Source organism: Polaribacter sp. BAL334 (genome assembly GCF_015767435.1).
GTDB lineage: Bacteria > Bacteroidota > Bacteroidia > Flavobacteriales > Flavobacteriaceae > Polaribacter.
This window is the reverse complement of the sequence record NZ_JADWOV010000301.1, coordinates 115,343-173,013: the sequence shown is the minus strand read 5'-3', so window position 1 is coordinate 173,013 and position 57,671 is coordinate 115,343. Positions and strand designations below refer to the sequence as shown.

General features: G+C 31.9%; 55 protein-coding genes (2 of these 55 running past the window's edge). 14 read left to right on the top strand and 41 right to left on the bottom strand.

What is annotated here, in order from left to right; genetic code table 11:
- Nucleotides 1-515, top strand: the final stretch of a protein-coding gene (locus tag IU405_RS10265) for an OmpA family protein (RefSeq protein ID WP_197438519.1). It extends 667 nt beyond the left edge of the window; 515 of the gene's 1,182 nt are visible here — the last part of the coding sequence; its start codon lies beyond the left edge, outside the window; the stop codon is at nucleotides 513-515.
- A 70-nt stretch (nucleotides 516-585) separates the two neighbouring features.
- On the opposite strand, the gene IU405_RS10260 is transcribed toward IU405_RS10265, so the two are convergent.
- Genes IU405_RS10260 through IU405_RS10250 form a run of 3 tightly spaced genes read right to left on the bottom strand, consistent with a single transcriptional unit; the run spans nucleotide 586 to nucleotide 2,461 of the window.
- Nucleotides 586-1,242 (bottom strand): DUF2490 domain-containing protein, encoded by a 657-nt coding sequence (locus tag IU405_RS10260; protein WP_197438518.1) that lies wholly within the window; start codon nucleotides 1,240-1,242, stop codon nucleotides 586-588.
- The gene (locus IU405_RS10255; RefSeq protein WP_197438517.1) at nucleotides 1,242-1,823 is read right to left on the bottom strand and encodes a hypothetical protein; all 582 of its coding nucleotides are present in this window, start codon (nucleotides 1,821-1,823) and stop codon (nucleotides 1,242-1,244) included. Before IU405_RS10255 ends, IU405_RS10260 begins: the two co-directional genes overlap by 1 nt.
- Before the next feature lie 11 nt (nucleotides 1,824-1,834).
- Nucleotides 1,835-2,461 carry a peptidylprolyl isomerase gene (locus tag IU405_RS10250; RefSeq protein WP_197438516.1) on the bottom strand — a complete coding sequence of 209 codons (627 nt, stop codon included), beginning with the start codon at nucleotides 2,459-2,461 and terminating at the stop codon, nucleotides 1,835-1,837.
- Between the two features lie 323 nt (nucleotides 2,462-2,784).
- On the opposite strand from IU405_RS10250, the gene lysS reads away from it, so the two are divergent.
- The 4 genes from lysS to IU405_RS10230 all read left to right on the top strand — a co-directional run bounded on the left by lysS (nucleotide 2,785) and on the right by IU405_RS10230 (nucleotide 6,512).
- A complete protein-coding gene (lysS, locus tag IU405_RS10245) occupies nucleotides 2,785-4,482 on the top strand; it encodes a lysine--tRNA ligase (protein WP_197438515.1) in 1,698 nt (565 codons plus the stop codon).
- Between the two features lie 136 nt (nucleotides 4,483-4,618).
- A complete protein-coding gene (locus IU405_RS10240) occupies nucleotides 4,619-5,134 on the top strand; it encodes an antitoxin Xre/MbcA/ParS toxin-binding domain-containing protein (protein ID WP_197438514.1) in 516 nt (171 codons plus the stop codon).
- The gene (locus IU405_RS10235; RefSeq protein WP_197438513.1) at nucleotides 5,134-5,592 is read left to right on the top strand and encodes an RES family NAD+ phosphorylase; all 459 of its coding nucleotides are present in this window, start codon (nucleotides 5,134-5,136) and stop codon (nucleotides 5,590-5,592) included. The genes IU405_RS10240 and IU405_RS10235 overlap by 1 nt, the downstream gene beginning before the upstream one ends.
- Before the next feature lie 68 nt (nucleotides 5,593-5,660).
- The gene (locus IU405_RS10230; protein WP_410896749.1) at nucleotides 5,661-6,512 is read left to right on the top strand and encodes a DUF3667 domain-containing protein; all 852 of its coding nucleotides are present in this window, start codon (nucleotides 5,661-5,663) and stop codon (nucleotides 6,510-6,512) included.
- Here IU405_RS10230 and rsmG read toward each other — a convergent pair whose 3' ends face one another.
- Nucleotides 6,513-7,142 (bottom strand): 16S rRNA (guanine(527)-N(7))-methyltransferase RsmG, encoded by a 630-nt coding sequence (rsmG, locus tag IU405_RS10225; protein ID WP_197438511.1) that lies wholly within the window; start codon nucleotides 7,140-7,142, stop codon nucleotides 6,513-6,515.
- Between the two features lie 115 nt (nucleotides 7,143-7,257).
- Between rsmG and IU405_RS10220 the strand changes: the two genes are divergently transcribed.
- Both IU405_RS10220 and IU405_RS10215 read left to right on the top strand, forming a co-directional pair.
- On the top strand, nucleotides 7,258-8,349 hold the full coding sequence (locus IU405_RS10220; protein ID WP_197438510.1) for a fatty acid desaturase family protein: 1,092 nt from the start codon (nucleotides 7,258-7,260) through the stop codon (nucleotides 8,347-8,349).
- 23 nt (nucleotides 8,350-8,372) lie between these two features.
- Nucleotides 8,373-9,560, top strand: coding sequence for a pyridoxal phosphate-dependent aminotransferase (locus IU405_RS10215; protein WP_197438509.1), 1,188 nt, complete (start codon nucleotides 8,373-8,375; stop codon nucleotides 9,558-9,560).
- Between the two features lie 49 nt (nucleotides 9,561-9,609).
- Here IU405_RS10215 and IU405_RS10210 read toward each other — a convergent pair whose 3' ends face one another.
- The 14 genes from IU405_RS10210 to mraZ form a co-directional block, all read right to left on the bottom strand.
- Nucleotides 9,610-9,822: a hypothetical protein gene (locus IU405_RS10210; protein WP_197438508.1), complete on the bottom strand. Its 213-nt coding sequence runs from the start codon at nucleotides 9,820-9,822 to the stop codon at nucleotides 9,610-9,612.
- A gap of 147 nt (nucleotides 9,823-9,969) precedes the next feature.
- Nucleotides 9,970-11,835, bottom strand: coding sequence for a cell division protein FtsZ (gene ftsZ / locus IU405_RS10205; protein WP_197438507.1), 1,866 nt, complete (start codon nucleotides 11,833-11,835; stop codon nucleotides 9,970-9,972).
- Between the two features lie 60 nt (nucleotides 11,836-11,895).
- Entirely contained in the window at nucleotides 11,896-13,236 is a 1,341-nt protein-coding gene (gene ftsA / locus IU405_RS10200) for a cell division protein FtsA (RefSeq protein ID WP_197438506.1), read from the bottom strand.
- A 6-nt stretch (nucleotides 13,237-13,242) separates the two neighbouring features.
- Nucleotides 13,243-13,968: a cell division protein FtsQ/DivIB gene (locus tag IU405_RS10195; protein ID WP_197438505.1), complete on the bottom strand. Its 726-nt coding sequence runs from the start codon at nucleotides 13,966-13,968 to the stop codon at nucleotides 13,243-13,245.
- The gene (gene murC, locus IU405_RS10190) at nucleotides 13,958-15,310 is read right to left on the bottom strand and encodes a UDP-N-acetylmuramate--L-alanine ligase (protein ID WP_197438504.1); all 1,353 of its coding nucleotides are present in this window, start codon (nucleotides 15,308-15,310) and stop codon (nucleotides 13,958-13,960) included. The genes IU405_RS10195 and murC overlap by 11 nt, the downstream gene beginning before the upstream one ends.
- A complete protein-coding gene (gene murG, locus IU405_RS10185) occupies nucleotides 15,307-16,398 on the bottom strand; it encodes an undecaprenyldiphospho-muramoylpentapeptide beta-N-acetylglucosaminyltransferase (RefSeq protein WP_197438503.1) in 1,092 nt (363 codons plus the stop codon). Before murG ends, murC begins: the two co-directional genes overlap by 4 nt.
- A complete protein-coding gene (locus tag IU405_RS10180) occupies nucleotides 16,385-17,575 on the bottom strand; it encodes an FtsW/RodA/SpoVE family cell cycle protein (RefSeq protein ID WP_197438502.1) in 1,191 nt (396 codons plus the stop codon). Before IU405_RS10180 ends, murG begins: the two co-directional genes overlap by 14 nt.
- Before the next feature lie 35 nt (nucleotides 17,576-17,610).
- Nucleotides 17,611-18,945 (bottom strand): UDP-N-acetylmuramoyl-L-alanine--D-glutamate ligase, encoded by a 1,335-nt coding sequence (murD, locus tag IU405_RS10175; protein WP_197438501.1) that lies wholly within the window; start codon nucleotides 18,943-18,945, stop codon nucleotides 17,611-17,613.
- Between the two features lies 1 nt (nucleotide 18,946).
- Entirely contained in the window at nucleotides 18,947-20,173 is a 1,227-nt protein-coding gene (gene mraY / locus IU405_RS10170) for a phospho-N-acetylmuramoyl-pentapeptide-transferase (RefSeq protein ID WP_197438500.1), read from the bottom strand.
- 1 nt (nucleotide 20,174) lies between these two features.
- Nucleotides 20,175-21,641: a UDP-N-acetylmuramoyl-L-alanyl-D-glutamate--2,6-diaminopimelate ligase gene (locus IU405_RS10165; protein WP_197438499.1), complete on the bottom strand. Its 1,467-nt coding sequence runs from the start codon at nucleotides 21,639-21,641 to the stop codon at nucleotides 20,175-20,177.
- Nucleotides 21,642-23,606: a penicillin-binding protein gene (locus IU405_RS10160; protein ID WP_197438698.1), complete on the bottom strand. Its 1,965-nt coding sequence runs from the start codon at nucleotides 23,604-23,606 to the stop codon at nucleotides 21,642-21,644. It abuts the gene before it with no gap.
- A 59-nt stretch (nucleotides 23,607-23,665) separates the two neighbouring features.
- Nucleotides 23,666-23,992, bottom strand: coding sequence for an FtsL-like putative cell division protein (locus tag IU405_RS10155; protein WP_197438498.1), 327 nt, complete (start codon nucleotides 23,990-23,992; stop codon nucleotides 23,666-23,668).
- 3 nt (nucleotides 23,993-23,995) lie between these two features.
- Nucleotides 23,996-24,895 carry a 16S rRNA (cytosine(1402)-N(4))-methyltransferase RsmH gene (rsmH, locus tag IU405_RS10150; RefSeq protein ID WP_197438497.1) on the bottom strand — a complete coding sequence of 300 codons (900 nt, stop codon included), beginning with the start codon at nucleotides 24,893-24,895 and terminating at the stop codon, nucleotides 23,996-23,998.
- Nucleotides 24,882-25,349, bottom strand: coding sequence for a division/cell wall cluster transcriptional repressor MraZ (gene mraZ / locus IU405_RS10145; RefSeq protein WP_197438496.1), 468 nt, complete (start codon nucleotides 25,347-25,349; stop codon nucleotides 24,882-24,884). The genes rsmH and mraZ overlap by 14 nt, the downstream gene beginning before the upstream one ends.
- 203 nt (nucleotides 25,350-25,552) lie before the next feature.
- On the opposite strand from mraZ, the gene IU405_RS10140 reads away from it, so the two are divergent.
- From IU405_RS10140 to IU405_RS10120, 5 genes are read left to right on the top strand one after another with little or no spacing between them, the layout of a single operon-like run.
- Entirely contained in the window at nucleotides 25,553-26,317 is a 765-nt protein-coding gene (locus IU405_RS10140) for an alpha/beta fold hydrolase (protein ID WP_197438495.1), read from the top strand.
- Nucleotides 26,318-26,359: 42 nt separating this feature from the next.
- Complete coding sequence (gene yihA, locus IU405_RS10135; protein ID WP_197438494.1) at nucleotides 26,360-26,971, top strand: ribosome biogenesis GTP-binding protein YihA/YsxC; 612 nt, start codon at nucleotides 26,360-26,362, stop codon at nucleotides 26,969-26,971.
- 6 nt (nucleotides 26,972-26,977) lie between these two features.
- Complete coding sequence (locus tag IU405_RS10130; RefSeq protein WP_197438493.1) at nucleotides 26,978-27,664, top strand: RluA family pseudouridine synthase; 687 nt, start codon at nucleotides 26,978-26,980, stop codon at nucleotides 27,662-27,664.
- Between the two features lie 31 nt (nucleotides 27,665-27,695).
- Nucleotides 27,696-28,721 carry an alkane 1-monooxygenase gene (locus IU405_RS10125; RefSeq protein ID WP_197438492.1) on the top strand — a complete coding sequence of 342 codons (1,026 nt, stop codon included), beginning with the start codon at nucleotides 27,696-27,698 and terminating at the stop codon, nucleotides 28,719-28,721.
- Nucleotides 28,722-28,773: 52 nt separating this feature from the next.
- Nucleotides 28,774-29,511, top strand: a complete 738-nt coding sequence (locus IU405_RS10120; RefSeq protein ID WP_197438491.1) for a nitroreductase family protein — start codon at nucleotides 28,774-28,776, stop codon at nucleotides 29,509-29,511.
- A gap of 126 nt (nucleotides 29,512-29,637) precedes the next feature.
- On the opposite strand, the gene IU405_RS10115 is transcribed toward IU405_RS10120, so the two are convergent.
- Both IU405_RS10115 and IU405_RS10110 read right to left on the bottom strand, forming a co-directional pair.
- Entirely contained in the window at nucleotides 29,638-30,516 is an 879-nt protein-coding gene (locus tag IU405_RS10115) for a hypothetical protein (protein ID WP_197438490.1), read from the bottom strand.
- A gap of 34 nt (nucleotides 30,517-30,550) precedes the next feature.
- Nucleotides 30,551-31,267 carry a DUF547 domain-containing protein gene (locus IU405_RS10110; RefSeq protein WP_231749669.1) on the bottom strand — a complete coding sequence of 239 codons (717 nt, stop codon included), beginning with the start codon at nucleotides 31,265-31,267 and terminating at the stop codon, nucleotides 30,551-30,553.
- Between the two features lie 184 nt (nucleotides 31,268-31,451).
- On the opposite strand from IU405_RS10110, the gene IU405_RS10105 reads away from it, so the two are divergent.
- Entirely contained in the window at nucleotides 31,452-32,705 is a 1,254-nt protein-coding gene (locus tag IU405_RS10105; protein WP_197438489.1) for an outer membrane protein assembly factor, read from the top strand.
- Between the two features lie 86 nt (nucleotides 32,706-32,791).
- Here IU405_RS10105 and IU405_RS10100 read toward each other — a convergent pair whose 3' ends face one another.
- From IU405_RS10100 to IU405_RS10000, 21 genes are all read right to left on the bottom strand, one after another.
- On the bottom strand, nucleotides 32,792-32,935 hold the full coding sequence (locus IU405_RS10100; RefSeq protein ID WP_197438488.1) for a hypothetical protein: 144 nt from the start codon (nucleotides 32,933-32,935) through the stop codon (nucleotides 32,792-32,794).
- A 171-nt stretch (nucleotides 32,936-33,106) separates the two neighbouring features.
- Nucleotides 33,107-36,154: a leucine--tRNA ligase gene (locus tag IU405_RS10095; RefSeq protein WP_197438487.1), complete on the bottom strand. Its 3,048-nt coding sequence runs from the start codon at nucleotides 36,152-36,154 to the stop codon at nucleotides 33,107-33,109.
- A 124-nt stretch (nucleotides 36,155-36,278) separates the two neighbouring features.
- Nucleotides 36,279-36,698 carry a hypothetical protein gene (locus IU405_RS10090; protein WP_197438486.1) on the bottom strand — a complete coding sequence of 140 codons (420 nt, stop codon included), beginning with the start codon at nucleotides 36,696-36,698 and terminating at the stop codon, nucleotides 36,279-36,281.
- Nucleotides 36,699-36,833: 135 nt separating this feature from the next.
- Nucleotides 36,834-37,715 carry an ACP S-malonyltransferase gene (fabD, locus tag IU405_RS10085; RefSeq protein WP_197438485.1) on the bottom strand — a complete coding sequence of 294 codons (882 nt, stop codon included), beginning with the start codon at nucleotides 37,713-37,715 and terminating at the stop codon, nucleotides 36,834-36,836.
- 94 nt (nucleotides 37,716-37,809) lie between these two features.
- Entirely contained in the window at nucleotides 37,810-38,625 is an 816-nt protein-coding gene (locus IU405_RS10080) for a purine-nucleoside phosphorylase (protein ID WP_197438484.1), read from the bottom strand.
- 50 nt (nucleotides 38,626-38,675) lie between these two features.
- A complete protein-coding gene (locus tag IU405_RS10075) occupies nucleotides 38,676-39,281 on the bottom strand; it encodes a TIGR04282 family arsenosugar biosynthesis glycosyltransferase (protein WP_197438483.1) in 606 nt (201 codons plus the stop codon).
- The gene (locus tag IU405_RS10070; RefSeq protein WP_197438482.1) at nucleotides 39,268-39,738 is read right to left on the bottom strand and encodes a VOC family protein; all 471 of its coding nucleotides are present in this window, start codon (nucleotides 39,736-39,738) and stop codon (nucleotides 39,268-39,270) included. The genes IU405_RS10075 and IU405_RS10070 overlap by 14 nt, the downstream gene beginning before the upstream one ends.
- Nucleotides 39,731-40,225, bottom strand: a complete 495-nt coding sequence (locus tag IU405_RS10065) for a rhodanese-like domain-containing protein (RefSeq protein ID WP_197438481.1) — start codon at nucleotides 40,223-40,225, stop codon at nucleotides 39,731-39,733. Before IU405_RS10065 ends, IU405_RS10070 begins: the two co-directional genes overlap by 8 nt.
- 10 nt (nucleotides 40,226-40,235) lie before the next feature.
- Entirely contained in the window at nucleotides 40,236-41,063 is an 828-nt protein-coding gene (locus tag IU405_RS10060) for a metallophosphoesterase family protein (protein WP_197438480.1), read from the bottom strand.
- Complete coding sequence (locus IU405_RS10055; RefSeq protein ID WP_197438479.1) at nucleotides 41,048-42,409, bottom strand: sodium:solute symporter family transporter; 1,362 nt, start codon at nucleotides 42,407-42,409, stop codon at nucleotides 41,048-41,050. Before IU405_RS10055 ends, IU405_RS10060 begins: the two co-directional genes overlap by 16 nt.
- 100 nt (nucleotides 42,410-42,509) lie before the next feature.
- A complete protein-coding gene (locus IU405_RS10050) occupies nucleotides 42,510-43,949 on the bottom strand; it encodes a SusD/RagB family nutrient-binding outer membrane lipoprotein (RefSeq protein ID WP_197438478.1) in 1,440 nt (479 codons plus the stop codon).
- A 10-nt stretch (nucleotides 43,950-43,959) separates the two neighbouring features.
- A complete protein-coding gene (locus tag IU405_RS10045; protein WP_197438477.1) occupies nucleotides 43,960-47,154 on the bottom strand; it encodes a SusC/RagA family TonB-linked outer membrane protein in 3,195 nt (1,064 codons plus the stop codon).
- A 65-nt stretch (nucleotides 47,155-47,219) separates the two neighbouring features.
- Nucleotides 47,220-47,897: a DUF2064 domain-containing protein gene (locus IU405_RS10040; protein WP_197438476.1), complete on the bottom strand. Its 678-nt coding sequence runs from the start codon at nucleotides 47,895-47,897 to the stop codon at nucleotides 47,220-47,222.
- A gap of 106 nt (nucleotides 47,898-48,003) precedes the next feature.
- Nucleotides 48,004-49,056 (bottom strand): arsenosugar biosynthesis radical SAM (seleno)protein ArsS, encoded by a 1,053-nt coding sequence (gene arsS, locus IU405_RS10035; protein WP_197438475.1) that lies wholly within the window; start codon nucleotides 49,054-49,056, stop codon nucleotides 48,004-48,006.
- A gap of 37 nt (nucleotides 49,057-49,093) precedes the next feature.
- Entirely contained in the window at nucleotides 49,094-49,429 is a 336-nt protein-coding gene (locus IU405_RS10030) for an arsenosugar biosynthesis-associated peroxidase-like protein (protein WP_197438474.1), read from the bottom strand.
- 11 nt (nucleotides 49,430-49,440) lie between these two features.
- A complete protein-coding gene (locus IU405_RS10025) occupies nucleotides 49,441-50,151 on the bottom strand; it encodes a DUF547 domain-containing protein (protein WP_197438473.1) in 711 nt (236 codons plus the stop codon).
- Between the two features lie 53 nt (nucleotides 50,152-50,204).
- Nucleotides 50,205-50,906 (bottom strand): queuosine precursor transporter, encoded by a 702-nt coding sequence (locus IU405_RS10020; protein ID WP_197438472.1) that lies wholly within the window; start codon nucleotides 50,904-50,906, stop codon nucleotides 50,205-50,207.
- Nucleotides 50,907-51,006: 100 nt separating this feature from the next.
- On the bottom strand, nucleotides 51,007-53,826 hold the full coding sequence (locus IU405_RS10015; RefSeq protein WP_197438471.1) for a M16 family metallopeptidase: 2,820 nt from the start codon (nucleotides 53,824-53,826) through the stop codon (nucleotides 51,007-51,009).
- A gap of 67 nt (nucleotides 53,827-53,893) precedes the next feature.
- A complete protein-coding gene (locus tag IU405_RS10010; RefSeq protein WP_197438470.1) occupies nucleotides 53,894-54,622 on the bottom strand; it encodes a metallophosphoesterase family protein in 729 nt (242 codons plus the stop codon).
- 156 nt (nucleotides 54,623-54,778) lie between these two features.
- Nucleotides 54,779-55,612 carry a universal stress protein gene (locus tag IU405_RS10005; protein WP_197438469.1) on the bottom strand — a complete coding sequence of 278 codons (834 nt, stop codon included), beginning with the start codon at nucleotides 55,610-55,612 and terminating at the stop codon, nucleotides 54,779-54,781.
- An 80-nt stretch (nucleotides 55,613-55,692) separates the two neighbouring features.
- A complete protein-coding gene (locus IU405_RS10000) occupies nucleotides 55,693-56,694 on the bottom strand; it encodes a glycoside hydrolase family 113 (protein ID WP_197438468.1) in 1,002 nt (333 codons plus the stop codon).
- 154 nt (nucleotides 56,695-56,848) lie between these two features.
- On the opposite strand from IU405_RS10000, the gene IU405_RS09995 reads away from it, so the two are divergent.
- On the top strand, nucleotides 56,849-57,671 hold the 5' portion of the coding sequence (locus IU405_RS09995; RefSeq protein ID WP_197438467.1) for an NAD(P)/FAD-dependent oxidoreductase. Its footprint extends 527 nt past the window's final position; 823 of the gene's 1,350 nt are visible here — the first part of the coding sequence; its start codon is at nucleotides 56,849-56,851; its stop codon lies off the right edge, out of view.

Here is a 57,671-nt window from a genome sequence, read left to right as displayed (position 1 = left end):
CAGAATTGGACGCTCTTAAAAAACGATTGGACAGTGCAGAAGTTGAAATCGATAAATTGAAAAACAAAGAAGTTGTTGTAACAAATGAGTTGATTATCACAGAGTTGGATAACAGATATGTGAAAAAAGGAGAGAAAATATCTCAAGATGGTAATATTGTGTATTCTAACGTTGAGTTCATAAAAGAGTTGTTAAATAATGGATATGCAAATGTATTTTTTGATGTAAATAAAACTAGCATTCAAGAAGGTTCATTGAACTCTGTAAACTACATCAAACAATTCATGTTAGATAATCCTAATATAAAAGCTACCATTATTGGTTATGCTGATGAAACTGGTTCTGATGCCCGCAATCAAAAGCTTTCTACAGACAGAGCAAAAAGTGTGTTTGACATGCTAGTTGCTGCAGGAGTTGATTCTTCAAAATTGACTTACGCTGGTGGAGGTGTTGATGCAAGTGTTGGCAAAGAAGCGAGACCTTTAGCAAGAAGAGTGATTTTTAAACTTGATTAATATATTTGATTCAAAACAATTTAAAAAACCACTGAAAAATTGATTTCAGTGGTTTTTTTTATATGTTCAATTAATCCAAATTGATATACCAAGTAGTGCGAAACCACAAATTATTACTCGTATTATTTTCTATAAATTCTGAAACTCGGTAATCAAAACCCACTTCAATTCGGTCATTTTTTGAAGCTCTAAAACCCAAATAAGGGATAAAGCGAACTTCTAAATTATTCTCGAAATTATACAAATACTCATTCCCTACTTTCAGGTAAAATTCTTTTACATCAACTCTTTCCCCATTTAAGGGTTTCTCTACACTTATTTGATAGCGAGTTCTAAAAGTCGTCTGCTTTTTTGATTGATAAAATTGCTCAAAAGCTATTCTATGTCCCAATTTTAAAGAAGAAAACTGACTAATGAAATTGAAATGTTGAAACGTTCTATAAATGGTTTCTTGGTCTCTAAAACGAATAATAGTCCCAAAATTAAAGGATTGATTGAGGCCTGCTTTCAGAGAAATTATAGAAGAAACATCAATCAAATTATGACTAAATTGAAATTCGTCTTCATATAAAATAGTTCTAGATTCCAAACTATTCACCCATTTGGTTTTGTCAGAAAGCTTCTTAGATAAAATCACTTTAGGCAGAAAACCAAGCTCAAAATTTGATTGACTGAAAGCAGCAAAACTCACAAAACTCACGAATAAGAATGAGTGGAAATATTTCATTAAAATTCTAAATTAAATGAATTAATAGAAGAAAATGGCAACTCTTTTTGGATATTGAAATCAGCGTCTAACAATACTTCATACATCAAATATTTGTCTGATTTATTTCCTTTGATGACGATTTCATAGTTTGTGTTTTCAGGTTGACTTTTTTGATGAAAAATAGCCTGAAATAGTTCGTTCTCATCACCTAAAAACTGAATTTGAATTTTCTTAATCTTGAATTTTTGAAAACTTTTTGAAAGCGAACTTTCAATACTCTCTTTGTTGTTTTTTGGTAATTTCGAATATTTTACAGTTTTTTCAACATCTAAAATAGTTCCTTTTTCATCGAATTCAATACTGTATTTATTTCCTTTATATGTTAATTTTGCTTCAAAAGATTTGCCATCATTACTTTCTTCTGCATACCATTTTATTTTGGTATTGAAATTCCATTTTTCAATCAATTGAAAGGCTTTTTTGGGAACTTCATGAGATTCAATTCGATATTCTTTCTCAAACTTTTCTTGAGAAAAAATTGGAGAAATACCCCAAAAAAGTATAGAAAAAATAAACAATGAAGTTTTAAAACCATTCATATCAAATGCTATTATTTAATGATGGAAGCTTTGATGATAAAATCAATTTCAGGATACTTATTTTGAATAAATTTATTCCCATATTTCTGAATTGAATCTTGACGAAAGCCCAATTTATCTCCGTATTTATCGTAAAATTTCAAAACATTCTCTGCTCCTTTTGTAACTTTAGCAATCACAGGAAATCCTTTGACACCACTATACTCTAAGGCATCCAAACGATGATTGTCTTTCAAATTGATGAAAATTTGAGTCGTTCTCGTTTTTACTCCTCCTCTTGCAAATGCAATTGTCATAGAATCATTTTTAACAAGTACAGGCTCATCATTGATCCCAAATTTACTCCATCTATTATTGATTATAGAGTCGTTATGAATCCCAAATTGAGCTACAAAATTGGGTACCACTCTAAAAATGGCAACATCTTTATAAAACCCATTTTTGATGAGTGAATACAACCTGTCAACTCCTTCAGGAGACCATTCCCTTTTAGCATATATTTCAAAATTCCCTTTGGTTGTCTCAAAAACTGCTCTGAATTCAGAGGGTGATTTCTCTTTTGTCCATTTTTCATTGAACAGTTTTTTACTACATGAAAAGAATAGTAAAAGCGCAAAAAACAGTGTTATTTTTTTCATTCTTATTTTAATTTATAAATAACAAATATAAAGATGAAATAAGAATAAAATGAAGATATTTTACATAAAAAGAGGCGCTATAAAACAAAAAAAGCATCCCAAATTAGGGAAGCTTTCCATTGGTTAACAACACCAAGACACTTTTTATGAAAGTGCCAAAACAACACAACTTGTTGTTTCAATGAAAACAACATGCAAATATAAATGGTTTTTAATAATTTACCAAGTTCATGCTTATTTTTAATCCTTTTCTTCATTGTGAATTAATGCTTTAGATTGTATCTTTGCAACCTTTATAAAACATCAGAAAATTTACAAACCCAATGCAATTATCAGAACAAGAAGTTGTACGTAGAGAAAAGTTAGCAAAATTGCGCACTTTAGGTATCAATCCATATCCAGCAGATTTATTTCCACTAGATTCAAACTCATCAGCTATAAAAACCGATTTTTCTGAAGGAAAAAAGGTGGTAATTGCAGGAAGATTGATGTCAAGAAGAATTCAAGGAAATGCCTCTTTTGCGGAATTGCAAGATGGAGAAGGTAGAATTCAAGTGTATTTTAATCGTGATGAAATTTGTGCTGGCGAAGACAAAACCATGTACAATGAAGTGTATAAAAAGTTGCTTGATATTGGCGATTTTATAGGAATTACTGGAACATTATTCACTACAAAAGTGGGCGAAAAAACAGTAATGGTAAAAGAATTTAAATTGCTAAGCAAAGCATTGAGACCTTTGCCATTGCCAAAAACAGATGCTGAAGGAAATACCTATGACGAATTTAACGATCCAGAATTGCGTTACAGACAACGTTATGCAGATTTGGTGGTAAATCCTCATGTAAAAGAAGTGTTTGTAAAACGTACAAAATTGTTCAATGCCATGCGTTCGTTTTTCAATGATGCAGGATATTTTGAGGTAGAAACACCCGTTTTACAACCCATTCCTGGTGGAGCAGCTGCAAGACCATTTATAACGCATCACAATTCGTTAGACATTCCATTGTATATGCGAATTGCCAATGAATTGTACTTGAAAAGATTGATTGTTGGTGGTTTTGATGGCGTGTATGAATTCTCTAAAAACTTCAGAAACGAAGGAATGGATAGAACACATAATCCAGAATTTACAGCCATGGAAATCTATGTTTCGTACAAAGATTACAATTGGATGATGGATTTTTGTGAGCAATTGTTAGAGCATTGTGCATTGACTGTAAATGGTACAACTGAAGCAACTTTTGGGGAACATAAAATCGATTTTAAAGCACCCTATAAAAGAATTACCATGCGCGATTCTATCCTAGAATTCACTGGTTTTGATATTTATAATAAAACAGAGGACGAAATAAGAGTTGCTGCAAAATCAATGGGAATTTCTGTGGATGAAACCATGGGAAAAGGAAAATTGATTGATGAAATTTTTGGTGAAAAATGTGAAGGAAATTATATTCAGCCAACTTTTATTACTGATTATCCAAAAGAAATGTCGCCTTTGTGCAAAGAACACAGAACAAATCCTGAATTGACAGAGCGTTTTGAATTGATGGTTTGCGGAAAAGAAATTGCCAATGCGTATTCAGAATTGAATGACCCAATTGATCAGCGTGAACGTTTTGAACATCAATTGAAACTAGCAGAAAAAGGGGATGATGAAGCTACTCAATTTATTGATTATGATTTTTTACGTGCGTTAGAATATGGAATGCCACCAACCTCAGGAATGGGAATTGGGATGGACAGATTGATTATGTTTTTAACCAACAATCAATCCATTCAAGAAGTGTTATTTTTTCCACAAATGCGACCTGAAAAACGTGCAATTTCCGTGGAATTAGATGCAGAAGAAAAAGCGGTGTTAGAAATGATTGCAAAAGCATCAAAAATTGAATTGAACGACTTGAAAATTCAATCAGGATTATCCAACAAAAAATGGGATAAAACATTGAAACACTTAACAAAAAATAAGTTAGCAAAAGTGACCAAAACAGAAGAAGGATTGTTTGTAGAAATCATTTAAAACATCCTATTTCAAATAAAAAATCAAAGAATCACAGCAATGTGGTTCTTTTTTTTGGTAAATAATTTAAAAAAATTAGTAGAAAAATGCAAAAACAGAGACATATGTCATATATTTGTAGACAAATGTACATGTTATGAATTACGAAAATCAAAAAATATCAAAAACAGATTTCAATATCGTTCAAGAAGCAATGAGTATGTATGCTCAAAAAATAGATACAGCTACCTACTTTAAAACAAGCATAAAAAATAGCAATGATGTTGATTTTTTTGATGATAAAATGAACATCATCAATATTATTAGAAAAGGATTGCCCTTTGATTTATTCCTCAAAATAAAAGATATTACCCCATTTACTGAAGATGATTGGGCAGATTATTTGAATATTTCCAAAAAAACATTGCAACGAAATAGCCAAATTGAAAACTATCTCTTCAAACCCATTCATACTGAAAAAATTATTGAATTGGCAGAAGTTACCAATTTTGGTCTAGAAGTTTTTGATTCTCAAGAGCAGTTTTACCTTTGGTTAAATACGCCTTCTTTTGCGTTGGGAAATTTAAAACCCGCAGAACTTTTAAGAGATTCTTATGGGAAAGAATTGGTAATGAATGAATTGAATAGTATTGATCAAGGGATTTTTGCTTAATGAAAGTTTTTAGATTGTCTAAAAATAAATATGCAGAAGAATTGAATGGAAAAGGTGCTTCAAAGTCTGGAAATAGATGGAATTCCAAAGGCACTGAAATCATTTATACTTCTGAAAGCAGGGCTTTAGCAATGTCTGAAATCTTAGTGCATGTTTCATTGGCAACCTTGCCAAGCGATTTTGTAATGATGACAATTGATATTCCTGACACTATAAAAATTGATAAATTAAAAATCAGTGAACTTGCTGAGAATTGGAATCAACATCCCCCAACAATTGGAACTCAAAAGATAGGAGATTCGTTTATTGACTCCATGAAATATTGCATCTTAAAAGTTCCTTCAGCAGTGGTAAAAGAAGATTTTAATTACTTATTGAATCCTTATCATAAAGATTTTAAAAAAATAAAAATCATACAAACTACTGATTTTCCCTTTGATAAAAGGATTTTTAAATAGGATGCACTTTACATCAAAACATTTTTTATATTTACGATTCAATTAACTTATTATTCTTTTTAGTTGTTATGAATTGTAAAAATTGTAATCATCCTTTGGAAATTGAGGCACATTTTTGCAGCAATTGTGGTGCAAAAGTGGTAACTAGAAGAATTACTTTTAAAGTTTTACTTGTTGAGTTTTTTATAAATGTTTTTGGATTTGATAGTAAATTCTTTTTAACCCTAAGAAAAGTTGCACGTGAACCTCACAAAGTTGTGGATGAATTTTTAAGTGGCATTCGCAATCGATACATGAATCCTTTTGCTTTTTTGGCAGTGGGTGCAGCCATTTCTTTATTGGTTTTTAATCACTTTAAAGATGATTTTAAAAAAGTAAATTCAGAAATGTATGCAAGCCAAAATGCAGAGTTTAAGAAAAAAGCTTCCATAGACATTTCTAAATTTGATGGACTTTCAAAAAAAGAAATACAAAAAATAGAAACTGAGAAAAAAATTGCGCAAATGCAATTAAACTTTCAAGACGGGATGTTGAATTTTATGCTTCGTTATTATAATTTATTGTCCTTTTTATTTATTGTAATCTATGCAATATTCAGCAAATGGACATTCTGGAAACCACACAATTTTGGGGAACATGTGATCATCAATGCCTATTTTTTTGGATTTACCATTTTCCTTTCATTGATTTTATTTTTTTTGGCTTTAGCAATTCATCCAATTATTTACATGTATAGTATTTTTCTTTACATTGTTTTTTACATGTTTGCTTTTGGAAAACTTTACCAACTATCTTTGGGTAAGAATATTTTAAAATTGTTCCGGTTTTTATTGGGATTGATAACTATCTTTATAATTATTATGATTATTGCTTTTATTGTAGGGATAGCACTCGCTTATTTTGGAATTATTAAAATTTAATTACCCTTTAAATTTTATTCCCAAATGCACCACTTTTTTAGTTTCAAAAAAAGGTTCGTCAAAATAATTGGTTAAATCGTAAATCGTAGCTGTAGTATATTTTTGTAATTCTTCCGTTAAATCTCCTCCTTTTAAATATAAAATACCATTTTTAAGTTCATGGTTTTGCTTTTTTGCAATTTTTCCTTTTGTCCAATGCACAAAAGTTTCCATTTGGGCTACTGCTCTACTCACTATAAAATCATAAGTATCTTTCACTTCTTCCACTCTGCAATTGGAAGTTTTTACGTTCTTCAACTCCAAACCTTCCACAACTTCATTGACCACTTTTATTTTTTTCCCAATAGCATCTACCAAATGAAAATGGGTTTCTGGAAATAAAATCGCTAACGGAATTCCAGGAAAACCGCCTCCAGTTCCCACATCCATTACCTTTGTATTGGGTTGAAATTGAATTACTTTTGCAATTCCTAGCGAATGCAATACGTGACGCAAATACAACTCATCAATGTCTTTTCGAGAAACCACATTGATTTTCAAATTCCAATCTTGGTACAACTCTTGCAATTTTTGAAACTGATTACGCTGATTATCAGTTAAATCCGTAAAATATTTTTGAATGATTTCCATAAAAAAGTTTGGTAAGCAAAAATAGTTAATATTTAAAAACAATTCCTAAGAAATTTGTTCGTTTATTAGTCATAGATATTTCAAAAACCTTATTTTTGTAACTTAAATTTTTTTAATGAGTACCATAAACTTTTCAAGAGTAGACAACGCAAAATTCTTTAAAACTCTTAACAAACGAGTAAACGATTATTTCAAAGAAAACAACCTTAAAAAAACAGGAAACTGGAAATTATATAGCAAAGCAATCATCATGTTTTCGCTTTTTTTGGTTCCTTTCATTCTTATTTTAACAGTTTCAATGTCACAATGGATGATGATTGTTCTTGTGATTATTACCGGAATTGGAATGGCTGGAGTAGGCATGAATGTGATGCATGACAGCAATCACGAATCTTTTTCAAGTAAAAAATGGGTCAATAAATTGATGGGAAGTAGCATCTATATTTTGGCTGGAAACGTATATAATTGGAAAGTGCAACACAATGTGTTACATCACACCTTTACGAACGTAAAAGACCATGATGAAGATATTGATGCTGGAAGAATTATCCGTTTTTCTCAACACTCAAAGTGGTTGAAAATTCATCAAATTCAAAAATACTATTCCATTTTTTTATATGGATTGTTGACCATCAATTGGGCAATTACTACTGATATTAAGCAAATGCACAATTACTTAAAACGCAAACTTTCTTACGGAGATTTTCCAAATCCTGCAACTGAATGGACAAAATTGGTAATTTCAAAATTGATTTATTATTCACTTTGGATTGTGTTGCCAATCGCAGTTTTAGACATTGCTTGGTGGAAAGTTTTGATAGGTTTTTTCGTGATGCATTACACTGCAGGAATGATTTTAAGTTTGGTTTTTCAGTTGGCACATATCGTTCCAACTACAACCATGCCAATTCCTGATGAAAATGGAAATTTAGAGCACACTTGGGCAGTCCATCAATTATACACCACTTCTAACTTTGCGCCTAGTAATTGGGTGGTAAATTTCTATACTGGAGGATTAAATCATCAAGTTGAACATCATATTTTTCCACATATTTCTCATGTTCATTATGACAAATTGGCTAAAATTGTCAAAGAAACTGCCAAAGAATTTAATTTGCCTTATAATGAATACGAAACTACTCGCAAAGCCATTATTGAGCATTTTAGACACTTAGGAGTTTTAGGGAAAAATCCAGAATTAGCATAATCAAATTAAAGTTTTTTAGAAAAATGTCACATCCATTATCGGACAGAATCAACAGTTTACCTGTCTCTGAAACATTAGCCATGGCTGCTAAAGCAAGAGAATTAAGAGCAGAAGGAAAAGATATCATCGGGTTAAGTTTAGGAGAACCAGACTTTAACACTCCCGATTTTATAAAAGATGCAGCTATTGAAGCCATCCATCAAAATTACAATTCTTACTCACCAGTTGATGGTTATGTAGAATTGAAAGAAGCAATTTGCACAAAATTTAAACGTGACAATGACTTGACTTACAAACCAAGTCAAATTGTAGTTTCAACGGGTGCAAAACAATCCATTGCAAACGTAGCTCAAGTATTATTAAATCCTGGTGATGAAGTAATTTTACCTGCACCATATTGGGTAAGTTACTCAGCAATTGCTACTTTGTGCGAAGCTACTTCTATCGAAATTCCTTCAACAATTGAAACAAATTTCAAAATCACACCTGAGCAATTAGAAGCTGCTATTACTCCAAAAACTAAAATGGTGTTTTTTAATTCACCTAACAATCCAAGTGGAACAATTTATACAGAAGCAGAATACAGAGCATTTGCTGAAGTTTTAGAAAAATATCCAAGAATTTTTATATTGTCAGATGAAATTTATGAGCACATCAATTATGATGTAAAACCATTTAGTTTTGCAGCAATTGAAAGCATGTATGAGAGAACTATTACTGTAAATGGTTTGGCAAAAGCATTCGCCATGACAGGTTGGAGAATTGGGTATCTTGGCGCTCCTGAATGGATTGCAAAAGCATGTACTAAAATGCAAGGACAAATCACTTCTGGCACAAATTGTATTGCACAAAGAGCTGCCATTACTGCTGTTTTAGCACCTATTGAAAAAATTCAATTCATGGTAAAAGAGTTTAAAACTCGAAGAAATATCATTGTTGATTTATTGAATGAAATTCCAGGTTTTAAAGTAAATATTCCTGATGGAGCATTTTATGTTTTTCCTGATGTTTCAGCATTTTTTGGAAAAACAATTGATGGATTTTCCATCAATAACGCAGGAGATTTCTCAATGTTTTTATTAGAAAAAGCGAACGTTGCCACAGTTAGTGGTGAAGCTTTTGGAGCTGCAAATTGCATACGAATTTCTTATGCAGCCTCGGAAAGCCAAATTAGAGAAGCCTTAAAAAGAATTAAAGCAGCTGTTAGTTAAAATTTACAGACTCACCTTAAAAAATCTCATAGGAAACTATGAGATTTTTTTATGCCACTAAAATAATAATTGCAGCCATAATGAAAGAAACTCGTAAAATTTCGATGGTATTGTTCAACGAATTTGTATACTGATTTACAATTGATTCTTTAATTTTTGACAAAGAATCAGCTTTCATATTTCTGATATTGTCTCTAATTTCTTTTTTATATGAAGATGTTAAAATACCTCTTTCTATGGGTGATAAATGTGTTGATTTCATGATATAATTTATTGATTGATTTCAAATTTAGACGACAACTAAAATAATTTGTTACAAAAACCTCTTTTGACAATCTATTAATATTGAACAAAAAAAAATCACATCTTAGTTTGATGTGATTTTAAAAATTAAATTTGATTGGGAAAATTAATCTACATTATCGTGTAAAAAAGAATTATTTGATTTGAAATTTAAATCTTCAGATTCTTTTTTTAAAATAGGCTCTGTTTTACTGATGGATGAATTTCTTCCCACATCAACACCGTTTCTTAAAAAAGCAGGTTCACGCTCTATTTCGTCAACGTTTTTATTATATTTTTCATTGAATTTATGATTGAAACTTTTCATAGTACTTCTTCTCTCATCTGCTCTTTTTGCCAATTCTGCAATTGTAAAACTCAAAGGAGAAATCTCTTCACTATCTGTTTCAATTTGGTTGATTTCAGATTGCTTAGCTGTTTTAAGTGTAAAACCAAAAGCATCCTCTTCTACTTCTTTTTTAGTGATGATATTTGAACTTTTAGCAATGGTTGGTTTTGCATCAAAATCCTCTAAAATATGTCTTTTAAAAGTAATTTCTTGAGCACCAAAAACTTCAATTTCATTGATATTTCTAGTGAATTCAGCTTTTGGAATTTCTCTTTCTGCTTTAACTTCAGTAAAAGAATTCAACGGAAATTCAAAAATTAACTCTTGTGAAATTTCATCCTCTTTAAACTCTGAAATCACTTCCTTTTTAGGTGCTTCTGTGATGAAAAAATCATCATCAGAGATAAATTCTAAGGCGATTTCTTCATAAACAACTGGAATTTCTGCTATGATGTTAGAAGTAGGAATCAAGTCCAATTTTGGCAATTCATCTTCAGTTTCATCCAACACATACGTTACTTTTTGTTCATTTAAAGCTGAAACTGGTTCGTTTAAAGAAGGTGCTTTTGTGAGCGTTTTTTCACCAAAATTATAGGTTGCTTTTTGCTCATCTTCCAAAGTATGAATGATTTTTTTTGCTTCAGTATTCGTAATTGAACTTTGTTGGTCAAGCGCAAAACCTGTTGCAACAACTGTCAATGAAATAGCTTCTCCTAATTCATCATCCTCTCCAATACCCATGATAATATTCGCATCATAACCAGCTTCTGTTTGGATAAATTCGTTGATTTCTCCGATTTCATCCAACGTAACTTCAGAGGTTCCTGATACGATTAATAACAATACATTTTTAGCACCAGTAATTTTATTATCATTCAATAAAGGAGAATCTAACGCTTTTACAATCGCATTTTTGGCTCTGTTTTTACCTTCTTCTTTTGCTGAACCCATGATGGCAGTTCCGCTATTTGAAAGTACTGTTTTTGCATCGTGTAAATCAATGTTTTGCTTGTAGTGATGTGTAATTACTTCAGCAATTCCTCTTGATGCGGTTGATAATACTTCATCAGCTTTAGAAAATCCTGCTTTAAAGCCCAAATTTCCATACACTTCACGCAATTTGTTATTATTGATAACAATCAAAGAATCTACGTTTTTTCGTAATTGATCAATTCCAATTTGAGCTTGATTTGAGCGCATTCTTCCCTCAAACTGAAATGGCATAGTTACAATTCCTACAGTCAGAATATCCATATCTTTCGCAATTTTTGCGATGATTGGTGCAGCACCTGTTCCTGTTCCACCTCCCATTCCTGCTGTGATAAATACCATTTTAGTCTGAGTATTTAACATTTGCTGAATTTCTTGAATACTTTCTTTTGCTGCCTGTTCTCCAATTTCAGGATTTGCACCTGCACCTAACCCAGAAGTTAAGTTGGCACCCAATTGAATTTTGTTAGGAACTGGACTGATTTCAAGGGCTTGTGCATCTGTATTACAGATTACAAAATCAACACCTTTGATGTTTTGGGTAAACATGTGATTTACTGCATTGCTTCCACCACCACCAACACCAATTACTTTAATGGTGTTTGATTGTGTTTTTGGCATGTCAAATAAAATGTTATCAAATTCTGCGCTCATAATAACGTATCTATTTTAGGTTTTTATTAATTTTTGATTTTTATACTTTTTCTTAAAAAATTACTCTGCGTTATCTAAAAAATCTTTGAAACGATCTGTAAATTTCTCAAGAAATGATTTCATTTTTGGTTTTGGGTTTTCAACAACTTTTGGAGCATTTTCTAATTTCTCAATTGTTGCAGTTTTTGTTTCAGGGGCAATTTCGGGAATTGATTCCTGAGTAATTTGCTCTCCTTTTTCTTCGTGTTTCAATCCTTCAATCAATAACCCAACTGCGGTTGCATATGCAGGACTTGACAACGCATCTTCAGAATCGCCAGCCAAATGCTCATTTGGATAGCCAATTCTCACATCCATTCCTGTGATATATTCTACCAATTGTCTTAAATGTTTCAACTGAGCACCTCCACCTGTCAAGACAATTCCTGCAATCAATTTTCCTTTTTGAGTTTCATGACCATAATCTTTGATTTCTGTGTACACATATTCAATGATTTCTTGAACTCTAGCATGGATAATTTTAGAAAGATTTTTAAGCGTAATTTCTTTTGCTTCTCTACCTCTCAATCCCGGAATTGACACGATTTCTGTTTCTTTATTTTCACCTGGCCAAGCTGAACCAAATTTAATTTTCAATAATTCTGCTTGTTTTTCAATGATTGAACATCCTTCTTTGATATCATCAGTAATTACATTTCCTCCAAAAGGAATTACTGCTGTGTGACGTATAATTCCGTCTTTAAAAATGGCCAAATCTGTTGTTCCACCACCAATATCAATCAAAGCAACTCCTGCTTCTTTTTCTTCTTGACTCAACACGGCAGAGGCTGAAGCTAAAGGCTCTAAAGTGATTTGATTCAAATCCAATCCAGCACTTTTCACACATCTTCCAATATTTCTGATGGATGAAACTTGCCCAACAACCACATGAAAATTTGCTTCCAAACGGCCACCATACATCCCTCTTGGCTCTTTAATATCTGCTTGAGAGTCCACCTTAAATTCTTGAGGCAACACATGGATAATTTCTTCTCCGGGCAACATCACCAATTTATGCACTTGATTTACCAAATTTTCAATATCGTTATCATCAATCACTTCATCAGCATTGGTTCTAGTGATATAATCACTGTGTTGCAAACTACGAATGTGTTGACCAGCAATTCCAACAACTACATTTTCAATTTTAATTCCAGAAACGCTTTCAGCCTCTTCAACAGCTTGTTGAATGGATTGAATTGTTTGGGTAATATTGCTAACAACGCCTCTTTTTACGCCCAAACTTTTCGCCTTTCCAGTGCCAACAACTTCTATTTTGCCGTATTCATTTTTACGACCAATCATGGCAACAATTTTGGTAGTACCAATGTCTAAACCAACAGCTATTTTATTGTTTCCCATCTTGATTTATTTTGTGCACACAACTTGGTTGTGATATTTTACATTTATTAACTTATAATTCTGAATCGTTTTATCACTAAATGTATTGTTATAAAACGCTTTTAACTTCCTAAATTTTGGTTCGATTTCGGAGATTGCTCCAAAATCAATTTTATAATCGCCACTTCTTACCGCCAATTGCACGTCACCATTGTGTAATTTTTCTACTCCAACAATCTCTTTTTCTAGAAAATTATCGGCTAAAACCACCGAAATCAAAGGCATTATTTCTTTAATTTCAGCATCATTTTTTACCCCAGAAACTAGCAAAACTCTTGCAGAATAATTCTCTGATAATGGAACCTTTACACCTTGTTTATCAACATAGTATACATCCTCATCTTGTATAATTCTTACAATTGGTGTGCGCTGTTTAACCATCGTTTTTAACGTTCCTTGGATTGTTAAAAAAACAACAGCCTTCTCTACATAAGGGTTTTTGGAAATCTTACTTTCTAAACCGTATAAATTTATCACGGATTTTGGTAGGTTTTTTACACTTTCATTTTTTTGTATTAACAATTTATTAACCATTGAGTGATTTAAAAACTTACTCATTCCTGCTTCGATATTGACGTCTATTTTCGTCACTTTTTTTTCAAGATTTCTTGCAGATGAAAAACTGTACAAAAATCCAACACTTATCAACAAGCAAAAAAACAAGATGTATTTTAAAAACTTTTTAAATTTCATATTTGTTCTTTTTTAAAAGTTGACTGGTAATTTCGGTAATCATTACACCAATATCTCCTGCACCTAACATCGCTACTACTTTTGCCGAGGATTTTTCAATATCCTGTAAAAGCGTACTTTTTTGAGTCATTTTTTTGGATGAATTGTTGATTTTACTCAACAACCAATTCGCATCAACTCCTGGAATTGGCAATTCTCTTGCAGGATAAATATCTAGCAATAATACTTCGTCAAATTTTGAGAGTTCATTCGCAAAATCATCAATAAAATCTCTAGTTCTTGAAAATAAATGTGGTTGAAAAACGACCAACACTTTTTCGTTTGGATACATTTCTCTAATGGCATTTTGAACAGCGGCAATTTCTGTTGGATGATGTGCATAATCATCAATCAACACAAAATCGTTGGTTTTAATTTTATAAGTAAATCTTCTTTGAACACCTTTAAAAGTCGATAAACTTTCTTTGATTTCTTCCAGAGAAATTCCATAGACATCAGCCATCGCCAAAGCTGCTAAAGCATTCATCACATTGTGTTTTCCGGGTAAATGAAATTCAATATTTTTTATTTCTGAAACAGGAGTTTTTACATCAAAAATGTATTTTCCACTGTCAATTTTTAGATTAAAAGCTCTATAATCAGCATCTTCATTTACTGCATACGTCAATCCTTTTAAAGGCAACCCTTTTGCAACAATCAACGTTTCAGATACTTGTTGAGAAAATGCTACAAAGGATTCTTGCAATGCAGCAGCTTCTTTGTAAATATCTAAATGATCAGCATCCATTGAAGTAATGCAGGCAATATTTGGATGCAATTGCAAGAAAGATCTGTCAAATTCATCTGCTTCAACCACACAAACTTTGTCTTCACCCAACAACAAATTAGAGTTGTAATTTTCTGAAATTCCACCTAAAAAAGACGTTGCATTCACTTTTGTCATGATATGACCTAAAATTGCAGAAGTAGTTGTTTTTCCATGCGTTCCTGCAACCGCCAAACAAAAAGTGTTTTTTGAAATCATTCCTAACACCTGAGCTCGCTTTAACAAATTGAAATTATTTTCTTTGAAATAGATCAATTCTGAATGGTTTTTTGGAATTGCAGGTGTGAAAATGACCAAGGTTTTTTCTATGTCTAAAAATGAAATTGGAATGTTTTTAATGTCATCATCAAAATGAATTTGAACTCCCAAATCGCTCAAATCATTGGTGATTGGAGAAGGCGTTTTGTCATATCCAGCAACATTTTTTCCAAGAGCCACAAAATATCTGGCAATAGCACTCATGCCAATACCTCCAATTCCTACAAAGAAAACGTTATGTATGCTGCTTATATTCACTTTTTTAATAGTTTTTCAATTTCGTTTACAATATCAGTTGTGGCAGTTGGCAATGCCAATTCTTTAATATTTTCGGATAAATGTTCTTGCTTTCCCTTATCTTTTAATAAGGTTTCAAACACGATTGGAAACGTATCTAGCTCTTCTTCTTTTAACATGATAGCTCCATGTTTATCAACAATTGCTTTCGCATTTTTTGTTTGATGATCTTCAGAAACATTGGGTGATGGAATGAAAATAACTGGTTTTCCTACAATGCACAATTCAGAAACGGAACTTGCTCCCGCTCTTGAAATAATAATATTTGCAGACGCGTATGCCAAATCCATTCTGTTGATAAACAGATGCACTTGCACATTGTCAAGAGAATTGTATTTTTTAAATTCCTCAAAATACAACTTACCACATTGCCAAATTAGCTGCACATCCATTTTTTTGAAAAATTCAAGATGTGTTTCAACCAATTGATTCATTTTTCTCGCACCCAAACTTCCTCCCAAAACCAAAATTGTTTTTTTTGATGTTTCTAGCTGAAAGAATTCTTGGGACTCTTTCACTTTGGTATGAATCGTCAACAAATCTTGACGCACAGGATTTCCTGTTTTTATGATTTTTTCAGATGGGAAAAAACGCTCTAAATTGTCATATGCCACACAAATTTTTGTTGCTTTTTTTGCCAAATATTTATTGGTAATTCCAGGAAAAGAATTTTGCTCTTGAATCAATGTTGGGATTCCTTTTCTGTTTGCCATGATTAATGTTGGTCCGCTTGCAAAACCACCTGTTCCAATAGCAATATCTGGTTGAAATGTATCAATAATTCTTTTTGCTCTCCATAAACTACTCATCAATTTGAAAGGAAATGACAGATTGCTAGCTAACTGTTTTCTCTGAATTCCGGAAATCCACAACCCTTTGATTTCAAAACCTGCTTGCGGAATTTTTTCCATTTCCATTTTGTCTTTAGCTCCCACAAAAAGAAATTTTGCATCTGGAAAACGCACTTTTATCTCATTTGCAATCGCAATAGCAGGATAAATGTGACCTCCTGTTCCTCCACCAGAAATTAAAATATTATACGGTTTCATGTAAAATATCTAAAGGGTTATCTTCTAAAATATCTTCTTCTGTTTCTTCTTTTGAAGCACTTACGCTTAAAATCATTCCAAGTGCAAAACAAGTCATCCAAATAGATGTACCTCCACTACTGATTAATGGTAATGTTTGTCCTGTAACTGGGAATAAATTGGTGGCAACAGCCATGTTGATGCATGCTTGAAAAATAATTGGGATTCCTACCCCAATAACTAATAAAGACCCAAAAATAGTTTTGGTTTTTTTGGCTACAATAAAAATTCTGAAGAGCAGCAAAAAGTAAATAAACAGAATGAAAACACTGCCAATCAACCCATATTCTTCAGCAATAATGGCAAAAATAAAATCGGAAGTAGATTGTGGTAAAAAGTTTTTTTGAACACTTTTTCCAGGGCCAACACCCACTAAACCTCCTGTTGCAATGGCGATTTTCGCTTTTTCTACTTGATAAGCATCTTTTGCATTGTCATCAGAAAAATTTTCAATTCTGCTTTGCCAAGTTTGCACTCTATTGGGCATTGCATCTGGAAATGCTTTGGCTATCAAAATAAAAAATACCAATGCAACAATTCCAATTCCAAGAATCAATCCCAAATATTTAATGGGATATCCACCCACAAAACAAAGCATTAAAATCATCACAAAAATGATGGCTGTTGTGGAGAAATTTGCGGGTAAAATCAATAATAAAACAAGGGCAATTGGCAACCAAAGTGTTAATAAACTCTCTTTTAAGCTAATTACTTTTTCTTTATTTTTCGCTAAATACCTTGCTACATACACCATTAAAACTAATCCAGCCAGTGTAGACGTTTGAAAACCAATTCCAACAAATGGAATTCGAATCCATCTACTAGCATTGGCACCTCCAATGGTTGTTCCTTGAGACAATGTGAAAATTAATAATAAAATTATGATTGGCAACATCAACAAAGAACCTCCAGAAAAATATCTGTAAGGAATTTTATGAATTCCGTAAATAATGGCAAAACCCATGAGCAATAACATCATGTGTTTTAACAAATATCCAAAAGTTGAACCACCTGTTCCAACTACATACACCAAATTTGTACTTGCACTATACACAGGCATGAAAGAGCAAATTGCCAAAACTGCGACAATTGCCCAAATCGCTTTATCTCCTTGTATGTGCTTTAAAATGGTTTTCACTTTTTAGTTTGTGGTTTTTAAAATAATTATATTTATTACAGGTTTTTTACTGCATTTTTAAACTGACGACCTCTGTCTTCATAATTTTCGAACAAATCAAAACTAGCGCAAGCTGGCGATAACAAAACAACATCCCCTTTTTCTGATAATTTTTGAGCCACTTTTACAGCTTCTTCAGCACCAGCAGTTTCCACAATGATATCAACAACGCTTCCAAAAGTGTCTTTAATTTTTTCATTATCAATTCCTAAACAAACAATTGCTTTCACTTTTTCGCGAACCAAAGGCAACAAATCGTTGTAATCATTTCCTTTATCTACACCTCCAACAATCCAAATTGTGGTGTTGTCCATACATTCCAACGCATAAAAAGTGGCATTTACATTCGTAGCTTTTGAATCATTGATATATTCAACTCCATTGATTTTCGCCACAAATTCCAATCGATGTTCAGCACCTTCAAAGTTTTCTAAACTTTCTTTGATAAAATCTTTTCTAACTTTCAATAATTGTGCTGCTAAAGTTGCAGCCATCGCATTTTTTGTATTGTGTTTTCCTTTCAATGTTAACCCTGTTAATGGCATAGTAAATTGTTCTTTTTGTATATTGGTTGTTAGTATATTCTCTTTTAAAAAAGCGCCAAACTCAAGTTCTTTTTCGATGGAAAAAGGAACCAAAGTTGCTTTTGTTGTATTGGTTTGCAGCCATTGATTGATAGCTTCATTGTCAGCATCATAAATCAAATAATCATTTGCTGTTTGATTTTTTGTAATCTTAAATTTAGAGGCGATATACTTATTAAAATCATAATCATACCTATCTAAATGATCAGGAGTAATATTGGTTAAAATAGCGATATGACTATTGAATTTTTCAACGCCATCCAACTGAAAACTACTCAACTCCAACACATAATTTTCATAACTTTCATCTGCAACTAATTGGGCAAAACTTTTTCCAATATTGCCTCCCATTCCAACATTCAATCCTGCATTTTTCAGGATATGATATGTCAACATAGTGGTTGTAGTTTTGCCATTTGAACCTGTAATCCCTACAATAGTTGCGTTTGTAAATTGCCCTGCAAATTCAATTTCAGAAATCACGGGAATTTTCATTTCCAATAATTTTTTAACTATGTGTACCTTTTCAGGAATTCCTGGACTTTTCATAACCACATTCGCATTCAAAATAGCAGCTTCTGTGTGTTGATTTTCCTCAAAATCTATTTCATGATGTATCAGAACTTGTTTGTATTTTTCTGAAATACTTTTACTATCAGAAACAAAAACATCAAACCCTTTTTGTTTTCCTAAAATAGCCGTTCCAACGCCACTTTCTCCTCCACCTAAAACAACAAGCCTTTCCAAATTACCTCAATTTTAATGTTACAATGGATAAAACAGCTAATAAAATTCCAACAATCCAAAAGCGTACTACAATCTTACTTTCATGATATTGCAGCTTTTGATAATGATGATGTAATGGCGACATTTTGAAAATTCGTCTTCCTTCACCAAACTTTTTCTTTGTGTATTTGAACCATGAAACTTGTAAAATCACTGATACATTTTCAATCACAAAAATGCCTGCTAAAATCGGAAGCAACAATTCTTTACGCACAGCAATGGCAATTACAGCAATGATTCCACCAATGGTTAAACTACCTGTATCGCCCATAAAAACTTGTGCTGGATAGGTATTATACCATAAAAATCCAATCAAAGCTCCTGCAAAAGCGAGGATAAAAACGGTCATTTCTCCAGAATTTGGAATGTACATTACGTCTAAATAATCCGCAAAAATGATGTTACCAGAAACCCATGCAAAGACGGCTAAAGTAACCACAATAATCGCTGAAGTACCTGCTGCTAAACCATCAATTCCATCAGTTAAATTGGCTCCATTAGAAATTCCTGTAACAATAAAAACAGTTACGAAAATGAAAATAATCCAACCATATTTTTCAAATCCATCTCCCAAAAAACGGAATGCTTCTGCATAATCTAACTCATTATTTTTAAGGAATGGTAAAGTGGTTTTTGTAGATTTGTGTGCATCTCCAAAAACAATTCTTTTACCATTTTCATCTTCAATTTGCTGTGAAATAGGTAGTTTTTCTTTGATGGTAATGTTCTCATTAAAATACAAAACATACCCAACAAAAAGGCCCAAACCAACTTGTCCTAAAACTTTGAATTTTCCTTTTAATCCTTCTTTATTTTTTTTAAATACTTTAATATAATCGTCTATAAAACCAATAAAACCCATCCAAAGTGTGGTTACTAGTAGCAAAATCACATAAGTATTATCCAATTTTGCCAATAAAATTGCGGGAATTAATGTTGCCAAAATGATGATGATTCCACCCATTGTTGGCGTTCCTGATTTTTGTTGTTGACCTTCTAAGCCTAAATCTCTAATGGTTTCTCCAACTTGTTGTTTTCTCAAAAAGTTGATGATTCTTTTTCCGTAAATTGCCGAAATCAATAAGGATAATATAAAAGCAGCTGCCGCTCTAAAAGTGATGAATTGAAAAACTCCTGCACCTGGAAAGTTGAATTGACTGTCTAAATATTGGAAAAAATAATACAGCATATTAGTTCTTTTTTAGTTGATTAAAACAATTGGTTACTTCTTCCAAATCATCAAAATGACTTCGAATTCCATTAATTTCCTGATAATTTTCGTGTCCTTTTCCTGCAATTAAAATAATATCTCCTTGTGAAGATATTGTACAAGCAGTTTTGATAGCTTGTTTTCTATCCAAAATGGAAAGTGTTTTTTTGTAATTTTCAGCAGCAACTCCAGCTTCCATTTCATCAATAATTGTTTGTGGATTTTCGCTTCTTGGATTGTCTGCAGTAAAAATTACTTGCGAACTTAATTGTGAAGCAATGTGTGCCATTTTGGGTCTTTTTGCAGCATCTCTATCTCCTCCACAACCAACAACAGTAATCACTTTTTCGTTTCCAGTTCTGATATCATTGATGGTTTCCAACACATTTTTTAAAGCATCTGGAGTGTGCGCATAATCAACAATTGCAATTACTTGGTTCTCAGAAACTACATATTGAAAACGACCACTTACGCTTTCTAATTGACTCAAAATCGTCAAAATTTCCATTTTTTCTAGTCCCAATAATTCAGCTGTTCCTGCGATTGCCAACAAATTATAGACGTTAAATTCGCCAATCAATTTTGTCCAAACTTCAGTCCCATTAATAGTAATCAACGTTCCTGAAAATTGTTTTTCTAGTATTTTTGCTTTAAAATCAGCAGTTGTTTTTAATGCATAGGTTTTTTTTATTGCCTTCGTATTTTGTAACATGACCAATCCATTTTTATCATCAGCATTTGTCAATACAAAGGCATTTGATGGTAAATTGTCAAAAAATGATTTTTTCACATCTCTATATGCTGCAAATGTTTTGTGATAATCCAAATGATCATGAGAAAGATTTGAAAAAATGCCACCAGCAAAGGTCAAACCTTCTGTTCTTTTTTGATGAATTCCATGCGAACTCACTTCCATAAAACAAAAATCAACTCCTTTATCAATCATCATATCCAAATAATAATTGATGGTTAATGAATCTGGTGTGGTATGTGTTGCTTTGAATTCAGTTTCATCAACCAGAATTTTTACGGTTGAAATCAACCCAACTTTATAGCCTGCTTTTTTAAATAATTGATATAAAAGTGATGCAATGGTTGTTTTTCCATTGGTTCCTGTAACGCCAACCAAGGAAAGCTTTGAAGATGGGTTTTCGTAAAAATTCGCAGCCATGATTGCCAAAGCAACTTGAGAATCTGCGACTTTTATATAAGTAATAGTATCTTTTTTTTCTGATGGAAAATCTTCGCAAATTATAGTAATTGCACCCAAAGAAATGGCTTTGTCAATATACAAATGACCATCCACTGAAACACCTTTTATAGCAATGAAGACATCATTTTTTGATACATTTCTTGAATCAAAAACCAGCTGATTTATAGACAAATCAGTCACTCCAAAAACTTCTTGGATGGCAACTTTATATAATATGTCTCTCACATTTTTCAACTACAGTAATTTTAAAATGATGGTACTTTCTTTTGCTGATTTATCTTCTTTTGAAAAAGATTGATTTTTCACTTTCCCAATTCCAGAAACTTTTACTTTATATCCTTTGTTTTCTAACAATGAAACTGCATCCATTCCTGACATACCAATGACATTTGGAACTGAATCTTGCTCTTTTTGAAGTAATTTTTCATAATTCTTAAAATCATTCTCTATAGAAGCAAATTTTACTGAATCATCCACAGATTGAAAATCAATGGGTGTGGAAGTATATATTTTTTGAGCTATTTCTTTAAAAATTGGTGCAGCAACCGTTGATCCATAATATCCTTTTCGTTTTTCTGGATCATGAACAATGACAATACAAGTATATTTTGGATTATCCGCAGGAAAAAATCCTACAAATGACGCTACATAACGTTCGCTTGAATACTGACCAGGAATTTTTTCTCCATTTTCATTTATGTGGGCTGAAACGTATTTTTTTGCGGTTCCTGTTTTTCCAGCCATGGAAAAATTGGGCGAATAAATATTTGTTGCAGTTCCTTTGAAAACAACATTTTCCATCACTTTTCTGACTTTTTTCAGTGTTTCATCAGAGGCAATTTTTGGATTCACAATTTCAGTCGTAAACTTTTTAACTGTTTTATCTTGTCTTCGCAATTCCTTTACAAAACGAGGCTTTACCATCACTCCATTATTTGCAACAGCATTGTAAAACATCAATGTTTGCATGGGTGTTACCGAAATTCCATAACCCCAAGACATCCATTCTAATGATATTTTATTCCAACGATTTTTATCTTTTGGATTTGGAATATAAGGCATTCCTTCCCCTTTTATTTGAAAACCAATAGGTTTTGTAAAACCAAATTGTTCGATTTTCTCATAAAATTTCTCTGGAGTATTGTCATAATGCTGTCTGATGAGTTTCACAATTCCAACATTTGAAGAAACTTCAAAAACTCTTGCTGCAGAGATTTTTCCATAACCCCCTTTTCTAGAATCTTCCACCTTTGAACCATGAATAAACATAATTCCACCATCAGTATCAACTACAGTTGATGTATCAATTGCTTTGTCTTCCAATGCCACCATCAAACTTGCTAATTTGAACGTTGAACCAGGTTCATGACTTTCCCAAATAGCATAATTCCGTTTTTCAAAATACGTGCCTTCGTCAGATCTTCCTAAATTTGAAATGGCCTTAATTTCGCCAGTTTTAGTTTCCATAACCACTGCACAACCATGTTCTGCATTGAAATATTCCAATTGACGCAACAACGCATGATGCGTAATATCTTGAATATTCACATCAATTGTTGTGATGATATCATGACCATCAATTGGCTCTTTTTCGTTGACATCCGAAATTGGTTTCCATTGATTTTTAGCAATTTTTTGTTTCCAACGCAAGCCATTTTCCCCTTGCATATAATCTGCAAATGCACCTTCAATGCCTGATTCACCTCTGAAATCGTCATAACCAATAGTTCTTTCTGCAATTTTTCCAATGGGATGTGCACGAACTGTTTTGTGCTCAGCAATAAAACCACCTTTATAAACTCCTAGTTTGAAAATTGGAAATTCCTTCATTTTCAAATAATCAGTATAACCCACATTTCTAGCCAATAACAAATAGCGATTATTGGTTTTTTTGGCAGATTTCAATTTTGATAAATAATATGAGGAAGGTTTTCCTAGCATTTTTGAAAGCTCATTTGCCAAGGCAACAACATTTTCACTAAAATCTTTGTCATCAACTGCAACAACATCCATTCTTATAGTAAATTTTGACATAGAAGTTGCCAATAAATTTCCGTCAGCAGCATACACATTTCCTTTATTGGCATACACTGTATCTTGTCTTATCGTCAATTCAGTGGCTAAAGATTTGTATTTTTTTGCTTGAAAATACTGTATATCAATAAGTTGAATAATGATCGCAATAAAAAAAACAGTCATAAAAGCCCCTACAATAAGGACCTTCTGTATGATATTTTTTTTCTGAGTTGCCAATGGTTTTATTTTTTAACTGTTATTTTTATTTTTTTTGGAGGAGTTTCTGAAGGCTTTAAACCAATTTTTATCGCTTTTTCCCTGATTGTTGATTCCATTTTTGTTCGCATTAAAATGGTTCCTATATCAATATGTTCTGCCCTTAATTCTCGTTTCTTTTTATTGAGTTCAGAAATTTTAATTCCTTTTTTATCAATACTATGTGCACTTGAAATCATAATTAATAACAACACAACCACAAAAATGATGATGCGCCAATTTTTGAAAGAAGACTCATCTGTCAAAAAACTTCCACGTAGAAAATCGTAAATATTTTTTCTTTTGGTTTCCATGTTTTACTTTTTCAAGGTTGCAATTCTCAATTTCGCACTTCTTGCTCTATTATTTTGCTTGATCTCAGCGAATGAAGGAACAATTAATTTTCCCACTTTTTTCAATGGCTCATTAGTGTTTCCAAAAATATCTTTTTCCAATTCTCCTGTAAACAAGCCTGTACTTATAAATCTTTTGACCAATCTATCCTCTAAAGAATGATAAGAAATGATGCTTAAACGTCCGTTTTCATTCAGTAAATTAGGAGTCTGAATCAATAATTCTTTCAATGCCTCCAATTCTTCATTCACTTCAATTCGAAAAGCTTGATAGATTTGCGCCAATATTTTATGTTCTTTTGCTTTTGGCAAATACTTTTCCAGCACTTTTTTTAATTGAAAACTGGTATCAATTTTTTCCTTTTGACGCTCTTCTACAATGGTTTTTGCGATGCTTTTCGCATTTCTCAATTCGCCATACAAAAACAATATTTCAGAAAGTTTCTCTTCAGGATATTTATTGATGATATGTTTTGCAGATATTTTCGATTTCTGATTCATTCTCATGTCCAATTCACCATCAAAACGAGTTGAAAAACCTCTTGACGCTTCATCAAATTGATGAGATGAGACTCCTAAATCTGCCAAAATTCCATCTACTTTTTTAATACCATAAAATCGTAAATAGCGCGAAATGAATCTGAAATTTTCTGCAATCAATACAAAACGCTCATCATCAATCTTGTTTTGCAACGCATCTGCATCTTGATCAAAAGCAACTAATTTTCCGTTTACACCCAATTGATTCAAAATCTCTCTAGAATGTCCACCTCCACCAAAAGTAAGATCTACATAAATGCCGTCTTTTTTGATAGCTAAAGCATTGACGCTTTCGTGCAATAAAACTGGATTATGATAACTCATCTGAAATTGTATTTCCCATTACTTCCTCAGCCAAATCAGCAAAATTATTTGCAGCTTCATCAATGGCTTTTTCATAGTTATTTTTATCCCAAATCTCAATTATATTAATTGAAGACGCCATTACCACATCTTTCTTAATATTGGCAAAATCACACAATTCTTTCGGAATCAAAATTCGACCTGTAGCATCCATTTCTACAACTTTAACGCCTGCAGTAAATCTTCGGATGAAATCGTTATTTTTTTTCACAAATCGATTCAATTTGCTGATTTTTTCCATCATCAAATTCCATTCATTCATCGTGTACAATTCCAAACAAGGCTGAAAAACAGCTCTTTTGATTACAAAACCATCTTCAGAAAACGGCATTAATTGCTTTTTGAAAGCGGATGAAATCATCACTCTTCCTTTAGCTTCTGCCTTGCATTCATATGTTCCTGTAAAATGTATCACGTAAAAAAATAATTTAACATCAAAAATAGATAAATTTTACCACTTTTTACCACTTTTTACCACATTGTTAATAAATAATTAAAATACCCTTTATTTTGGGGTATTTTTACCTTGTTAAAAACCTTGATTAGTGAAATGCAAAAAGACTTTCTATGTAATAAAAAAAACCTACATTTGCGAAAAGTGAAACCAAACTAAACTCAATGACTGACAAGTTAAAAACTGAAGGAAAGTTTACATATGCAGAAGCTGGAGAGGGACCTGCAATCATTGTTTTACACGGATTAATGGGTGCTTTAAGTAATTTTGAAGCTACTTTTAATTATTTTTCAAACAGTGGTTATAAGGTTTTGATACCTGAATTACCTTTATACTCTCTTCCGCTTTTAAAGACGAATGTGAAAAATTTAGCACTGTTTTTAAAAGATTTTATGGCTCACAAAAAAATTGACAAAGCCATTCTTTTAGGAAACTCTTTAGGTGGTCACATTGCACTTTATTTTACCAAACATTACAAAGGAAAAGTAACCGCTTTAGTGCTTACAGGAAGTTCTGGTTTGTATGAAAAAGCAATGGGTGACAGTTTTCCTAAAAGAGGAAACTATGAATATATTGAGCAAAAAGCAAGAGCTGTTTTCTACAATCCTGAGGTTGCTACCAAAGAAATGGTTGATGGTGTTTATGCAATTGTAAACAACAGAAATACCGTTTTAAAAACCTTAGCAATTGCAAAAAGTGCTATTCGTCACAACATGGCCAATGATTTGCCTGAAATGAAACAGCCAACTTGCATTATTTGGGGAAAACAAGATGCCGTTACTCCACCTGAAGTTGCCATTGATTTTCAAAAATTATTACCTGATGCCGAATTATTTTGGATTGACGAATGTGGTCATGCTGCCATGATGGAAAAACCTGAAGAATTCAATACGTTTCTCCATGATTGGCTAAAAGTTAAAAACATATAATTACTTTTTTGTAATAAAAAAAGTAACCTAAAACTTCCCGTTTTGAAAATAAAATCTGCTGAATTTGTGATGAGCAACAGCAATGTCATCAATGCTCCTAAAGAACGAATTCCCGAATACGCTTTTATTGGGCGTTCCAATGTTGGGAAATCTTCTTTGATAAACATGCTTATGGAGCGTAAAGACTTGGCAAAAACATCAGGAAAACCAGGGAAAACGCAATTAATCAATCATTTTAAAATCAATGATGAATGGTTTTTGGTAGATTTACCAGGCTATGGTTATGCGCAAACTTCCAAGAAAAAGCGGACTATTTTTCAATATTTTATTGAAAATTACTTTAGAGAAAGAGAGCAATTGGTTTGTACTTTTGTCTTGATTGATTCCAGACATGATCCTCAAAAAATCGACTTGGAATTCATGCAATTTCTAGGAGAAATTCAAGTGCCTTTTTGCATTGTTTTTACAAAATCGGACAAGTTAAGTAGCACCAAACTTGACAAGCAACTTACTTCCTATAAAAAAGAATTACTGAATACTTGGGAACCTTTGCCAACTTCGTTTATAACTTCTTCTGAAACTGGATTGGGCAGAAAAGAATTTCTAGATTTTATTGACAGTATCAATAAAAACATGGAAAAAGAGTCAAAATAAGCGAAAATGCATTCTACCAAAGATAACCTTTCAGTGCTTTTTGAAGACAATCACATCATCATTGTCAATAAAAGAGCTGGAGATATTACTCAAGGTGACAAAACGGGTGATATTCCTTTGAGTGAAGTTGTCAAAACATATTTGAAAGACAAATATCAGAAAGAAGGCAATGTTTTTTTGGGTGTGGTGCATCGTTTGGATAGACCAACATCTGGCGTGATTATTTTTGCAAAAACATCCAAATCTTTAGAGCGATTGAACAAAATGTTGCGCGATAAAAAAATCAAAAAAACCTATTGGGCAATTGTCAAAAATCATCCTGAAAAAGAGAAAGACTCCTTAGTTCATTATTTGAAAAAAAATCCCACTAACAATAAAGCAGCCGTTTACAATAAAGAAGTGGAAGGTTCAAAAAAAGCCATTTTACATTATCAATTATTGAAAAAATTAGACAATTATTCTTTGTTGGAAATTGATTTGGAAACTGGCAGACATCATCAAATTCGTTCGCAGTTAGCTGCCATTGGATTTCCTATCAAAGGCGATTTAAAATATGGTTTTCCAAGATCTAATAAAGACGCAAGTATTCATTTGCATGCACGAAAAATTGAATTTGAACATCCTGTTTCCAAAGAATTGATTTCATTGATTGCACCAACTCCAACTGATGCAATTTGGAATGAATGCAACTAATCTGTATCTTTAGAATCATTTTTTAAAGATTATGAAGGCATTAAAATATTTTTCAGTGTTGATTTTACCAGTCGTAGTTTGGATTTCATTTACCAATTATGGATGGATGACACATTTACCAGCTATTGTTTTTTTTGGATTTGTTCCTCTTTTGGAGTTTTTTATCAGCCCAAATAGCAATAATTTCAGCAAAGAAGAAGAGGAAATTGAAAAAGAAAACAAACTGTATACCTATCTTTTATATCTAACATTACCCATACAAATTGTTTTTTTATGGCTGTTTTTCAACGCAGTTCAAGAGCCATTAACTACGTCTGAATTGGTTGGAAGAATTTTTGGAATGGGCATCATGTGTGGTGTTTTAGGCATTAATGTTGGGCATGAATTGGGGCATAGAAACAATCGTTTTGACGAATTTATTGGTGAAATTTTATTATTAACATCACTCAATACTCACTTTTTACCCTATCACAATGGAGGTCATCATTACAATGTTGCCACTCCTGAAGATGCTGCAACTGCAAGAAAAAACGAACTTTTATATACTTTTTGGATTCGCTCTCATTTTTCAAGTTATGCACAAGCATGGAAACTGGAAAACAACAGAATGCGTCAAGAAAATCGTCATTGGTTGCATCCACAAAACAGAATGGTAATTTATACGATTTGCAATCTCATTTTCCTGAGTTTGATTTTCATTTTCTTCGGAAAATTTGTCTTGCTATACTTTATTGCTGCTGCAGTATCAGGAATTATTTTGTTAGAAACCGTGAATTATATTGAACATTATGGTTTATTGAGAACCAAAAATGAACATGGCAGGTATGAAAAGGTAAAAAGAAATCATTCTTGGAATTCTGATCATCAAATTGGACAACTATTATTATTCAATTTATCTCGTCATTCAGACCATCATTACAATGGCAGCAAACATTATCAATTGTTGAAAAGTTTGCCCGAAAGTCCACAAATGCCAACAGGTTATCCTGGGATGATGTTGTTGTCCATTTTTCCACCATTGTGGTTTTGGGTGATGAATAAACGAATTAGCCAATAGCTATTAGCAATTAGCAATTAGAAAAAATATTGAATAAAAAATAAAATAAAGGATGAATCAAGAAAAAACAGTATCTGAAGCAATTCTTTTCAGACGCTCTGTGAGAGTTTATGACGCAGAAAAACCGATAGATAAAAACATAGTTAGGAAATGTTTAGAACAAGCTAGTTTAGCCCCAAATAGCAGTAATATGCAATTGTGGGAGTTTTATCACATCACTTCCAAAGATATTATTGCCCAAATTGCGCCTTTCTGTTTCAATCAAAATGCCGCTAGAACCGCACAACAACTGGTCGTTTTTGTAACTCGAAAAGATTTATGGAAACAACGTGCAAAAGCAAATTTGGAATTTTTAGACAAAAATTTTGGTGCAAACAAACCAAAATCCGAACAAAGCAACAGAGAAAAAGTCGCTCGAAATTATTACGGAAAGCTCATTCCATTTACCTATGCTGATTTTTTAGGGATTTTTGGTTTTTTGAAATACATTCTTTTTATGATTGTAGGATTTTTCAGACCTATTTACAGAGAAGTTCGCAACAGTGATATGAGAATTGTAGCTCACAAAACCTGTGGTTTGGCAGCACAAACATTCATGCTTTCCATGGCTGCTGAGGGTTATGACACTTGTCCAATGGAAGGTTCAGATACTTGGCGTGTGAAAAATGTGTTGGGTTTGCCTTTTGGCGCAGAAATAAACATGATTGTTTCTTGTGGCATTAGAAAACCAGAAGGTGTGTATGGTGAACGTTTTCGAATTCCGTTTGAAGAAGTTTATAAAGAGGTGTGATTTTTTTTGGTTTTTCATAAATAAAAAAAGTTTATTGAAATAAATTTCAATAAACTTTTCAAAACGTCATATACGATAGGGGGATGACGACTATTTGATGAACTATTTTTGGCTATTAATCCTTTTTTAAAAAATAGCTCTCATTCCTAAATTAAATGATTGCCCAAGACCAGTATCGTTTCCACGAACAAAATTGCTATATAAAACCTCTACATTCAACACATTGGTTAATTGATATTTTGACCCAAAACCCAATGCTGTAAAATTTCTTGAGAAATTATTACTAACTTTTATCAATTGAGAATGTTGAGCGAAAGTTAAAAGTGTAAATTTTGACGTTGGAAAATAAGATAAAAACATGCCTGGTGTCAACTCAAGACTATTGTTGGCATATCCTTTTGCTTGATCCCCTAAAAATAAACGTGTATTTAGTTCAGAAAAAAATTGAAATTTATCTCCTTTAAAGGTATAATCATAAAAAAAACGATTTTGCCAAATAAAACTTTTCTCTGATAAAAAAACGCCTTGATTTGATTCTTCTTTAAAAAGAGGAATAAAAAAGGAACTTTGCATAGAAAATCTTGGTAATGCTGAAAATGGTGCGATTTTTATAGAGGGTGCAAAATGAGACAATCCTGTTCTTGATTCACCTGTTTTATTTTTAAAAGAAAAAACACTGGTAGCGCTATTTCCACCAATTGAATTCGAACGGAATTCTAAAATAACCCCTAAATTAACTTTCCTATTATCTGATGCCCCACTAAACACCTCTAAACTTGTGGTAAAAAAATTTGATCTTGGTATATCTCTAGTGATTCCATTGCTCTCTTCTTGGGTTTGGGTATATAAATTATTAAACCATTTGATGTCCCATTTTCCTTTTTCCAACAATTTTGATGGAGTATAGGTTTGAATGTTTGAGGTTTCAATGTCATCTTGAGCAATTAAAAAAGAAAAATTGAATAGCAATAAAGCAAAAAATAGGTTGAATACTGTTGTTTTCATTGTATGAATAGTTGTTCTTAAGTGGTTTGTGATATCATTTTAGTTCGTTTAAAGACCAATCATAATTGTAATAGGATAGTCTGTATTTTTCGTCTATTGGACTCGATAAATAGGCATTTAAAAAAGTAATTAAAGAGGAATTTTTAGTAATAAAATCATCTTTGTACCATTCAAATATTTGCGATACACTTATTTTTTTTGATGAAGTATTTATTTTTATAAAAGATGGATTATTAATTGCAGCTTTAGTTTGCTCGTTTAATTGATTCTCCAATTTTTCGGGCACATAAGCAAAATTTGTGATTGGTGGACAGCCATTTGCTCCACAAACCAACACAAAATGGATTCGAGCATCGTTGTATTTTGCACGAAGCATTTTATTTTCTAAGTCATTTAATGTCAATTTCATCCCTGCAATTTCGTGTTGATTTTTATCAAAAACCCCTGAAATATCTAAAGGAGATTTTACGGGATATTTTTCAACAATACTTTTAATCATTATCAAATTATAGGCATTTATAAAAAATGCTTTTTTTGATTCTTCGTTTTCATTCGTTAAATCGGTTGTTGCTATTTGTTGAATTAAAATCTCTAATTCAGTTTTGTTTTTTTGAATAACACTATAAGCAACTTTATGATGATCAACATGCTGTTTTAAAAAAACTGCTGTTTTTGCAAAAAAATCAGACAATCCTTGTGCATTTGAAAAATTGAACATCAGTAAAGTTAAAATTAAAGCAAGGTTTTTCATTTATAATATGTTTTATTCTTTTACTTTTAATTTAGGCGCAATAAATTAAAAATCATTACAAAATATTTTTAAAAAAATGCCTTTTTTACATATCATCAAAAAAAATATTTCTCTTGGACCATAATTTCAAATATATTTGTAATTAATACATCAACACATTTATCATCATAAATTTTAGGTTGTTTTGAAAAATATTCTTTTTGTAATTGCTATTTTTTTATCCGTTCCTTTTTTTAGTCAATCAGCTAAAGTTGGTTCCATAGATTGGAAAGGAGTGGAAAGAATGAATATAAATTTCATGATTGATTTTATTGAAACGAAAGTCAATCAACCATTAGATAGCATCAAACTTAACAATGATGTGTATGCATTAACTAGATTGAATGGAATTTCAAACGTAACCTATACTGTTGCTAAAAAAGATACTTTTTTTACAGTTACATTTCAAATTATAGAAAACTGGAGTTTGTTACCTAATGTATCTTTATGGACTTCTGCAGAAGCCTCTGCTGCCTATAGAATAGGTCTTTTTGATTATAATTTTTTGGGGAAAAACAATACAATTGGGGCATATTATCAAAATAATGCGGTTTCTTCATTTGGATTTTTCTATGCAGCTCCTTTTTTATTTTCAACAAATTTGGGTCTAGAGGCAAGTTTTCAAAAACAATCAAGTATTGAACCCTTATTTATCAATACTCAACCCGCTCGTTATGAATATACAAACACTGGGATTGAATTATTAGCCGCTTATAGGATTGATTTTCAGAACGCTATACGATTTGGTGTCAATGTTTTTTCAGAAAAATACCAATATTTATCTGGTGCAACTGCCAATGGAGTTCCTCAATTTTTAGAACTTACTAAAACAATGCTTAAGTCTAATTATACTTATGATAACCTAAAGTATGATTTTTATTTGATAAGCGGAATTAGAAACAATTTTTTTGCGCAATATGTTTTTAGTTCCAATAATTTTCAAGACAATTTTAAAATAGCTTGGAATGATTTTTCCTATTTTAAAAGGCTTGGAAATTCTGGAAATTGGGCAACTAGAGTGCGATTTGGATTGTCATCAAATGAAAACACTCCATTTGCTCCGTTTGCTCTAGATAATAACGTAAACATTCGTGGTGTAGGAAATTTGATTGATAGAGGCACAGGCATGTTTGTGATAAATACCGAGTTTAGAAATACCTTGATTGAAAAAAATTGGTTTGTTTTGCAGGGAAACACTTTTATGGATGCTGGCAGTTGGCGATTACCCGGAGGTAATTTTAATGATTTTATTGATAAAAATAACGTCCGTTTTTTTGCAGGTGTTGGTTTGCGATTTATCCATAAAACAATATTTAATGCCACTTTTAGAATAGATTACGGCTTTGGATTGACTGAAAGAAGTCAAGGATTGGTTTTTGGAATTGGGCAGTATTTTTAAAATTATTCTTTGGTAAAATCGTTTTTAATTTACAATAAATTCACAATTATTTTTACCCTATCTTGAGGTTTATAATAGCCAGAATATCATCTTCCTCTTACTGAATCTGGCTGAATATTCGCAGAATACACATCATGATTACTGGAATTTACTGCTTGCGGATTTTTTTCAATTGATGCTTTTAAAAACAATTTAAATTGATTTTTCAGATTGAATCTTCTGTAAATCAATTGCTTTTAGAATATTTTCAATACTTTGACTGCAATATATTTCTAAAAAAATGTCTCTAACTACAAATTTGCAATTAGAGACTCTTGATATTTTCTCAATATTTTTTATGGAACTGTATGAGATATTTTAAAATAAACTACAACACTTTTTGAAACCTTGTAGTATAGAAATTACCCAACAATATTCACAATTTTGCCAGGAACAATAATCACGTTTTTGGGCGTTTTTCCTTCCAATTGTACTATTGTTTTTTCATTGCTCATCACTGCTTTTTCGATTTCTTCTTTTGATAAATCAAGAGAAAGTTCAATCGTGAAACGCATTTTTCCATTGAATGAAATTGGATAGATTTTAGTGCTTTCTACCAAATATTTTGGTTCGAATTTTGGAAATTCAGCTGTTGAAATGGAATTTGTGTGTCCTAATTTGCTCCATAATTCTTCTGTGATATGAGGAGCATAAGGTGAAAGCAAAATCAATAAAGGCTCTAAAATTGAACGTTTATTGCATTGCAAAGCAGTCAACTCGTTTACTGCAATCATAAATGTAGAAACAGACGTATTGAACGAAAAATTCTCAATATCTTCTTCCACTTTTTTGATGGTTTTGTGTAGTGTTTTTAATTCTTCTGATGTTGGATTTTCATCAGAAACCTCAAATTGATCTCCGTTAAAATACAATTTCCAAAGTTTCTTCAGAAAAGAATACACACCCGAAATTCCTGAGGTTTTCCATGGTTTTGTTTGTTCTAAAGGCCCTAAAAACATTTCAAATAATCGCAAAGCATCTGCACCATATTCTGCTACAATATCATCAGGATTTACGACATTGTATTTGGATTTGGACATTTTTTCTACTTCTCTACCAACAGTATATGAATGATTATTCTCTGTCCACCCTAATTGGTTTGATAAAAATATTCCATTTTCAAAATCTTTCCTCCATTCTTTAAATCTATGAACATCAAGTTCTTCTGAAGAATTAACTAAAGAAACATCTGCGTGAATATTTTGAATTTCAGAGAAATTTATATTAATTTTTTCTAATATTTTATTTTCAAGAGCTAGAACCTCTATTAATGTAGATTCAATTTCATCTTTTAAATATTCTTTATCAGAATTGATATTACTTAAGATATCTTCGTCTATATTTTTTTCAATTGATAATTCATTAAACTTTTTAATTTCTTTATATGTAGCCTCAGAAATAAAAATCTCTTTATTTTCAGTAGTCTTGTCATCTAAAATACATTCAATTATCAATCTGTAAACAAAAGCACTTGTCCCCAAAATCATTCCTTGATTTATCAATTTTTTTGCAAATTCATCCACAGGAACAAAACCTCTATCAAACAAGAATTTTTGCCAAAAACGCGCATACAATAAATGACCTGTTGCGTGTTCTGAACCTCCAATGTATAAATCCACTTCTTTCCAATAATTCAGTGCTTCTTTACTTGCAAATTCTGTTGGATTTTTGGCATCCATATATCTGTTAAAATACCAAGAACTTCCAGCCCAACCTGGCATGGTGTTTAATTCTAATGGAAAAACAGTAGCATTATCAATTTTTGAATTATCCACAATCGAGTTTGTTTTTGTACACCAAGCCCAAACTTCAGCATTTCCTAAAGGCGGTTTTCCATCTTCCGTTGGCAAATATTTTTCAACTTCTGGCAATACAATTGGCAAGTATTTTTCGTCAATCATTTGCGGCATTCCGTCTTTGTAATACACAGGAAAAGGTTCTCCCCAATAACGTTGTCTGCTAAAAACGGCATCTCGCAAACGATAATTGACTTTTCCATAACCAAATCCGTTTTCTTCTAAAACTTCAATGGCTTTTTGCAATGCTTTTTTATACGACAAACCAGATAAAAAATCGGAATTTGCAATCACAGTTCCTTCTTTATCTGCATGAGCAGCTTCAGAAATATCTACATTTTCAAAGATATTTGGAATCTCAATTCCGAATTGTTTTGCAAAATCATAATCACGTTGATCTCCACAAGGAACAGCCATTACAGCTCCTGTCCCATAACCAGCCAACACATAATCACCAATCCAAATTGGGATTGGTTTTTTGGTAAATGGATGTTCAGCATAGGCTCCTGTAAAAACTCCTGAAATGGTTTTTACATCCGCCATTCTCTCACGTTCAGAGCGTTTTGCTGTTGCTTCAATATAGTTTTCAACAGCTGCTTTTTGTTCGTCAGTTGTAATTTTTGAAACTAATTCATGTTCAGGAGCTAACGTCATAAAACTAACTCCAAAAATGGTATCAGGTCTTGTGGTAAAAACTTCTATAGTTTTTGGTTGATGGTTGATGGTTGTTGGTTCAATTACTTTGAAAGAAACCATTGCTCCTTGAGAACGTCCAATCCAATTTGTTTGTGAATCTTTTAACGGTTGAGGCCAATCAATGGTTGATAAACCATCTAACAAACGTTGTGCGTATGCAGAAATTCGCATAGACCATTGTGTCATTTTTTTTCTGATCACAGGATGTCCTCCTCTTTCTGAAACACCGTTTATAATTTCGTCATTTGCCAAAACTGTACCCAAAGCTGGACACCAATTTACTTCAGTATCTGACAAAAAAGTCAAGCGATATTGCAATAAAACAGCTTGTTTTTTTGAATCTGAAAATTGATGCCATTCTTCCGCAGAAAATGGAAGAATGTTTTCATCACAAACAGCATTTATGTTAGCATTTCCTTGTTTTTCAAACAAGGAAATTAAGGTTGAAATATCTTCAGCTTTGTTGGAATCTTTGTTGTACCAAGAATTGAATAATTGAATAAAAATCCATTGTGTCCATTTGTAATACTCAGGATTTGAAGTTCTTACCTCTCTATCCCAATCAAATGAAAACCCAATTTTATCTAGCTGTTTTCTATACGTTTTGATATTTTCTTCAGTCGTTTGTGCAGGATGTTGACCAGTTTGAATCGCATATTGTTCCGCAGGCAAACCAAAAGAATCATAGCCTTGAGGATGCAACACATTGAACCCTTTATGACGTTTGTAACGTGCATAAATATCACTGGCAATATAGCCTAAAGGATGCCCAACATGCAATCCTGCTCCTGAAGGATAAGGAAACATGTCCAACACATAATATTTTGGTAAATGAGAAGAATTACTGGCTTTGAAAGTTTGATTTTCAGCCCAAAACTCTTGCCATTTTTTTTCTATTTCTTGGTGATTGTATTGCATCATCTTTACTTTTAAAGGACGCAAATTTACGTTTATTCTTCTTTTACTGAAAATGTAAGGTCTCTAAAATACAAAAAGGTCTTCAAAATATTTTTAAAGACCTTTTTTGAGAATTATTAGAATTCTATAAACAAGATTTGTAATTCGAACCTTTTTTATAAAGTACACTGTTTAGTTCACCATTTTCATAAAATTTTACAATTGAATTGTTGCAAGAAAACGCAACTTCATAAGTTTTTACGTTGCCAAAATTCAAATCAATGGTTAGTAAATTTCCAGTAATTGTATAATCGAAAGCTCCAGGAATTGGAGTTTCAGAAAAAACGTTACTTGAACCATAATACGTAAATTGTTTTCCATCCTTAAACGTATGCATTACTCTATCTTCATAACCTTTCAAAAGCCATTCACTTCCTTCTAGCAAAGCTACTTTTTGTTGGATTGAAAGTTCTGTTGGAAGTTCATTTGAGTTTTCACAATTGGTAAAAGTTAATGTGCTGATTAACGTAAATAATACTAAAAATTTGTTTCTACTGTTTTTCATAATGTTTGGTTTTAGTGTGGTTTAAATTATTTGACACAAAGAAACTGTAATCCAATGTTGTATTCAAAAAAAATTATCCAAGAGTGAAAATATAGCGTTAAAGAGGAAAAAATTGATTTTAATAAAAATCCATTTTTAAAAACTAGCACTACTTGTAACTGCATTTCTATCTATCTTTTTTACCAAACCTTGTAGCACATTTCCAGGACCAACTTCTATAAATTCAGAGGCACCATCAGCAATCATTTGCTGCACAGATTGTGTCCATTTTACAGGAGCAGTCAACTGAATCATCAGATTTTTTTTGATTTCAGCAGGATTTGTAACTGCATTTGCAGTCACATTTTGATACACAGGACATGAAGGAATTGAAAAATGCGTTGCTTCAATGGCAGCAGCCAATTCTTCTCTTGCAGGTTCCATCATTGGTGAGTGAAATGCACCTCCAACTGGCAATAATAATGCTCTTTTTGCACCATTTTCTTTGAGTGCTTCACACGCTTTTTCAACTGCGGATGTTTCTCCAGAAATCACTAATTGTCCTGGGCAATTGTAATTTGCAGCCACTACAACTCCATCAATGGTAGCACAAATTTCTTCCACAATAGCATCTTCTAAACCCAATACAGCAGCCATTGTAGAAGGTGTAATTTCACAGGCTTTTTGCATGGCTAATGCACGTTTTGAAACTAAGGTTAAACCGTCTTCAAAAGTTAAAACGCCATTGGCAACTAGTGCAGAGATTTCTCCTAATGAATGTCCAGCTACCATTTCTGGCTGAAAAGAATCGCCCAAAACTTTGGCTAAAATCACTGAATGTAAAAAAATAGCAGGCTGCGTAACTTTGGTTTCTTTCAATTGCTCTGCAGTTCCAGTAAACATGATATCTGTGATTGAGAACCCTAAAATGCTATTCGCTTTTTCAAAATAGTCTTTTGCAATGGCAGATTTTTCGTATAAATCCAAACCCATTCCTGTAAATTGTGCTCCTTGACCTGGAAAAATATATGCTTTCATTTGTTGTTTTTTGAATTGTTTGCGTGGCAAAAATAAGGATTTTTATGAGATTGAATTCGGGTTGTAATTTCCTAATAAAAATTGGTATTTTTGATTACAAAACTTCAATCACACCTTTAAATAAGTCAATCATTTTTGGTTCAGCTTCACCAGCAATTGCAATTATTTCAGCGATATTTACGGGTTGTAGATTTTTTGGATCACATTCGTCTGTCAATACTGAAATGGCTGCACAAGGTAAATTCAATTGTTTGGCAACAATTACCTCAGGAACTGTGCTCATTCCAACAGCATCTGCCTCTAAAATTTGCAACATTCTGTATTCTGCTTTGGTTTCCAATTGAGGTCCTAAAACACTTGCATATATTCCTTCATGCAACAAAATGTTACTTTGTTTAGCAATTTCTTTTATTTTTTGATTGATATTTTTTGAATATGGTTCCAATAAATCCACAAAAATATTCCCAAAAGAATTGGCTCCTTTGAATGCCAAAGGCGAACTTCCTTGCAAATTGATATGGTCTTCAATCAACATCAAATCGCCTTTTTTATAGGTTAAGTTGATGGCTCCAGCTGCATTTGAAATCAGTAAATTTTTGATTCCCAAACCATGCATTGTTCTGATTCCATAAGTAACTTCCCAAGGAGAATAGCCTTCGTATAAATGAAATCTGCCTGACATGACCACCACTTTTTTTCCTGACAATGTTCCATAAATTAGTTTTCCTGAATGAAATTCGACAGTTGCCACTGGAAAATTTGGAATTTCAGCATAGCTAATTTCTTTTTCGATGTCAATTTCGTTGACAAGTTTTCCTAATCCTGTCCCTAAAACAATTCCAACTGTTGGATTTGAAAATCCGTTAGCTTTTAAAAAATCGATGGTTTCTTGGAGTTGTTGTTTTTTCATGTTTTAGAATAATTAATAAAATTTTAAAACCTGTGAGGTTAGTTTCAAAATTAGTCAAAAAAATGTTGAAATGCAGGATGAAATTCAATGTCTTCAAAAACATCCACATCATTCAATTCTTCCAATAAAAATACTTTTTTATCTGTCAAATCTTCCAAAGTTTCTTTGAGTACAGAAGCTGTTCCCCATTTTTTATGATGAAATATCGGTTTGTGAATTGATTTCATTCCCAATAAATAATAACCTCCGTCTTTTGCAGGTCCCAAAACAACGTCGTTTGCATTTAAATTTTCAAAGGCATTTTCAATAATTTCTGGTGTAATATCATACAAATCACTACCAATAATGACCACTTTTTCATATCCATTTTCAAAAGATTGTTCAAAAGCATGTTGCATTTTCATTCCTAAATCTCCTTCTAGTTGAAGGTGTTTTTGAAATATTTCTGGATTCCATTGATCATTCTCGGTTATTTTTTCTGAGTAAAAAACGGCTTTTTCAGCTATCACTTTTTGAGCAACTTCCTGTGTTTTTTTCAATAAAAATCGATAAATTTCTAAAGCAGTTTCATCACCAACTGTTTTTGCCAAACGCGTTTTTACTTTGCCTAATTCAGGATTTCTGGTGAAGATTAAAAGTAGTTTATTGTTTTTCACGTTGTTCTGCCTCTAGCCATTGTGAATATGTAAGTACTTGACTGCCTTTTTCTGGACTATATTTTCCTGGTAATGTTCCAATAAACTCTAAATAATGTCCATCAGGATCCGTAAAATAAATAGCAATTGCAGGAATATTTGCAAAAACCATAGGTTGTTGAGAACCATCATTTAGAAAGTTCCAAAAATTTAAATTATTTGATTTTAAGAATTTTATGGAGTCATTTAAAATCCAATCCCAATCACATTCAAAAGCAAAATGTCTAATGTCAATTTCTTCTTTTGGTCTTTCCCACAAACCTAACATTGCTTGTTGCGGTTTGCCAATCCAAAATAATGCTGCTCTTCTTTCTTCTTCAAACAAATACATTTCTAACTTTAAAACGTTTGCGTAAAAATCGATAGAACGCTCTAAATTCTCGACAAATAAATGCGTTTCAAAAAGTCCTTTAATCATATATTTTCTTGCCTTTTTTGAGCCATTTTCCCCAACTTTTGTTGAAAGCATGCACTTTTTCTGTTGGTTTTCCTAAAGTATCTACGACTTGAAAATCATTGTTTTTCCATTCGAAAATTCCTCCATATAAATTAAATACATTTGTATAACCAGCCTGAATTAGTTGATGCGCAATGGTTTCTGAACGAATTCCCAAAGAACAATACACCACAATTTTTGTGTTTTTATCTTTGGGAAGTTTTGATAGGGTATTATTTACATCAAACTTGTTATAGCCAACGCAAATAGCCTCTTTTAAGTGACTTACGTTGTATTCTTCGGGTTCCCTTGCATCTAACAAAACTACTTTTGATTTTGGCAATGCTAAGGTTTCAACTGAAATATAAGGAACATTTCTTTTATTCCATTTTTCAAGTAGATTATCTAATTTTTTTTGACCAAAAGTAGCTGAACTAACTATTAAAAAAAGTATCAGTATTTTTTTCATTTTTTTTATTTTAAAGCTGAATTCCAAATCCTTGTAAACCACTTTCAATCGCTGGTAAAATTTCTGTATTATCCCAAATTCCTGTAATAATTGTTCTTGAATATTCTTCAGGAAGTAAACCATTTTGCATCAATTTGCTTGTTAATTTGAAGTTATAATCCAACGTTTTGTGAGTAAAGTTAAAACTATTATTTGAATCTTCTAAAATGGCATACCAAACAGAAGGACTTCCATCATTTGCAGGCATTCCAATAACTCCAGGATTTAACCAAAGTTGTTCTTTTTCTTGATGATGAAAAGGCAAACCACAATGTCCTGCAATAATTACATCACTTTTTGTAACCTCAAAATTGGGTTTTTTAACTTCCCAATCTGTAGATTTAAAAATAAATTCTGATACATTAAAATACGAACCATGAACAACTGTTACTTTTTTGTCAGCATAATTAAAAGTAATATTATTTGGGATTGTTTTTAAAAATTCTAACGAATTTTCTGATAATTTACTTTGTGCAAAAGGATACCAAAGTTGGGAAAACCCATCACACCTAGAACCTTCTCTAAAATCGCAACCACAATCATCTGAATTTTCTCTTAATTGAATTTCCACATTCCCAACAATACTTTTAGCTCCCCATAATTTAAAGAGTTGCACAGTTTCTTCAGGTTGTGCACAATAACCCAATATATCTCCAGTGCAAATACAATTATCTCGTGCAATATTCTCTTTTTCTGCAATTTGCTTTAAAGCTTGTAAAGCTTGTAAATTGCTATAAACACCTCCAAAAAGAAGTGTTTTTCCTGATATTTTACCTAAATTTTCTATTTTTTGATCCATTTTGGAATAAAATATAAAATGATACAACTTAAAATTCCCCAAATATTTACCCAAAGTAAATCTGCATATTTTCCGTTTGTAAAAATGAGTGACTTTGGAAAAATATCAAATACTAAAAGTATTCCAAAAACCAAACCGCAAATTACTGATAGATAAAAACTAATTTTTGGTACTCTTACATTCCAGAATATAAAAATGGGTGTTAAACCAATGACCATTGTTCCAGAAATTGTTGTTGCTGATAAAATTTCAGTATTTAAAAAAACAGGAATTGTTCCTAAAATCGCCAAAATAATCATTGAGATTCTTCCAAAAGAAACTGTTTTTTTAATGTTCAAATCTATAGCTAATAATTTTGAAAATGATGAAAAAGTAGAATCTAATGTAGAAGCTGCTGATGTTATCATTATAAAATTAATGACTAATAAAATTACAATTCCGAAAGCTTTACCAACCTCAACTGCAGCTTGTCCTTGCATTCCTTTTGTTTGTGCGTAAACTCCGATCAAACTAAATAAAACAATACAAATTGCACCTAAAAAACTTGCCCACAAAAAACTTTTACGAGTTACTTTTGGAGAAGAAATAAAGCCTCTGTCTGTTAAAACAGGATCGTGAAATGGATAACTAAAAGATTGAATAATAGCCGCAAAAAAGAGATTTAAACCGAATTCAAAACTCCAAGTTCCTGATGAAATTATTTGTTCTGATGAAAAATCATCTGTAGAAAAAATAGTTCCTAAAATGATGATTAATAATACAGAAAATAATACCATTTGAATTACATCAGTAAAAATAGAACTACTCAACCCGCCTTTTAAAGCATATCCTAAAGTTAAAATTGTAAATAAAATTATTGACCAATAATAAGAAGAACTTCCTATTTCTCCAAAATAACTTCCAATAACCATGGTATTACTCCAAACCTCGTTAAACAAACGAAAAGCTATCAAAATAGAAAAAATAGCCATTGCTTTTTTACCAAATTTAGAAATCAAAAATTCGTGAATACTTTTAAAATTTCCTTTGGTTCTTAATTGATAAATAATAATACCTGCAACAGCAAAAGACAAATAATAACCAGCATACGCAACACCACCAACCAAACCAAAATCGAGTCCTAAATTTGCGGCGTTTGTAATACTTTTTGCAAAAATCCAAGAAATAATTAAGCTTCCTGTTAATACGAAAGTATTAGGGGCCTTTTTCTTGTTTACAGCTTTAAAAAACTGATCTGTGGTTTTTGCTAAAGGAGATATAAAAAATAGTATTAAACTTGATACTATAATTAATCCCCATTGAAAAGCCCATCCCAACCTTCCCAAAGGGAAGGAGTTCTCACTCATGAAAAGAAAAAAGGATGTTAGCATTTTTTATTTTAAAAATTTTATTTCATAATAATTTCAGCATTTGTTCCCTTTCATTTGGAAAAGGTTAGGGAAATGCTTACTTATTCCACCAAACTTTAGCATCTAAACTATTTCCATTAGTTGCACTTGCTGCAACAGCATAATTAACTTGATTTAAAGTTGCTTCTTCAGCAGGATAAGGCATTCTAACAGGAATTAAGCCATTGTTTAAACTTGCTGATACACTTTTTAAAGCAGGAAAACCTGTTCTTCTAAATTCAATCCAACCTTCGTAACCATTTATAATAGAAGCAATCCATTTTTGAGTGATAATTTGTTCTAAAGGTGTTTTGCCAACAGCATTAAAATTTGCATTTCCTGATAAATAATTCGCAGGCAAATTAGTGTTCCAATATTCGAATGCTTGAGTAACACCTAAATTGTATAATGATTCAGCACTTGTTGTGATGAGTCCTTTTTGTGCAGCTTCTGCTAGTAAAAAACTGGTTTCCCAAGCTGTGATAAAATTAGCATCTAAAGTAGAAGTATCTTCTCTAAAAGCTGTTCCTGCTAGAGAATAATCTGATAAAACTATGGATGTTGTTGATGAATTAATTCCGTTTATTAAACCATTAAATTCGTTTGTATTAGAGTTTGCAAAAGGTCTGAAAAATGTACCAATTCTAGCATCATTTAAACCGATTAAAACTTCTTCCATAGTTTCAGAAAGCACAAAATTATTAAAATCGCCCACTCTTAATTGAGCCAATCTAAAACTGTTTGGTTCTGAATTTGTAAAATCGAAAACTGCATTTTCATTATTATTTTTAATGTAATTTCCAGCATTAAAAATAGTTTGCAATTGATTTGAAACATCAACTTTACCAGAAATTCGTATTAAATATTTAATTTTTAATGAGTTTGCAAATTTTATCCAAGCTTGTAAATCGCCTTCAAATAAAATATCACCTTGTAAAGGAATTGAGCTTGAATAACTATTAATTGCTGCGATTCCTTTATCTAAATTATCTAAAATTCCATTCTCTTTTTGGTAGATGTCTTCTTGTAAATCATACTTTGGAGTTGCTATTCCATTCACGCCATTGAATGCTTCAAAATAAGGAACATCACCAAACAAATCTGTTAAACCAGCAGCCATATATGCTTTTAAAATTAAGGCAGGACCTTGATAAATTTCAAAAGCAGGAGTTTCTATACTTTGTTTTATAATGATTTCATTATCACGTAAATTGGTGTAAAAAATAGCCCAAGGATTTCCTCCCAATTGTGGACTTTTTAAATCGTGTCTATCAAATAAATTAAAATCTAAAGCAGTTCTGTGTTGGGCTAATAAATCTCCAGCAACAAAACCTTCGTAACTCATTTGTTCGCCAAAATCATAAATAACTTGTCTTAATAACAAACTAGGTTGCACAGCAACTGGCGCATTTGGATTGGTATTTATTTCTTCAAAATCTTTGGTGCAACTGATAGTTATAAAAATTAAAGCTGCGAATATGTATATAATTTTTTTCATTGTAAATTTCTTAAAAATTAAATCCTACTTTAAAACCTAAACTTCTGCTAGTTGCGTAACTCATATCTTCAACACCACTTACAAAACCATTTCCTTGTACTGCTAATTGTTCAGGATCAAAATGTGGATTTTCTGTAATTACAAACAGGTTGTTTCCTATAAATGAAAAGTTCATTGTTGACGTATTTTTTAGCCCTAAAAAACCGCTATTTAATTCTAAAACATAACCAATAGAAAACTGACGCAATTTTAAAAAGGAAGCATCATAAACGTTATTTTCTTCGTGATTTCTATCATAAAATTGTCTGTAATAGCTTTCTGCAGAAACTGCAACTGTGTTGGGTTGCCCAGTATTTACGTTTACACCTTGCGCAACAATTCCTGCCTCTGGTCTAAAAGAAGTTTCTGCTAATTGCCCACCAACATTACCTAAAGCTCTTGTTCTAGAAACGATTTCTCCTCCTTGTCTCCAATCGAATAAAAAACTTGCATTCCAGTTTTTATAGGTAAAAGAGTTGTTCCAACCTAAAGTAAAATCTGGGTTGTAATTCCCTATTTTAATCAACTCATTATTGGCAATGTATCTTCCATTATCATCTAAAAGAAATTCACCTTCTGTATTTTTCTGATAACCAGTTCCATACATGTCTCCAACTTGTCCTCCTTCTTCAACTTGAAACCAAACAGTTTGGTTAGCACTATCGTAAACTCTGCTATAAGCCAAAGTTAAACGTCCATCATTTTGAGGTAAATCTTTAATGATTGATTTATTTGTTGCAAAATTAAAAGTGGTGTTCCAGGTAAAGTTTTCATTTCTAATTGGTGTGCCTCCCAAAATAATTTCAACACCAGTTGTATTTACTTTTCCACCATTAATTACTTGCTGATTATAACCAGAAGAAATAGGAATTGGTAAAGAAATAATTTGATCTTTTGTGGTTGCATTATAATAAGTAAAGTCGATATTTAATCGATCTTTAAAGAAACGTACATCTGCGCCAAACTCATAAGAAGTTGTTATTTCTGGTTTTAAATTTGCATTCGGAATAAAATTTTGATTGCTAAATGTAGGTTGCCCATTAAATGGCGTTTGCGACACAAAAGCACCAGAAGTTTGGTACGGATTTGTATCATTACCAACTTGCGCAACACTTGCTCTCAATTTTGCAAAAGAGATATTTTCTGGTAGTTTTTTATAGTTTGATAAAATAAAACTTGATGAAATTGAAGGATAAAAGAACGAGGTTCCATCTACAGAAAAAGGTGTTGCTAAAGCACTAGACCAATCGTTTCTGCCTGTAACATCAACAAATAAATAATCTTTGTAACCAAATTTTGCAATTCCGTATAAAGAATTAATTCGTTTTTTAGATTCAAACTCAAAAACTTCTAAAGGCGAAGCTGCATTGTTTAAACTAAAAATTCCTGGTTGCGCTAAATTGGTAGTTTGTGTTTGTTTTGTAGATGCAGTTTGGTCTAATCTGTTTCCTCCAAAAGAAACATCAAAAGAAAAATCTCCAAAATTATCTGTATAATTTACCAAGAAATCTGTGTTAATTTCTCTGTAAAAAACATCGTGTTCTGCATACGCTCCATTTTTAAATCGATTGCTGCTAAAATTACGTTTGAATTCTCTTACTTCAGAAGAATAATCCATTCCAGAACGTAAAGAAACACTCAATTTATCTGTAAATTTATGATTGATGTCAATATTTCCAAAAACACGATCTCTGTTAAATGAATTGGTATTTTCATAGAGAATAAAAAATGGATTATCAAAAAAAGTATAGTTGAAAGAATATTGCTGAACACCTTCTAAACCTGGTTGCCAATAATTGCGCAAACTATTAATATTTAAAGAACGTGGACCCCAAGCAACTATAGAATAATTTACATTTTCACTACCATAACCATTAGAAGGTCTATTGTCGCTATTAGAATTTACATAGTTTATAGAACTTGTAATTTTTGTTTTTTCTGATGGATTAAAATTCAATTTGAAAGCAGCCGTTTTTCTGTTTAAATTAACCCCAGGAATTATAGATTTACTAGCCAAATCTGTAATAGATAATCTGTAAGAACCTCTTTCAAAACTATCATTTATTGCAATATTATTAATGGTTGTAATTCCTGTTTGATAAAAATCTTTTAAATTATTTGGATTCGATTTGAAAAGAGTAGGCGTAATTGGTAAACCTGAATACAAAGAAGTATCTCCACCTCTAACCACAGTTCCATTTTGTAAAGTTACTGGCGAATCGAATTGTGGAATTAAATTTCCAACATCTAATCTAGGTCCCCAAGAATAGGTAATATTATCATTGGTTCCTCCACCTAAACCATCTACATATTCGAAATTTCCAGAATTTCCTTGTCCATATTCATTTTGAAATTCAGGCAAACGAAAAGCAGAATCGAAAGTGATAGATGAATTTATACTAATTCCTAACCCTTTTTTCTCATTTCCATCTTTGGTTCTAATTACAATAACTCCATTAGAAGCACGAGTTCCATACAAAGCTGCAGCACTTGGTCCTTTTAAAACAGTAACAGATTCTATATCATCTGCGTTTACTTCCATAGCTCCATTTCCAAAATCAATTTCTTGAAAACCAGCAGCTGCTTCATTGGTAAAGTTCAAAACTGAATTGTTGTTTATAGGAGTTCCATCTACCACAAAAAGTGGATTGTTATTGGAAAAAGAAGCTTCTCCACGAATGGTTATTTTAGATGATGAACCAACTCCTGTTGCGCCTTGCGAAATAGTTACACCCGCTAATTTTCCAGATAAATTATCTAGAAAATTTACAGTTTTTACCTCCGTAACATCTTTTGCTTTTATTTCTTGCACTACGTAACCTAGCTCTTTCGTTTTTCTGTTTAAACCTAAAGCAGTTACTACAATTTCATCTAAATTAGTTTCAATTTCTACTAATTCAATATTGATAATTGTTTGAGTACCAACTTTTATTTTTTGCGTTTTATAACCTAAATAAGAGAAGGTTAAAACTGTATTTTCATCGGAAACTTCTATGGAATATGTTCCATTAATATCTGATGTGGTTCCATTTTCTTTAGATGATGAGATGGTTACAGAAGGAATTCTATCACCTGTAATTTTATCGGTAATTTTACCCGAAATTTTAATTTGTGAAAAACTGATACTCGTGAAAAGCAATGTCATCCAAATAAAAATGATTTTCATTACATATGGTTTTTTGTGAAAAATTGATTGTTTGTAATATTGATAAAAATCAATATTAGAGGTAATTAATCAAAAATAAAGGGAGAGCCTTTGTTAAAATGTTTAGAAAATGATTTTTCTAAAGTATAAAGTGTATAAAGATTGTTGGTTTTTTTATCAATAAAAATAAATAAACATAAAAGTTTAAAAATTGAATACGAAAGCTTTCTAAAACTGTGAATAATTTTAAAAATATCATCTTTAGTGTCTAAATCATTTAAGATTTCTAAAAAAGAAATATGTACTTTTTGGTTTCTTCCAATTTGAGTTACGTACGATTGCAAACGATTGGTTTGCCAAGGAAATTTTAAAAACTCTTCTTTTTGAAACTGATTTTTATGAATTCCCATTAAATAAAAACCGCCATCTTTTGAGGGCCCTAAAACCAACTCATTTTTTTCTAATTGTTGAACTGTATTAATTAAATGATGTGTTTTTAAATGTGGAGTATCATTACCAATAGTAATAATTGTTTCAAATCCTTTTAGAAAAACTGCCTCAATGGCATTTGTAAAACGCTCACCAAAAGAGTTTCCTATTTGGTTTTTTTCTGAAAAGTTAAAATACTCAATTCCAGATTTTTTGACCATATTTAATGTTTGCTTATTTAATTCAGTAAAAAATTCAGCAGAAAGAAAGTTTTTTCTCTCAGCATCTATTTTAGCAGAATTTGCAAAAATTAATATGGCAGTTTTATGTTTCATTTTTTAATCCTGTAAGGTTTCTAAAACTTTATAGGTTTTTTATTACTATTTTTTTATTGTCCCTTCAAGGAATCCTCATTCTTCGGAAATACCTTGCAGGTTTTTATTAGGCAACAACACCTTGACAACTGCTACCTGCACCAGCTGTGCAGCCATAACAATGTTGATTGATGATGATATTTCTGTTTTGTAATAATTCCTCGTTATAAGCTGAAATGTGCTGCACTTTGCTTGCTACTTTTAAATTCAACATTTGATTAAAATCGCAATCGTACAACCAACCATCCCAACTTACTGAAATCGTATTGGTGCACATTACGTTTTGAACAGCTGCAGGATTGTAAGCATCCACCAAAGCTGTCATATAATCTTCGTAATTTTCAGACGCAATTAAGTAATCTAAAAAACGACTGATGGGCAAATTTGTAATCGCAAACAAATTGTGAAAATCAATTCCAAAATCTTCTTTCAATGCTTTTTTGAAATCATGTTCCAATGCATTTTGATTTCCTGGCAAAAAAGCACCTGAAGGATTGTACACCAAATCCAATTTCAAATCAGAGTTTGGCATTCCATAACCCACTTCATTTAAGGATTTTAACGCTGCTATTGATTTGTCAAAAACCCCATCTCCACGTTGTTTATCCGTTTTTCCTTTGGTATAATGTGGCATAGAAGAAACCACATGCACTTTGTGTTTTTTAAAAAAATCTGGTAAATCCTGGTATTTTTTATTGGCTTGAATAATCGTCAAATTTGAGCGCACAATAAAATCTTTGATGCCAACTTTGGATGCTTCTTCTACAAACCATCTAAAATCTGGGTTCATTTCTGGTGCACCACCTGTTAAATCAAGGGTATGCGCTGCTGTCTTTTTGATGACTTCCAAACATTGCATCATGGTTTCTTTGGTCATGATTTCTTTGCGATCAGGGCCTGCATCCACATGACAATGTTCACAAACCTGATTGCACATATAGCCCAAATTGATTTGTAAAACTTCCAATTTTTTGGGACGTAAAGGAAACTGTTTTGTTTCGTTTATTTTTTCAGCAAAAGTGGGTAATTCTCCGTTTTTAAAAATTCCGTTTGATAAAATTTCGATTTGTCTTTGCGTATTTGCGATATCGTTATTTCGTGCTTTTAGCGATTTCTTCATTCAATTCGTAATTTCTAATTCGTAATTCGTAAATAATTTACATCTCCAATTTATTCACCACATTCATCATTTGAACACCATGCACCAAAGTTGCGCCACTTTTTATTGCTGCTCCAACATGAATAGCTTCCATCATTTCTTCTTTAGTAATTCCTTTTTGCAAACCATCTTTTGTATAAGCATCAATACAATAAGGACATTGTTCAGTATGCGCAACAGCCAATGCAATCAAGCTTTTTTCGCGAGCAGAAAGCGCACCATCTTCAAAAACTTTTCCATAATAATCGAAAAATTTTGTCCCCAGTTCTTCACTCCATTCTGTGATTTTTCCGAATTTTCTTAAATCGGCTGCATCATAATAATTTTTTGACATCTTTTAAATTTTTATTGTTTGTTGATATTCCAATCGTATTGAAAAAATTGAATATTGGCTGTTGGATTGATTTTCGTTTTTGAATATTGATTTAAATAGGCAATCAAAGAACTTTTTTTGATAAAATCAGATTTGAACCAGTCAAAAATAGCAGATATTTCTATAGTATTTGCACTCAATTTATTTTTTGAGGAATCATTTATAAATTCGTGCATCAATTTTTCTAATTCTGAATCAATGTTTTGCTCTGTAAATGCCACGTTTGATAATTTTGGACAAGAAATAGAAGCGCAATTTACACCTACATGAATTCGAGGATCTATGAATTTTTTTCGTAAAATTTCATGTTCTAAAAAATCTAAGGTGATTGTTTTTCCTCCAATTTTTACAAACGGAATTTTCCAAGCTGTTTTTTCGTCCAACTTGATATCTGTGATACTTTTTAATGGATAATGCTCTAGAATCAACAAAATTGTATAAGCATTGTATGCATTGATATAAAACGCTTTTTGTCGATTTTCAGACCAAGTTTCCTCAGGAATTGTTTTTTCTAGATACTGAATGTATTGTTGCAGTTTTGGGAAATCTTTTTTGAATTCTTGATAATTCACCAAACCTTCTTTTGAAACATGTTTTTGTAATAAATCATGAAAAAAACTTGTTTGCGAAACTGCTTGAAAATCAACAAGTATCAACAAAAAAATCAATAAAAAGTGCTTCATAAAAAAAGTTTCAATGCTTTTTTAGACGCAATTGTAATTGTCAGATTACAAAATTAGTCTAGAATTTCTTCATTAATTTTTAAGTTGAATCGTTTTTTGAAATAATACACTGCAACATATAAAAAAGGCGTGTCCAATAAAGCAATGATCATTTTAAAAACCACACCACTAATCATCAAACCCCAAAATTTATCCCAATTGATAATTCCGAACGAACATAACAAAATCAAAACGGTTGCAGTATCAATGAATTGAGAGGAAAAAGTGGAAAAATTATTTCGCAACCACAAATGTTTTCCTTGGGTAAAATCTTTCCAAAAATGATACACACGAATATCGATAAATTGCGCAAATAAATATGCCATCATGGAAGCCAAAACTGCCAAAGGTGCTGCACCAAAAACATTGACAAATGTAGTATCATTCACTTGCGACCAAGAAGTGGCAGGAACTTCTTTGGAAACATAAATAATTAATAATGAGAAGAATGACGCAAATATTCCTGCAATAACCACTTCATTTGCTTTGCGCTTTCCGTAGATTTCTGATAAAATATCCGTAATTAAAAAAGTCAAAGGATAAGGCAGTAAACCTACAGAAACCTCAAAAAGTTTTACTCCATAAATTTCCATATTGAATGGATACCAATAAAAGAATTTTTGAAAAATAAGGTTTGAAGTAACTAAAGATGCTATAAAAAGTGCTGCAAGAATTAAATAAATTCTATCTGCTAATTGTTTGTCTTTTTGATTCATAAAACGAAAATACTAAATTTTATTTTTGTTTCAACATTAAAGTGATTTATTAAACAAAAAATCCCACATAAAAGTGGGATTTTTAAAATAGCTGTATTTTTTACTTCGTTTTATTCAACAAAATAGGCTCACCAAAACCCAATTCTTTCATTCGTTCTAATTGTGTTGCAGCATCACCCACTATCAACCAAATCATTTTAGTTGGATTTACATATTGGTTTGCCAATGCTGAAATTCGTTCTTTGGTCATGTTTTTCACTACTTTTTCTCGGTCTTTTACGTAATCAGGATTCCAACCAAAATCACTAATATTTGACAACATATTCAACTTTGCGCCAGCAGTTTCAAATGCACGTGCATTACTTTTAATTAGGAAACTTTTGGTAGTTTCTAAATCTTTATCAGAAAAAGTAGTTGGATATTCTTCCAAAATTTTCTTAACCAATTGCGCTGATTCCAGCGTTACATTGCTTCTTACGCCACTTGAAATCGTAAAAACTCCTTTGGCTTTTGTGCCAGAAAAGTTGGAACGAATTCCATAGGTATATCCTTTTCCTTCACGCAATTCTTGCGTTAATCTTGAGGCAAAACCTCCTCCTCCAAGAATGTAATTCATTACGTTTGCAGGATAAAAATCAGCCTCAGTGGCAGCTAAAGCTGGCGTTCCAAACTGCAATACAGATTGTTTTGCATTGGGAATATCATAAAAATAAACCACTGATTTTTCAGGAGCATTTGGAGTTTCGTATACAGGAATTTTTACTTCTTTTGGCAACCAATTTGCATTTAAACTTTCTAAAGAAGTGACCACTTTTTCCTGTGAAATATCTCCAACAACCAACATTTTTGCTACAGATGGAGAAATGAAATTTGTATAAAAGTTTTTCAAATCTGTCAAACTCATATTTTCGATGGAAGCAATCGTTCCCAAACTATTTTTTGAACGAATGTTATCATTGCCATACATTAATTCATTGTAAATGTTTGCTGCAACTGCATTTGGATTCGCTTCTTGTTGACGCAAATTTGCAATCGTAGCTTTTTTCAACAATTCAAATTCGGTTTCATCAAATCTTGGCTCTAAAAGAATTTCCTTTACCAAAGCAATTGTTTTGTCGTAATTTTTAGTCAAAGTTGTTCCGCTAATAGTGATGTTTTCAGTTTCAGAATTCACAAATATAGTGGCACCTAAAAGTTGAATTTCGGCTTCTAATTCTTTGACTGTTTTATTTTTAGTGCCTTTATTCATCAAACTAGCAGTCATGTTTGCAACACCCAATTTGTCAAAAGATTCCAATAATTGTCCTCCATCAATTGTCAAATTAAAACGCACTAAAGGCACTTCATCATTTTCAATTCCATAGATTTTCAATCCATTTTTCATACTTGATTGATATACTGTTGGAACGCTTAATTCCAACGTTTTTCCATAAGGAGGCTCCACACTTCTGTTAATTTTTGAAGGTGTTTTGGTGTAAGTTGCTTCTATTTTCGAATCAAAATTTTCTTCTGCTCCAATCACAATTTTTTCTTCAACAATAGCAGCCAAAATGGAATTTGAAAGTGCTAAATCAGTCTTATTTTTTGGCACAAAACTCGTAGCAAAGTAGTTTTTGTTTTTAATGTATTTTTGATACACTCTCATCACATCTTCTTTGGTAACTGCCAATGTATTGTTGATATCTTCAGTTACAAAACCAGGATTTCCTGTATATGTATTGTAAGATGCCAATCGTGTTCCTTTGCCTAAAACACTTGACAAACTGCTATAAAAATTGGTTTCTTGAGACGCTTTTATTCTATTCAAATCTTTATCTGAAATGCCTTCTGATTCAAATTTTGCAAATGCTTTTTCAATTCCTGCTTTTACTAAATCTAATTTTACTCCATCAAAAGATCTCACAATCAATTGTGTTTGTCCAGCCAATTCTGAAATATAATTGAACATAGATGTGTTTGACGTCAGTTTTAAATCATCGACCAAAACTTGATTCATTGGAGCTGATTTTCCACTTGTTAAATATTCAGCCAACACTTCAAGCGCATACGAATCTGGATGATACAATTCTACAGTTGGCCAAACCATAGTCAATTGAGGAACTCTTGCAAAATTGTCTTCGTAATATAAAAACTTGGTTTCAGGAACAATTCCCGGTCTTTTATCTAATGCAGGAATGTCATTTCCTCTTGGAATTTCATCAAAATATTTGTGCACCCATTTTGTAGCTTGTTTGATGTCAAAATCTCCTGACAACACTAAAGTAGCATTGTTTGGCACATACCATTTTTTGAAAAAAGTCTTTACATCATCCAACGTTGCATTTTGTAAGTCTTCCAAAGAACCAATCACTTCCCAATTGTAAGGATGATTGGTTGGATATAAATTTTTGCCAATTACATATTGATTGTGACCATAAGGACGATTGTCAACACTTTGTCTTTTTTCGTTTTTTACCACTTGTTTTTCTTTCGCCAACACTTGGTCAGTAACAGTATTGATAAACCAACCCATTTTGTCAGCTTCAGCCCAAATCATTTTCTCTAAAGCGTCTTTTGGAACTGTTTGCAAATAATTTGTTCTGTCTCTTGAAGTGGAACCATTGGCTCCTGAACCACCAATTCTAGCAGTCATTTTATCCAATCCACCTTTTCCTAAATTCTCAGATTCTAAAAATAATAAATGTTCAAAAAGATGTGCAAAACCAGTTCTGCCAGCAATTTCTCTTGCTGACCCCACATGAACCATCAACTCAACTGCCACAACAGGATCTGATTTGTCCACATGAAAAACAACATCCAAACCATTGTTCAATGTTATTTTTTTATAATTGATACTTAAGTCTGATTTTTTTTCCTGAGAGAACATTTCTCCACCTAAAAAAGTGGTTATCAATAAAAAGGTACTTATTATTTTTTTCATTTGGAATGGAATTTAGGTTATAAAGATATGTGAAAAGTTTAAAAGTTTAAAAGCTAATTGCTAAAAGCTATTTATTCCTTCCTTTTTCGTTTGGATATAAAGAAGGCAAAGAATCACTTTGAAAAATTGCTTTGGTTTCAATATTGATGGCTGTGATTTTTCCTTTGAATGCTGCACCAGTATCAATATTCCATAAATTGTAAAAATTCATAGGCAGAGGTTCATTGTAATTTGTGGTTGGTGTGTGACCAATATAAATTTCATGATATAATTGCAATCTTTTAGGGAAAAATGGGGAAGATTTTTCAATTTTTTTATCCATTGCCAACATCATTTCCCACATAGAACGATCTGTGTAGAAAATTCCTTCATGCAATTCTCTTTCCACGCCATATAATGATGTGAATCCTGCATGCAAAAACAATCGATTTTTTTCATCAATATAATAGACAGGTAAATTTTCAAAAAAAGTGAGGTGTTTCTTTTTCAATTCATCAGAAAAATCTTCATAACTTTCCATGGTTTCTTTGCCTCCATGCAAATACCAAGAAGGATTTACATTCCCATTTTTTAACCAATCTTCGCACCAAACATCATGATTTCCTTTGATAAAAACACAGTTGATTTCTTCCGAAAGTTGGATTAAAAAATCCACTACTTGCGCAGATTCACTCCAACCATCCACATAATCTCCCATGAAAATCAATGAATCTTTATCCGTGATTTCTATCTGATTTAACACTTGTAATAAGGCTTTTAAACCTCCATGAATATCACCAATTGCAAAAGTTCGCATGAATTTTCTTTTTCAGCAAAACTACTTTTTTTTGAAGTTAAATCAGGAATTATATGTTAAAAAACAATTAAAAATTGCATAAAAAAAAGGAATCTTTAACTAAATAGATTCCTTTTCTCAATAGTACTTTCTCTCTTTTTATGAGAATAAAATTGATTATATTTTGAATGAAATAATTGGTAAGGTTGAATGATTAGTTACATCCTCTGCAACACTTCCTTCCATAAAATGTGCAATTCCTGTGCGACCATGGGTAATAACTGCTATCAGATCTGCTCCAACACTATTTGAGAAATCTAAAATTCCTTGCATAATTGTTCTTGCACAAACAAAATGTACATTGATTTTTCTATCCGTATTTCCTTCTAATTTCAATAAAAAATTGTCTGCTAAAGCATCCATTTCTTGAGTGGTTTTAAACGAATCAAAAGGAGGATTCACGTAAACAATATGTTTTTTAGCATTCATTGGCTCCAAGGTTTTTAACATTTTTTGAAATGCAGGAATGCTTTCTTCCGAAAAATCTGATGCAACCACTACATCTGTAAAATCAACATTTGCCATTTCATTTTTGATTACCAAAACAGGAACATTGGCATGTCTAATTACCTTTTGAGTATTGGAACCAATAAAAAATTCTTTGAAACCACTTGCACCATGTGAACCCATAATAATCAAATCAGCATTCACTTCCTTTGCAACTGCATCAACTTCTTTAAAAACTTTATAATGTTTAATTATAGGAACAACTTTCACGTCTTTTAGATAGTCTTTTTTCAAAAAATCTTGAAATCTTTTTTCTGCTAATTTTAAGAAAAACAACGTTTTTTCGTGCAAGTACACTTCACTTTCGGATAAAGACATTTCTTGCATATCCAACATGTGCAAGGCATAAAGTGTTGCGTTATTTTTTTTGGCTAACAAAGCAGCCGATTTTAAAGCGAATTGAGAATGATTTGAAAAATCTACTGGTACAATGATATTTTTCATGAAAATGTTTTTTTGTTTTGAAACAAATTTAAAGGGTTTCAATCGCTAAAAACAGGATATTTATCATGTTTTAGAAAAAATTAATTCGAATGTAATTTTTTAAGTAATTGTTCAGCTGGCTTGTTTTGTGGTGTAAAACGATTGTTGTTTTTGCCGCCAGATTTTTCGTGTGCATGAAACCATTTCCAAACAAATCCTCCTGCAAACCAATCTTCTTTCCAAAACTGATTGTGAATCGCTTGCAATCCATTTACTTGAGCTTGAAAATTGATATTCCCTTCAATATCATCTACTTTCCAAGGTTGTTTTCCATTGAAATGAACACTTCTATATCCATATTCTGTGAATAAAATAGGTTTTTGAAATTTTTTTTGAAGTTGTTGAATTTCGATTTTATGTGGTTTCCAACCTTTTTCAAAATCAGTAACTGTTGGCGTTTCTTTTTCTGATAAAGGAAAATAAGCATCCACTCCAATAAAATCCAATTGATTCCAAAAAGTGAGTTTTTTATATTCATCCCAATTCGCTGCATACGTGAGTTTTCCTTTGTACACTTTTCTAATTGTACGAATTAGTTGTTCCCAAAATTGAGGTCTATTCAACACAAACTTTTCCAATTCTGTTCCAATACAAAAAATTTCAGCATTTATTTTTGCGGCAGATTTTGCATAAGCCACTATAAAATCTTCATAGGATTTTTCTAAAATCTGCCAATTTTCTTCAGATTTCATCTCAATAAGTCCTGTAAATTCGCCTCTCCAAACCCAAATTTGAGGTTTTACCATGATTTTGATTCCTTGTTTTTGAAAAGCTTTTGCATATTGAATCAAGCCATTTTCGGTTTCACCAAACCATTGTCTAGTGCTATTAAAAGTGATTGTTGGGGAAGCCAAATCACGAATAAATCCAAAAGGCATTAAGGCAACATGATTGCTATTTACAGTAATAACTGGCTGAATATGAGTCTGATTGATGCTGTCTCTAGAAGATACAAAACTGACACCATTGATTTTTTTTGATTGACAATTTGCGGAAAATTGCAAAAAAACAACTACAACTAAAAAAAGAATTTTTGCTTTCATAAAGTCAACTAAAATACAGTTAAAATTTGAAATAAAAATGACATTCAATTGTTAAAAATAACATTCGATTTATTATTTAAATTAATTCTAAATTGAGTTCAGCGATTAAGTTCTTATCTTTCGTTTCGACAGAAATGACATCAACCAACAAATCATGGAACACATTGTAATTATTGGAAATGGCATTGCAGGTGTAACTGCTGCAAGACACATCCGTAAAAAATCTAACAAAAAAATTACTATTATTTCTGGAGAATCAAAGTATTTTTTTTCAAGAACTGCGCTCATGTATGTGTATATGGGACATCTGAAATTTGAGCATACACAACCTTATGAAAACTGGTTTTGGAAAAAAAATAATATTGAACTCAAAGAAGGATTTGTAACCAATGTTAACACTGATAAAAATCAACTGATATTTTCAGATAATTCAACTCTTTTTTATGACAAATTAATCATTGCAACAGGCTCAAAACCCAATAAATTCGGTTGGAAAGGACAAGATTTAAAAGGAGTTATGGGATTGTATCACAAACAAGATTTAGAAAACTTGGAAAAATATGCGCCTAATAAGGAAGTTTGTAAAAGAGCTGTGATTGTTGGTGGAGGTTTGATTGGCATTGAATTGGCAGAAATGTTGCGAAGTAGAAAAATTCCAGTGACATTTTTAGTTCGAGAAACGAGTTTTTGGAATAGTGTTTTACCAACTCAAGAATCTGAAATGATTAACAAACACATTTTAGAACATCATATAGATTTGCGACTAAATACCAATTTAAAAGAAATCATTTCTGATGAAAATGGGCAAGTAAAATCAGTCATTATTGAAGGAACTAATGAAGAAATTCCTTGTAATGTTGTTGGATTAACAGCTGGAGTTTCGCCAAACATCGATTTTTTAAAAAACACCAACATCACTTGTAATAAAGGAGTTTTGGTGAATCGATTTTTAGAAACCAATATTCCTACTATTTATG

Coding starts and splice junctions, on each gene's coding strand:
- IU405_RS10260 (WP_197438518.1), bottom strand. CDS start 1,242: ATGAAATATTTCCACTCATTCTTATTCGTGAGTTTTGTGAGTTTTGCT.
- IU405_RS10255 (WP_197438517.1), bottom strand. CDS start 1,823: ATGAATGGTTTTAAAACTTCATTGTTTATTTTTTCTATACTTTTTTGG.
- IU405_RS10250 (WP_197438516.1), bottom strand. CDS start 2,461: ATGAAAAAAATAACACTGTTTTTTGCGCTTTTACTATTCTTTTCATGT.
- lysS (WP_197438515.1), top strand. CDS start 2,785: ATGCAATTATCAGAACAAGAAGTTGTACGTAGAGAAAAGTTAGCAAAA.
- IU405_RS10240 (WP_197438514.1), top strand. CDS start 4,619: ATGAATTACGAAAATCAAAAAATATCAAAAACAGATTTCAATATCGTT.
- IU405_RS10235 (WP_197438513.1), top strand. CDS start 5,134: ATGAAAGTTTTTAGATTGTCTAAAAATAAATATGCAGAAGAATTGAAT.
- IU405_RS10230 (WP_410896749.1), top strand. CDS start 5,661: ATGAATTGTAAAAATTGTAATCATCCTTTGGAAATTGAGGCACATTTT.
- rsmG (WP_197438511.1), bottom strand. CDS start 7,142: ATGGAAATCATTCAAAAATATTTTACGGATTTAACTGATAATCAGCGT.
- IU405_RS10220 (WP_197438510.1), top strand. CDS start 7,258: ATGAGTACCATAAACTTTTCAAGAGTAGACAACGCAAAATTCTTTAAA.
- IU405_RS10215 (WP_197438509.1), top strand. CDS start 8,373: ATGTCACATCCATTATCGGACAGAATCAACAGTTTACCTGTCTCTGAA.
- IU405_RS10210 (WP_197438508.1), bottom strand. CDS start 9,822: ATGAAATCAACACATTTATCACCCATAGAAAGAGGTATTTTAACATCT.
- ftsZ (WP_197438507.1), bottom strand. CDS start 11,835: ATGAGCGCAGAATTTGATAACATTTTATTTGACATGCCAAAAACACAA.
- ftsA (WP_197438506.1), bottom strand. CDS start 13,236: ATGGGAAACAATAAAATAGCTGTTGGTTTAGACATTGGTACTACCAAA.
- IU405_RS10195 (WP_197438505.1), bottom strand. CDS start 13,968: ATGAAATTTAAAAAGTTTTTAAAATACATCTTGTTTTTTTGCTTGTTG.
- murG (WP_197438503.1), bottom strand. CDS start 16,398: ATGAAACCGTATAATATTTTAATTTCTGGTGGAGGAACAGGAGGTCAC.
- mraY (WP_197438500.1), bottom strand. CDS start 20,173: ATGCTGTATTATTTTTTCCAATATTTAGACAGTCAATTCAACTTTCCA.
- IU405_RS10160 (WP_197438698.1), bottom strand. CDS start 23,606: ATGACTGTTTTTTTTATTGCGATCATTATTCAACTTATTGATATACAG.
- IU405_RS10155 (WP_197438498.1), bottom strand. CDS start 23,992: ATGGAAACCAAAAGAAAAAATATTTACGATTTTCTACGTGGAAGTTTT.
- rsmH (WP_197438497.1), bottom strand. CDS start 24,895: ATGAGTTATCATAATCCAGTTTTATTGCACGAAAGCGTCAATGCTTTA.
- IU405_RS10140 (WP_197438495.1), top strand. CDS start 25,553: ATGACTGACAAGTTAAAAACTGAAGGAAAGTTTACATATGCAGAAGCT.
- IU405_RS10130 (WP_197438493.1), top strand. CDS start 26,978: ATGCATTCTACCAAAGATAACCTTTCAGTGCTTTTTGAAGACAATCAC.
- IU405_RS10125 (WP_197438492.1), top strand. CDS start 27,696: ATGAAGGCATTAAAATATTTTTCAGTGTTGATTTTACCAGTCGTAGTT.
- IU405_RS10120 (WP_197438491.1), top strand. CDS start 28,774: ATGAATCAAGAAAAAACAGTATCTGAAGCAATTCTTTTCAGACGCTCT.
- IU405_RS10115 (WP_197438490.1), bottom strand. CDS start 30,516: ATGAAAACAACAGTATTCAACCTATTTTTTGCTTTATTGCTATTCAAT.
- IU405_RS10110 (WP_231749669.1), bottom strand. CDS start 31,267: ATGAAAAACCTTGCTTTAATTTTAACTTTACTGATGTTCAATTTTTCA.
- IU405_RS10095 (WP_197438487.1), bottom strand. CDS start 36,154: ATGCAATACAATCACCAAGAAATAGAAAAAAAATGGCAAGAGTTTTGG.
- IU405_RS10090 (WP_197438486.1), bottom strand. CDS start 36,698: ATGAAAAACAGTAGAAACAAATTTTTAGTATTATTTACGTTAATCAGC.
- fabD (WP_197438485.1), bottom strand. CDS start 37,715: ATGAAAGCATATATTTTTCCAGGTCAAGGAGCACAATTTACAGGAATG.
- IU405_RS10080 (WP_197438484.1), bottom strand. CDS start 38,625: ATGAAAAAACAACAACTCCAAGAAACCATCGATTTTTTAAAAGCTAAC.
- IU405_RS10070 (WP_197438482.1), bottom strand. CDS start 39,738: ATGATTAAAGGACTTTTTGAAACGCATTTATTTGTCGAGAATTTAGAG.
- IU405_RS10065 (WP_197438481.1), bottom strand. CDS start 40,225: ATGAAAAAAATACTGATACTTTTTTTAATAGTTAGTTCAGCTACTTTT.
- IU405_RS10060 (WP_197438480.1), bottom strand. CDS start 41,063: ATGGATCAAAAAATAGAAAATTTAGGTAAAATATCAGGAAAAACACTT.
- IU405_RS10055 (WP_197438479.1), bottom strand. CDS start 42,409: ATGAGTGAGAACTCCTTCCCTTTGGGAAGGTTGGGATGGGCTTTTCAA.
- IU405_RS10050 (WP_197438478.1), bottom strand. CDS start 43,949: ATGAAAAAAATTATATACATATTCGCAGCTTTAATTTTTATAACTATC.
- IU405_RS10045 (WP_197438477.1), bottom strand. CDS start 47,154: ATGAAAATCATTTTTATTTGGATGACATTGCTTTTCACGAGTATCAGT.
- IU405_RS10040 (WP_197438476.1), bottom strand. CDS start 47,897: ATGAAACATAAAACTGCCATATTAATTTTTGCAAATTCTGCTAAAATA.
- arsS (WP_197438475.1), bottom strand. CDS start 49,056: ATGAAGAAATCGCTAAAAGCACGAAATAACGATATCGCAAATACGCAA.
- IU405_RS10030 (WP_197438474.1), bottom strand. CDS start 49,429: ATGTCAAAAAATTATTATGATGCAGCCGATTTAAGAAAATTCGGAAAA.
- IU405_RS10025 (WP_197438473.1), bottom strand. CDS start 50,151: ATGAAGCACTTTTTATTGATTTTTTTGTTGATACTTGTTGATTTTCAA.
- IU405_RS10020 (WP_197438472.1), bottom strand. CDS start 50,906: ATGAATCAAAAAGACAAACAATTAGCAGATAGAATTTATTTAATTCTT.
- IU405_RS10015 (WP_197438471.1), bottom strand. CDS start 53,826: ATGAAAAAAATAATAAGTACCTTTTTATTGATAACCACTTTTTTAGGT.
- IU405_RS10010 (WP_197438470.1), bottom strand. CDS start 54,622: ATGCGAACTTTTGCAATTGGTGATATTCATGGAGGTTTAAAAGCCTTA.
- IU405_RS10005 (WP_197438469.1), bottom strand. CDS start 55,612: ATGAAAAATATCATTGTACCAGTAGATTTTTCAAATCATTCTCAATTC.
- IU405_RS10000 (WP_197438468.1), bottom strand. CDS start 56,694: ATGAAAGCAAAAATTCTTTTTTTAGTTGTAGTTGTTTTTTTGCAATTT.